General features: G+C 37.4%; 54 protein-coding genes and 2 pseudogenes (1 of these 56 running past the window's edge). 35 read left to right on the top strand and 21 right to left on the bottom strand.

Translation table 11 applies throughout. The features are described 5' to 3' along the window. The 3 genes from J7E63_RS19325 to J7E63_RS19315 form a co-directional block, all read right to left on the bottom strand. Positions 1–148: the beginning of a hemolysin family protein gene (locus tag J7E63_RS19325; RefSeq protein WP_215015285.1), read on the bottom strand. Its footprint begins 1181 nt before the window's first position; the window shows 148 of its 1329 coding nt (coding positions 1–148); it begins with the start codon at positions 146–148; its stop codon lies beyond the left edge, outside the window. A 139-nt stretch (positions 149–287) separates the two neighbouring features. Continuing rightward, positions 288–842 (bottom strand): GNAT family N-acetyltransferase, encoded by a 555-nt coding sequence (locus tag J7E63_RS19320; RefSeq protein WP_215015283.1) that lies wholly within the window; start codon positions 840–842, stop codon positions 288–290. 122 nt (positions 843–964) lie between these two features. Next, positions 965–2116 (bottom strand): histidine kinase N-terminal domain-containing protein, encoded by a 1152-nt coding sequence (locus J7E63_RS19315; protein WP_215015281.1) that lies wholly within the window; start codon positions 2114–2116, stop codon positions 965–967. 175 nt (positions 2117–2291) lie between these two features. Here J7E63_RS19315 and feoB point away from each other — a divergent pair. From feoB to J7E63_RS19285, 6 genes and pseudogenes are all read left to right on the top strand, one after another. Then, positions 2292–3943: pseudogene (gene feoB, locus J7E63_RS19310) on the top strand (ferrous iron transport protein B); the annotation flags it as partial. Between the two features lie 21 nt (positions 3944–3964). Then, entirely contained in the window at positions 3965–4120 is a 156-nt protein-coding gene (locus J7E63_RS19305) for a FeoB-associated Cys-rich membrane protein (RefSeq protein WP_215015279.1), read from the top strand. Positions 4121–4230: 110 nt separating this feature from the next. Then, positions 4231–4686, top strand: a complete 456-nt coding sequence (locus J7E63_RS19300) for a helix-turn-helix transcriptional regulator (protein ID WP_215015277.1) — start codon at positions 4231–4233, stop codon at positions 4684–4686. A 152-nt stretch (positions 4687–4838) separates the two neighbouring features. Beyond that, entirely contained in the window at positions 4839–6887 is a 2049-nt protein-coding gene (locus J7E63_RS19295; RefSeq protein WP_215015275.1) for a transglycosylase domain-containing protein, read from the top strand. Positions 6888–7319: 432 nt separating this feature from the next. Continuing rightward, positions 7320–9077: an ABC transporter ATP-binding protein gene (locus J7E63_RS19290; protein ID WP_215015273.1), complete on the top strand. Its 1758-nt coding sequence runs from the start codon at positions 7320–7322 to the stop codon at positions 9075–9077. Further along, positions 9074–11089: an ABC transporter ATP-binding protein gene (locus J7E63_RS19285; protein ID WP_215015262.1), complete on the top strand. Its 2016-nt coding sequence runs from the start codon at positions 9074–9076 to the stop codon at positions 11087–11089. The genes J7E63_RS19290 and J7E63_RS19285 overlap by 4 nt, the downstream gene beginning before the upstream one ends. Before the next feature lie 73 nt (positions 11090–11162). Here the strand turns inward: J7E63_RS19285 and J7E63_RS19280 are convergent, their stop codons facing one another. Further along, complete coding sequence (locus tag J7E63_RS19280; RefSeq protein ID WP_215015260.1) at positions 11163–11783, bottom strand: NAD(P)-dependent oxidoreductase; 621 nt, start codon at positions 11781–11783, stop codon at positions 11163–11165. A 318-nt stretch (positions 11784–12101) separates the two neighbouring features. On the opposite strand from J7E63_RS19280, the gene fumC reads away from it, so the two are divergent. Then, positions 12102–13484, top strand: a complete 1383-nt coding sequence (gene fumC / locus J7E63_RS19275; RefSeq protein ID WP_215015258.1) for a class II fumarate hydratase — start codon at positions 12102–12104, stop codon at positions 13482–13484. A 76-nt stretch (positions 13485–13560) separates the two neighbouring features. Here the strand turns inward: fumC and J7E63_RS19270 are convergent, their stop codons facing one another. From J7E63_RS19270 to J7E63_RS19230, 9 genes are all read right to left on the bottom strand, one after another. Beyond that, positions 13561–13764 (bottom strand): alpha/beta-type small acid-soluble spore protein, encoded by a 204-nt coding sequence (locus J7E63_RS19270; protein WP_026566044.1) that lies wholly within the window; start codon positions 13762–13764, stop codon positions 13561–13563. 632 nt (positions 13765–14396) lie between these two features. Continuing rightward, a complete protein-coding gene (locus J7E63_RS19265; protein WP_088085978.1) occupies positions 14397–15497 on the bottom strand; it encodes an ABC transporter ATP-binding protein in 1101 nt (366 codons plus the stop codon). 105 nt (positions 15498–15602) lie between these two features. Next, positions 15603–16514 (bottom strand): PucR family transcriptional regulator, encoded by a 912-nt coding sequence (locus J7E63_RS19260; RefSeq protein ID WP_215015256.1) that lies wholly within the window; start codon positions 16512–16514, stop codon positions 15603–15605. Between the two features lie 130 nt (positions 16515–16644). Continuing rightward, positions 16645–16836 carry a hypothetical protein gene (locus J7E63_RS19255; protein ID WP_215015295.1) on the bottom strand — a complete coding sequence of 64 codons (192 nt, stop codon included), beginning with the start codon at positions 16834–16836 and terminating at the stop codon, positions 16645–16647. A gap of 81 nt (positions 16837–16917) precedes the next feature. Then, complete coding sequence (locus tag J7E63_RS19250; RefSeq protein ID WP_088085981.1) at positions 16918–17127, bottom strand: YheE family protein; 210 nt, start codon at positions 17125–17127, stop codon at positions 16918–16920. Positions 17128–17212: 85 nt separating this feature from the next. Further along, positions 17213–18259, bottom strand: a complete 1047-nt coding sequence (locus J7E63_RS19245) for a YheC/YheD family endospore coat-associated protein (RefSeq protein WP_215015254.1) — start codon at positions 18257–18259, stop codon at positions 17213–17215. Beyond that, positions 18256–19620 (bottom strand): YheC/YheD family endospore coat-associated protein, encoded by a 1365-nt coding sequence (locus J7E63_RS19240; RefSeq protein ID WP_215015252.1) that lies wholly within the window; start codon positions 19618–19620, stop codon positions 18256–18258. Before J7E63_RS19240 ends, J7E63_RS19245 begins: the two co-directional genes overlap by 4 nt. Beyond that, a complete protein-coding gene (locus J7E63_RS19235; protein WP_215015250.1) occupies positions 19598–20701 on the bottom strand; it encodes a YheC/YheD family endospore coat-associated protein in 1104 nt (367 codons plus the stop codon). Before J7E63_RS19235 ends, J7E63_RS19240 begins: the two co-directional genes overlap by 23 nt. Before the next feature lies 1 nt (position 20702). Further along, positions 20703–22082 (bottom strand): YheC/YheD family endospore coat-associated protein, encoded by a 1380-nt coding sequence (locus tag J7E63_RS19230; protein ID WP_215015248.1) that lies wholly within the window; start codon positions 22080–22082, stop codon positions 20703–20705. A 194-nt stretch (positions 22083–22276) separates the two neighbouring features. Here J7E63_RS19230 and J7E63_RS19225 point away from each other — a divergent pair, with 194 nt between their 5' ends. The 5 genes and pseudogenes from J7E63_RS19225 (at position 22277) to J7E63_RS19205 (ending at position 25965) form a co-directional block, all read left to right on the top strand. Beyond that, a complete protein-coding gene (locus J7E63_RS19225) occupies positions 22277–22624 on the top strand; it encodes a YlbF/YmcA family competence regulator (protein ID WP_168242412.1) in 348 nt (115 codons plus the stop codon). Positions 22625–23117: 493 nt separating this feature from the next. Continuing rightward, positions 23118–23399, top strand: coding sequence for a hypothetical protein (locus J7E63_RS19220; protein ID WP_215015297.1), 282 nt, complete (start codon positions 23118–23120; stop codon positions 23397–23399). A gap of 138 nt (positions 23400–23537) precedes the next feature. Beyond that, positions 23538–24407 (top strand): Cof-type HAD-IIB family hydrolase, encoded by an 870-nt coding sequence (locus J7E63_RS19215; protein ID WP_215015246.1) that lies wholly within the window; start codon positions 23538–23540, stop codon positions 24405–24407. Between the two features lie 163 nt (positions 24408–24570). Next, a pseudogene (locus J7E63_RS19210) lies at positions 24571–25017 on the top strand (AMP-binding enzyme); the annotation flags it as partial. A gap of 156 nt (positions 25018–25173) precedes the next feature. After that, positions 25174–25965: an enoyl-CoA hydratase gene (locus J7E63_RS19205; RefSeq protein WP_215015244.1), complete on the top strand. Its 792-nt coding sequence runs from the start codon at positions 25174–25176 to the stop codon at positions 25963–25965. A 39-nt stretch (positions 25966–26004) separates the two neighbouring features. Here J7E63_RS19205 and J7E63_RS19200 read toward each other — a convergent pair whose 3' ends face one another. Then, a complete protein-coding gene (locus J7E63_RS19200) occupies positions 26005–26190 on the bottom strand; it encodes a YhzD family protein (RefSeq protein ID WP_215015242.1) in 186 nt (61 codons plus the stop codon). Between the two features lie 122 nt (positions 26191–26312). On the opposite strand from J7E63_RS19200, the gene J7E63_RS19195 reads away from it, so the two are divergent. The 6 genes from J7E63_RS19195 to J7E63_RS19170 all read left to right on the top strand — a co-directional run bounded on the left by J7E63_RS19195 (position 26313) and on the right by J7E63_RS19170 (position 34162). Further along, positions 26313–27212, top strand: coding sequence for an ABC transporter ATP-binding protein (locus J7E63_RS19195; RefSeq protein ID WP_215015240.1), 900 nt, complete (start codon positions 26313–26315; stop codon positions 27210–27212). Further along, positions 27205–28458, top strand: a complete 1254-nt coding sequence (locus J7E63_RS19190) for an ABC transporter permease (protein WP_215015238.1) — start codon at positions 27205–27207, stop codon at positions 28456–28458. The genes J7E63_RS19195 and J7E63_RS19190 overlap by 8 nt, the downstream gene beginning before the upstream one ends. 148 nt (positions 28459–28606) lie before the next feature. After that, positions 28607–29827 (top strand): metallophosphoesterase family protein, encoded by a 1221-nt coding sequence (locus J7E63_RS19185; RefSeq protein ID WP_215015236.1) that lies wholly within the window; start codon positions 28607–28609, stop codon positions 29825–29827. 18 nt (positions 29828–29845) lie between these two features. Then, positions 29846–32851: an ATP-binding protein gene (locus tag J7E63_RS19180; RefSeq protein WP_215015234.1), complete on the top strand. Its 3006-nt coding sequence runs from the start codon at positions 29846–29848 to the stop codon at positions 32849–32851. 51 nt (positions 32852–32902) lie between these two features. After that, positions 32903–33847: a 3'-5' exoribonuclease YhaM gene (gene yhaM, locus J7E63_RS19175; protein ID WP_168242419.1), complete on the top strand. Its 945-nt coding sequence runs from the start codon at positions 32903–32905 to the stop codon at positions 33845–33847. A 114-nt stretch (positions 33848–33961) separates the two neighbouring features. Further along, a complete protein-coding gene (locus tag J7E63_RS19170; RefSeq protein ID WP_168242420.1) occupies positions 33962–34162 on the top strand; it encodes a sporulation YhaL family protein in 201 nt (66 codons plus the stop codon). Between the two features lie 45 nt (positions 34163–34207). Here J7E63_RS19170 and J7E63_RS19165 read toward each other — a convergent pair whose 3' ends face one another. Then, positions 34208–35080 (bottom strand): peptidylprolyl isomerase, encoded by an 873-nt coding sequence (locus J7E63_RS19165; RefSeq protein ID WP_214713237.1) that lies wholly within the window; start codon positions 35078–35080, stop codon positions 34208–34210. Between the two features lie 209 nt (positions 35081–35289). Here J7E63_RS19165 and J7E63_RS19160 point away from each other — a divergent pair, with 209 nt between their 5' ends. Next, positions 35290–35376, top strand: coding sequence for a YjcZ family sporulation protein (locus J7E63_RS19160; protein WP_168245990.1), 87 nt, complete (start codon positions 35290–35292; stop codon positions 35374–35376). Between the two features lie 35 nt (positions 35377–35411). Next, positions 35412–35504: a YjcZ family sporulation protein gene (locus tag J7E63_RS19155; protein WP_066251949.1), complete on the top strand. Its 93-nt coding sequence runs from the start codon at positions 35412–35414 to the stop codon at positions 35502–35504. 95 nt (positions 35505–35599) lie between these two features. On the opposite strand, the gene J7E63_RS19150 is transcribed toward J7E63_RS19155, so the two are convergent. Continuing rightward, positions 35600–35779 (bottom strand): hypothetical protein, encoded by a 180-nt coding sequence (locus J7E63_RS19150; protein WP_088085999.1) that lies wholly within the window; start codon positions 35777–35779, stop codon positions 35600–35602. Positions 35780–36021: 242 nt separating this feature from the next. On the opposite strand from J7E63_RS19150, the gene J7E63_RS19145 reads away from it, so the two are divergent. Continuing rightward, on the top strand, positions 36022–36357 hold the full coding sequence (locus J7E63_RS19145; RefSeq protein ID WP_214999868.1) for a DUF1878 family protein: 336 nt from the start codon (positions 36022–36024) through the stop codon (positions 36355–36357). A 7-nt stretch (positions 36358–36364) separates the two neighbouring features. Here the strand turns inward: J7E63_RS19145 and J7E63_RS19140 are convergent, their stop codons facing one another. Beyond that, a complete protein-coding gene (locus tag J7E63_RS19140; protein ID WP_168242422.1) occupies positions 36365–36940 on the bottom strand; it encodes an HTH-type transcriptional regulator Hpr in 576 nt (191 codons plus the stop codon). A gap of 334 nt (positions 36941–37274) precedes the next feature. On the opposite strand from J7E63_RS19140, the gene yhzF reads away from it, so the two are divergent. Next, positions 37275–37466 carry a membrane protein YhzF gene (yhzF, locus tag J7E63_RS19135; RefSeq protein WP_215015232.1) on the top strand — a complete coding sequence of 64 codons (192 nt, stop codon included), beginning with the start codon at positions 37275–37277 and terminating at the stop codon, positions 37464–37466. A gap of 57 nt (positions 37467–37523) precedes the next feature. On the opposite strand, the gene J7E63_RS19130 is transcribed toward yhzF, so the two are convergent. Next, positions 37524–38051 carry a tryptophan transporter gene (locus J7E63_RS19130; RefSeq protein WP_215015231.1) on the bottom strand — a complete coding sequence of 176 codons (528 nt, stop codon included), beginning with the start codon at positions 38049–38051 and terminating at the stop codon, positions 37524–37526. 145 nt (positions 38052–38196) lie between these two features. Beyond that, entirely contained in the window at positions 38197–38616 is a 420-nt protein-coding gene (locus tag J7E63_RS19125; protein WP_168242425.1) for an HIT family protein, read from the bottom strand. A gap of 596 nt (positions 38617–39212) precedes the next feature. Here J7E63_RS19125 and J7E63_RS19120 point away from each other — a divergent pair. The 3 genes from J7E63_RS19120 (at position 39213) to J7E63_RS19110 (ending at position 41982) form a co-directional block, all read left to right on the top strand. Further along, on the top strand, positions 39213–39953 hold the full coding sequence (locus J7E63_RS19120; RefSeq protein WP_215015229.1) for an ABC transporter ATP-binding protein: 741 nt from the start codon (positions 39213–39215) through the stop codon (positions 39951–39953). Further along, positions 39946–41157 carry an ABC transporter permease gene (locus tag J7E63_RS19115; RefSeq protein WP_215015227.1) on the top strand — a complete coding sequence of 404 codons (1212 nt, stop codon included), beginning with the start codon at positions 39946–39948 and terminating at the stop codon, positions 41155–41157. Before J7E63_RS19120 ends, J7E63_RS19115 begins: the two co-directional genes overlap by 8 nt. A gap of 99 nt (positions 41158–41256) precedes the next feature. Next, complete coding sequence (locus tag J7E63_RS19110; protein WP_168242428.1) at positions 41257–41982, top strand: EcsC family protein; 726 nt, start codon at positions 41257–41259, stop codon at positions 41980–41982. Between the two features lie 16 nt (positions 41983–41998). Here J7E63_RS19110 and J7E63_RS19105 read toward each other — a convergent pair whose 3' ends face one another. Then, on the bottom strand, positions 41999–43177 hold the full coding sequence (locus J7E63_RS19105) for a M20 family metallopeptidase (RefSeq protein ID WP_285289954.1): 1179 nt from the start codon (positions 43175–43177) through the stop codon (positions 41999–42001). A gap of 146 nt (positions 43178–43323) precedes the next feature. On the opposite strand from J7E63_RS19105, the gene J7E63_RS19100 reads away from it, so the two are divergent. Then, the gene (locus tag J7E63_RS19100) at positions 43324–43962 is read left to right on the top strand and encodes a phosphatase PAP2 family protein (RefSeq protein WP_215015225.1); all 639 of its coding nucleotides are present in this window, start codon (positions 43324–43326) and stop codon (positions 43960–43962) included. Positions 43963–44001: 39 nt separating this feature from the next. On the opposite strand, the gene J7E63_RS19095 is transcribed toward J7E63_RS19100, so the two are convergent. Beyond that, a complete protein-coding gene (locus tag J7E63_RS19095) occupies positions 44002–45399 on the bottom strand; it encodes a hypothetical protein (RefSeq protein WP_215015223.1) in 1398 nt (465 codons plus the stop codon). Between the two features lie 302 nt (positions 45400–45701). Between J7E63_RS19095 and hemE the strand changes: the two genes are divergently transcribed. The 9 genes from hemE (at position 45702) to J7E63_RS19050 (ending at position 57245) form a co-directional block, all read left to right on the top strand. Beyond that, positions 45702–46748 carry a uroporphyrinogen decarboxylase gene (gene hemE, locus J7E63_RS19090; RefSeq protein WP_215015221.1) on the top strand — a complete coding sequence of 349 codons (1047 nt, stop codon included), beginning with the start codon at positions 45702–45704 and terminating at the stop codon, positions 46746–46748. 172 nt (positions 46749–46920) lie between these two features. Continuing rightward, positions 46921–47853 carry a ferrochelatase gene (gene hemH / locus J7E63_RS19085; protein ID WP_215015219.1) on the top strand — a complete coding sequence of 311 codons (933 nt, stop codon included), beginning with the start codon at positions 46921–46923 and terminating at the stop codon, positions 47851–47853. A gap of 30 nt (positions 47854–47883) precedes the next feature. After that, positions 47884–49326, top strand: coding sequence for a protoporphyrinogen oxidase (gene hemY / locus J7E63_RS19080; RefSeq protein ID WP_215015217.1), 1443 nt, complete (start codon positions 47884–47886; stop codon positions 49324–49326). 212 nt (positions 49327–49538) lie between these two features. Continuing rightward, entirely contained in the window at positions 49539–51893 is a 2355-nt protein-coding gene (locus tag J7E63_RS19075) for a YhgE/Pip domain-containing protein (protein WP_215015291.1), read from the top strand. Between the two features lie 108 nt (positions 51894–52001). Continuing rightward, positions 52002–52736, top strand: a complete 735-nt coding sequence (locus J7E63_RS19070) for an MBL fold metallo-hydrolase (protein ID WP_215015215.1) — start codon at positions 52002–52004, stop codon at positions 52734–52736. 19 nt (positions 52737–52755) lie between these two features. Next, on the top strand, positions 52756–53745 hold the full coding sequence (gene lplA, locus J7E63_RS19065; protein WP_215015289.1) for a lipoate--protein ligase: 990 nt from the start codon (positions 52756–52758) through the stop codon (positions 53743–53745). Positions 53746–53896: 151 nt separating this feature from the next. Beyond that, positions 53897–55462 carry a fatty acid--CoA ligase family protein gene (locus J7E63_RS19060; protein ID WP_215015213.1) on the top strand — a complete coding sequence of 522 codons (1566 nt, stop codon included), beginning with the start codon at positions 53897–53899 and terminating at the stop codon, positions 55460–55462. Positions 55463–55559: 97 nt separating this feature from the next. Next, on the top strand, positions 55560–56831 hold the full coding sequence (locus J7E63_RS19055; protein WP_215015211.1) for a M48 family metallopeptidase: 1272 nt from the start codon (positions 55560–55562) through the stop codon (positions 56829–56831). A gap of 159 nt (positions 56832–56990) precedes the next feature. Then, positions 56991–57245, top strand: coding sequence for a hypothetical protein (locus J7E63_RS19050; RefSeq protein WP_215015210.1), 255 nt, complete (start codon positions 56991–56993; stop codon positions 57243–57245). Positions 57246–57671: the final 426 nt, after the last annotated feature.

Genomic DNA, 57671 nt, shown 5'->3' with positions numbered 1-57671 from the left:
TCTTTGCTGCTTCCGCTTTGGGGTTTCCTTCTGACAGTAATTGATCAATTCTTGTTGTTCGAACCTTTACCATCGCAAATTCAGAAGCGACAAAAAGTGCGGTAAAGGCTATTAGGATAACAATTAAAATTACATTCATCCAAATCATTTATCACCTTACAAAAGGTAAGGTTTGCCACCTCACTTACGTTGTACTGTATACATTATTTCAAAAAAAAATTCTATAAGCAAATCTCCCCATAAAAAATACTGCCAATAGGCAGTATGTAGCGATGTAATTAGATTTATTAATAGGCAATTCTTTTATTCCAGTCGCGGGCAAGCATGCTATAAACAAAAAGATCATGATATTGTCCATACAATTGTTCACCGTCTCTAATGATCCCTTCCTTTACAAAACCGAGTCTCTCAGGAATCGCACGGCTTTTTTTGTTTTTTATACCACAGCGAATTTCAACACGGTTTAATCCTAATGTGAAAAAGGCATAGTTTATAAGGGAATTGACTGAACGTGTCATGATCCCATGACCTTCTGCATTTTTGGAAAGATAATAGCCGATACTTGTCATACGGTTATGCCAATCAATTTGATGTAATCCAATCGAGCCAACTAGCTCACCTTTATAGAGAATCCCTACGTTTAAACCGCTATTATCTGCAAATTGGGATAGCCATACAGGAATAATGGACTCAAATTGATAAGGGGAGTTCATGCTTTCTACCCATGGCATCCATTCACGTAAATGTTCACGATTCTCCTCAACTAGCTGATACAGCCTTAAGGCGTGATGCTGCTGAAACAACTGGAGCTCAATTTCATTATCAACCTTTAATGTAAACATTGGCCTAATCTCCTGATAAAAAATTTTAGTTCATCATATGCAACAGGAGTTTATATTGGAAGATATATTGAAGAGAAATAAAAAAATCCCTGCTTTAATGAAAGTGGGATTGGATAATAGGACTATGAATGACCTTGTTCATTGCCACTAGGGATGGCTGTGACTGGTAAGCTAATCGAAAATGTAGTTTTATCAGGAGTGGAATCACATTCTAAATTCCCTTTATGTTTTTCAATAATTTCTTTACATACAAACAAACCAAGACCTGTACCCAGTTTTTTGGTCGTGAAAAATGGTTCGAAAATAGATTTTCTAAGTTCAGCTGGGATCACGGGTCCATTATTGGAAATATTGATTTTGATGGACTGATTTTTGAGACTGCTATTGATCTCAATTGTTGGAGTGGGATTCTCATCATGATTTAATACATCAATCGCATTAAATATGATGTTAATTAATACCTGCCTAATTTCATCCGCATACCCATTAAGAGTAATATCTTCTCTTAATTCTTTTCTTATTTTTACTTTTCCATCGAGAATGCTTGGATATAGAAAGTTTAATACTTCATCAATTAATTTATTTAAATTGAAGTCATCTTTTTCTTTTCCAATTAACTCCTTTTTTGATAAAAGTAAGAATTGCGAAATACGAAAATTAAGTTGATCCAATTCACTTGAAATGATATCTAAATATTTCATATCCGGATAATCAGCTTTCAGCAATTGGATAAATCCTTGAACAGATGTTAGTGGGTTCCTAAACTCATGAATAAAGCTTGATGTCATCTGGCCAAGTAGTGTTAATCGATCCTGATGGGTAGAATCGATGTGCATTGTTTTTTCTTCGATGATTTTGTTTTTTGCTTCAGAGTAATGTGAAACAGCATAGTATAAAAATTTATCGAAGCAAAAATTTATCTTGTTTAACGCTTCTTGCATATCTGACCATGGGATCCCAGTGTTACCTAAATAGCTGTATAAAACTGTTCTCCCAAGATTTACATTATAAACAAAATCTCCAAGGTTGATATCAGCCAATACTCTTTCTTCCGAAACTTCTATGGCTAGCTTTTCGATAATGTTTAAAAGCTCTTGCTTAGTCATTTTATGCATATTAAGCAAAGCTTCGAGTAAGGCGGCTCCGTTTACATGAATCTTCAATTTAAAAGGGTCTGCTTTAGTGGTAACAATAGCATTTTCCCATTCTTGAATCAATTTCTGTTTATTTTGATTAAAATAGTCAATTAAATCCGTTTGGTTTTCCGTGGACATGCCGTTTTCCCCCTATGCTATTGACAAAACTGCTTACAGAGTAAATTCGATGATTAAAGCAAAAATCCTTCTTTATTTTATCATAAAAAGTGTTACTTCCCATTTTAATCATAATACTAGAATCATATGGGACAATAAGAATAAAATCTAGCATCACTCAGTTTATTTTTTCCTTGGGATTCAAATAGATGCAGGAAAGCTTTCAAAGTTTCTCGGGGTGCCAGTTGTTCCGGTGGTGGCAAGAAGCGGTAAAGGCTGTGATAAACTAGTAGATGTCATCTCAACAAAATCAATCCAGCCTGTCAAAAAGAACCTCGTTTACTACGGTAAAGAGGTCGAAGAAGCGATTGTGACATTGACCGGTATGTTAAATGGAAAAACCGAACTTTCTGCACGCTTTCTAGCGATCCAATATTTTGAAGAAAATGAATATGTCAGAGACTATTTAAATAGCATTGTAGATGTAACTAAACTAACTTCTATTACGGCAAATCTTGAATCAATAGCACAGAAACAAAACAATATGGTGTAAAATCTTTAGCCAACTATATTTATCAAAAAAGAAAAGAAGTAATTGAGAAGATTTTCGCTGAAGTTGCTAGGAAAAGTAATTCGGATATTCCTCTCTCTGAAAAAATTGACAGTATCGTAACGAATCGCTTTTTAGGAATGCCAATTTTCTTGTTGCTCATGTATTTTATGTTTATGTTGACTTTTGATTGGCTCGGAACCCCATTATCTGATCTTTTGGATGGATTTTTAACCGGGCCGATTACGGCAGGATTTGAGAAGGTATTAACTGCTATCCATGCTTCCGATTTTATTCATGCGTTAATTATTGAAGGCTTAGTTGCAGGGGTAGGCGGGGTTCTCGTCTTTGTACCGCAAATTTTTATCCTCTTCTTTTTTATATCTTTATTAGAAGATTCAGGGTACATGGCTCGAGTCGCATTAGTAATGGACCGGATTATGGAATCAGTTGGCTTAAATGGGAAGGCATTTATCCCAATGATGATTGGTTTTGGCTGCAATGTACCAGGAATAATGGCAGCAAGAACAATTGAAACACCAAGGGAGAGGCTGTTAACCATTTTACTAACCCCATTAATGTCTTGCTCGGCACGATTACCGGTATATGCATTATTCGTTGGAGCGTTTTTTGCAGGAAATAAGGCATTGGTTGTCCTTAGCCTGTATGTACTTGGCATCATTGTTGCGTTAACCTTGGCAAAAGTCTTTTCTTCTACTGTACTTAAATCAGAAACTTCATTATTTGTTATTGAACTGCCACCCTACCGACTGCCCCAATTTCAATCACTTTGGAGAAGTACATGGGATAAAGGGAAAGGATTTGTAAGAAAGGCTGGAACATTTATTTTTGCTGGTTCTGTCTTTATCTGGCTGCTATCATATGCGGGTCCCAATGGTTTAAAGGTTGACATGGATGATAGTTATTTAGCGGCAATTGGGAATGTTATTGCGCCAATTTTTGATCCGATTGGTTTTGGAACATGGCAGGCATCCGCATCGTTAATTACTGGATTCTTGGCAAAAGAGGCAATTATTTCTACCATGAATATCATCTATTTTGTTCCGAACGATGCAAGTCTGCAAGGGTTATTGGCAGATTATTATACACCGCTTGCAGCTTATAGTTTTATGGTTTTTATATTGTTATATATTCCATGCTTAGCGACGGTTGCAACAATCTATAAAGAAACGAATTCAAAGAAATGGACAGCTTTTTCAATGATCTATGCATTTGCTATTGCGTATGTCCTCTCTTTGATTATCTATCAAGGTGGCAAACTGTTTGGACTTGTGTAATTCTTAAAAGAGGTGGAGCAAATGATTGCCAATATTTTGATAGGGGCAGCTATTTTTGGATACGCGAGCTGGGCCTTGGTCAGGTTTATTAATAAATCGAAAAAGGGAAAATGCGGCACATGTGATTTGAAAGATTCATGTTCTAGCAAGTGCGGCATCCCTCCTAGAATACAATAATTATTACAAGACTGCTATCCATGAGGTAGCAGTTTTTTTATGTTAATATTTGAATGATACGACAATCTAGTGTAAAATTACACTAGTTGCAATTGAAGGAAGGGCTGAACGTGACCAGGGATGAAATTATGATGCAGGTTTCTGAAAAACTTCGTCTCATACGAACCGAGGCAGGTTATACTCAGGATAAAATGGCAGAAATCATTGGTGTCTCAAAGAAAACACTTGTTCAAATTGAGAAAGGCAGAGTTCTTGCCAACTGGTCTACCGCTGTTTCGATTTGCGCTCTTTTTCGTGAAACGGAAACAGTCCAATTCTTATTTGGAAATGAACCGCTCGAAGTGTTAGAAACGGTTGCCCGCGAAGGAATAGATATTCGTAAATCAAAAACATTTGGCGGCAGGATCTGGTGGAGAGTATTATCAAAGAAAAACAGTTATATTCTTCAACAAAATATTATAAGTAAACATTTTCGCATCTTAGATGAAAGAAATTACCGCATCTTTAGCAGTATTGATGAAAAGCTTTCAAGACAACGCTTTAAAGAAATGACAAAAAATGAATAATAGACATTGAAAAGATGGGAATTCTGCCCATCTTTTTTCTTTTTTGTGGAATACTAATCGGTGGAGTTATCTTTCATAGAAAACCATCATAAAATCAACCCCATAACAAAAAGGTATACCTGTTAAGATTACAGTTAAAGGATGTTTTTCATTTGGTATTTAAAGATAAAGTTAGTGCCATTTTTACAAATTGGAAAAAGTGGCACTTACTACAAATAATAGTGCTATCAGTATTGGTTCTCGTCTTAAGTTTTTTCGGTCTTCTTTATTATTTTTCCATGGATGCAGATATTTCTGGACTTAAAAACGAGCTGCCCCAAGCAACCGTGTTTTATGATGTAAAAGAGGATGTAGCAAGTAAAGTATCGGCCAATAAAAATGAAGGCGTCTCAATCAAGCAGGTCCCTGATTCAATGAAAAATGCCATCATTGCCATTGAGGATCATCGGTTTTATCAACATAAGGGTGTCGATCTAATTGGAACCTCTAGGGCACTCATCCGTGACTTAAAAGCAGGGGGAATGGTCGAAGGCGGCAGTACCATTACTCAACAATTGACAAAGAATACTCTTCTTACATCACAAAAAACTTTAAACAGGAAGATGGAGGAAGTTTTTTTAGCACTGCAGATTGAACGGGAGTATTCGAAACCCGAAATCCTCCAAATGTATTTAAATCAAATCTACTTTGGAAATGGTGCATGGGGAATAAAAACTGCCGCCAGCAAATATTTTGCCAAAGAAGTGAAAGACCTATCAATCAGTGAATCTGCCTTACTCGCAGGGTTAATTAAAGCGCCATCTGCCTTAAATCCGTACGAACATATGGAGAAAGCGACTGAAAGGCGAAATCTAGTATTAACTCAAATGCGAAAACAAGGGTATATTTCGAGTCAGCAATATGGGAAGGCGAAGCATGAAAAAGTGGTTTTGAACGATAGGGGAGGGGACCCGTTCCGAGGTAAATTCCCATACTATGTTGATCAGGTATTAGATGAAGCAATCAACCAATATGGATTATCACAGGATGAATTACTAACAGGCGGCTTTCAAATTTATACAGAGCTGGAACCAACGATGCAAACTGCCATGGAAAAAACGTTTCAAAATGATGCGTTATTTCCAGAAGGAAAAGATCGCCTTATACAGAGTGGCGGAGTATTAGTTGATCCAAAGACAGGCGGGATCAGGGCCATTGTTGGCGGTCGAGGGAAACACACCTTTAGGGGCTATAATCGTGCTTCACAATTAGAAGCACAGCCAGGATCCTCCTTTAAGCCATTAGCTGTTTATACACCTGCACTGGAAAATGGCTGGGGAATTTCTGATATGTTAAAAGACGAACCGATGACTTTTGGCGATTATCAACCGAGTAATTACGATCATCAATATGCTGGAGAAGTGCCGATGTATGAAGCCGTTAAAGAATCAAAAAATGTTTCAGCTGTATGGTTATTAAATGAGCTGGGGATCGAAGAAGGATTAGATTCTATTAAAAGGTTTGGAATTTCATTGGACAAAAATGACCGCAATCTATCCCTTGCCTTGGGAGGCTTGCATAAAGGAGTCTCTCCCCTGAACATGGCGGAAGCCTTTGCTGTTTTTCCTAATCATGGTGTAAGAGTGAAGACCCATGCAATCAAGAAAATTGTGGATGCAGACGGGAATGTAATCGCTGAGTGGAAAACCAAAAAGGAGCGAGTCACTACAAAAGCTGTTACCGATAATATGACGACAATGCTCCTTGGTGTAGTTGAACAAGGAACAGGAAGTGCTGCACAAATACAGGGCCGCGAAACGGCAGGGAAAACAGGTTCAACTCAGGTTCCAATCAAGGGCATCAATGGTGTAAAGGACCAATGGTTTGTCGGTTATACACCACAGCTGGTTGGAGCCATCTGGGTTGGCTATGATAAAACAGATGCTAATCATTATGTAACTCCATTAAGTAATAAAGGTTCGGCGGTTGTTTTTCGTGAAGTGATGACGGAGGCACTAAAGAATGCGCCATCGGAAAGCTTTAATGTCCCACATATTGCTTCATTGATAGAGAAGAAAAGGCAGGAAGAAGAGGCGAAGAAACGAGGTAATATTCAAGAGAACTTTAATAATGAGGTTCAAAAATGGGAAGAGAAGTGGAATAAGCAAAAGGAAAAGTGGAAGAAGAGGTGGAAGAATAAAGGGAATGGTAAGGGTAACTAATATTTTTATCGTAATAGACAATAGATAAAACAATTCTGAAAAATGGGAATTGACTTTTAAATAAACTGATGATAATCTAACGAAAGAGGAAAAAAAAGGAAAGGGAGGGTTACAAAAATGATTAAATTCAATCAAGCTTTTTTACCAATTGAATATTTGAATGTAACCTGTCCTGAAGAATTTTCCTGTTAATTTTAGACGCGAAAATTAATAAATGACAAAAACACAGGTTGCGTTTTTTTGATACGTAATGTGTGTTTTTTAGTCCCTTTTTTTAAAAGGAGGCATACTGCACTACTGCGGTATGTCTTTTTTTATAGATAAAAGTGCTTAAGGGAGGTAAATTTTATGGAAAATTTAGAATTAGTCAGGATTGGAAATACAACGGAGGCGCTAGAAGGCGGATAGTAAAACATAAGGGGGCAGACAGTTATGTTTGCGGTATTAAAAAAATTAAGTTGGTTTTTTAGAGAAAATTGGCAACGATATTTGATCGCAATAACACTATTAATTTTAGTCGGTATATTGGATGTGATGCCGCCAAAATTAATTGGAATGGCGATTGATGATATTCATGTCGGTATTATAAGTAAACAGAAAATTCTCAGGTACCTCGGTATCCTTTTATTAATCATGGTGTCATCCTACGCAATCACATATATATGGATGTATCGTTTATTTGGGGGAGCCTTCCTCGTTGAAAGGAAACTCAGGTCTCGATTTGTAGAGCACTTATTAAAAATGACCCCGGGATTTTATGAAAAAAATCGAACAGGGGACTTAATGGCACGTGCTACAAATGATTTAAAAGCCATCTCCATTACAGCAGGTTTTGGGATCCTAACTCTAGTGGATTCTAGCGTCTGGATGTTAACCTTGCTGTTGACAATGGGACTTTTCATTAGCTGGAAGTTAACATTAGCGGCCATTATCCCGCTGCCATTTATGGCCATTTTAATGAAAATTTATGGAAAAAGAATTCATACTCGCTTTATGGAAGCTCAGGATGCCTTTGGTGAATTGAATGACCGTGTGCTTGAATCTGTCGCAGGAGTTAGGGTCATCCGTGCTTATGTTCAAGAAGTGGCCGATAGTAATCGGTTTCATCAACTCACGGAGGATGTTTATCATAAGAATATTAGGGTTGCAAAAATTGATGCCTTATTTGATCCCACGATAAAGGTGCTTGTAGGAATAAGCTATTTAATTGGTCTCGGGTATGGTGCTTATTTGGTTTTCCATCAAACGATTACATTAGGCAATCTGGTTTCCTTTAATGTGTATTTAGGGATGCTGATATGGCCAATGTTTGCTATTGGTGAGTTAATCAATGTGATGCAAAGAGGGAATGCCTCACTAGACCGTGTGAATGAGACACTTAATTATAAGGAAGAAGTCAGCAATCCACTCGAACCTGTTGCAATCGCTACTGTGGATCGTATGGATTATCAAAAGGCAACCTTCAGGTATCCATCTTCTAAAAATGACAATCTAAAAAATGTGGATGTTAAACTTCTTCAGGGGCAAACATTAGGAATTGTAGGTAAAACAGGATCAGGAAAGACCACCTTTATTAAGCAGTTATTAAGGCAATATCCACTTGGGACCGGTGAGGTATCTATTTCAGGGGTATCATTAGAGGAACAAACCTTGAATCAAGTCCGCAACTGGATTGGTTATGTGCCCCAAGATCATGTCCTGTTTTCTCGAAGTTTGAAAGACAATATTCTTTTCGGCAGGACAGATGCCAGCGACGAAGAGTTAGAAACAGCCATAGATTTAGCGGCGTTCCGTAAGGATCTTGAAATGCTTCCGGAAGGATTAGCTACGATGGTAGGTGAAAAGGGTGTGGCCTTATCAGGAGGACAAAAACAACGTATCTCGATTGCCCGCGCGCTAATCAAAAATCCAGAAATCCTTATTCTCGATGATTCCTTATCAGCCGTTGATGCGAAAACAGAAAAACAAATTATTGATAATATCCGCTTGGTAAGAACAGATAAAACAACGATTATTACCACTCACCGAATGTCTGCTATCGAGCATGCAGACCATATTATCGTTCTAGATGAAGGCAGAATTGTTGAAGAGGGGACACATGAACAACTGATTGAACAAGGTGGGTGGTATAAGGAACAATTTATCCGCCAACAGATTGCAGGTAAGGTAGAGGAGGGGGTATCAGCATGACAACTGGGAAGCGATTAACTAAGTACGCCTTTACTTATAAAAAAATTATTATAGCGGCATTGCTCATGCTGACTATTTCTGTCGGAACCGACCTTGCAGGACCTTTTATTGCTAAGAATATTATTGATCAGCATGTATTAGGGATTGAATCTGTTTGGTATGAAACGGCAAGTGGCAATCGGGCAGTGAATTATGACGGTAAATTTTACACAAGAGAAAAGTATTTATCTATATCAGAACAAGAGGGAAAACAAATTCAAATTTTGCAAGTCGGTTCCAAGTTCGTTTTCATTGACCAAAGACTTGAATTTGATGGGAAGAGAAGCTTAAAAGAAGGAATTTTGGAGATTAAAAAAGATGGACGAAAGGCAGAGTATCAGGCGAAAACCCTAAAGAGGTCTGAAATATTATCCTTTTACCAGCCAGAGATTCCAGCTATCTTTCAACTATTGACCATCTATTTTGGACTCTTGGTTGTATCAGCCGTTTTTCAATACGGAGAACGTTTTTTATTACAAAAATCAGCCAACCGTATCATTCAAAAAATGCGAGAAGATGTCTATGGTCAGATACAACGGCTGCCGATTAATTATTTTGATAATTTGCCTGCGGGTAAAGTGGTAGCAAGAATCACGAATGATACAGAAGCAATCCGGGAGTTATATGTTACTGTTCTTGCTACCTTTTTTACTAGTGCCATATATATTACAGGAATATATGTTGCCTTGTTTATTTTGAATGTAAAGCTTGCAGCGATTTGTTTGTTATTATTGCCAATTCTATATGCATGGATGCTAATATACCGGAAGTATGCTTCTAAATATAACCGTGTCATCCGGTCTAGGAATAGCGATATAAATGCAACCATCAATGAGTCCATCCAAGGGATGAGTATTATTCAGGCGTTCAGTCGCGAAAAAGAAACAAAAGCAGATTTTGAAAAACTAAACCATGAGCATTTTTCGTACCAGAATAAGCTATTAAGTTTAAATGCATTAACCTCTCATAATCTGGTTGGGATATTAAGAAATCTCATTTTTGTGGCATTTATTTGGTATTTCGGCGGCCAGGCACTGAATACTTCTACTATCCTATCACTTGGGATGCTATATGCCTTTGTTGATTACATCAACCGTCTTTTCCAACCTGTTCAGGGGATTGTCAATCAATTGGCTAATTTAGAGCAGGCACTTGTGGCCGGTGAACGAGTATTCAAGTTGATGGATGAGCCAGGGGAAAATGTTAGTGGTGAGCGGATTGCTCGTTTTAAAGGGAATGTAAGATTTGATCATGTTTCGTTTGGATACAAAGAAGGAGAATTCGTGCTAAAGAATATTGATTTTGAAGCGAAGCAAGGTGAAACAGTTGCCCTCGTTGGTCATACAGGTTCTGGAAAAAGTTCGATCATGAATTTACTTTTTCGGTTTTATGATTGTCAAAAGGGGAAAATTACGATTGATGGAAGGGATATTGAATCCATCCCACGTCAAACGATCCGAAATCATATGGGCATCGTTTTACAGGATCCCTATCTATTTACAGGAACGATTGCTTCCAATGTAAGTCTTAATGATCCTTCGATTACAAAAGAAAAAATCGAGAAAGCATTAAAGGATGTTGGAGCAGAAAAGGTATTCAAAAATTTAGAAAATGGGTATGACGAACCTGTTCTTGAGAAAGGAAGCACCCTTTCGAGCGGGCAGCGGCAGTTAATTTCTTTTGCCCGCGCGCTTAGCTTTAATCCTGCGATTCTAATTCTTGACGAAGCCACTTCTAGTATTGATACAGAGACAGAAGCAGTGATTCAAGAGGCTATGGATGTCCTGAAAAAAGGGAGAACAACCTTTATCATTGCCCACCGGTTATCAACGATTCGAAATGCCGATCAAATAATTGTATTGGGTCGAGGGACGATCGTTGAAAAGGGATCACATGATGAATTGATGGGGAATAAGGGAAAATATTATCAGATGTACCAACTTCAGCAGGGCAGCACAGATCTGGCAGGATAGGAAAAACAATATTAGAGAGATAGGTCGTTAAGAAGTAGTGAACCCCTAACGAAGTGTGTTAAGGGGTCTTTTTTCAATAAGTAAGTCCCACTCGCGAGCCGATAAATTGTTTGTTAATAAGCTGCTTAAATGCAAAATCAGCCGTATCATAAATCGAGATGGAAGAAGGATGATCAGGTAGAAAGTCTTTTTCGTACCTGTAATATCCTTTTCTTTCACCCACAGGTAAGTAGGTAGGACATACAACCGTCCAATCAAGTCCAGAATCTTTTAGCATTAAATAGGCTTTTAAGTGTTCCTCCGCATCACGAGTGCTTTTCCGTTTCGACTCAGAGGATTGAAATCGATATAAATGTGTGGCAGAACGAGCCTGCAGAATTCCTGCTGTACCAATTGTAATAATTCGGCTTATTTCCTGCTCTTTCATATGTTTAATGATTAATGGCATCGATCCAGACAGAGTAGTGGTGCCATCTGTATTTAATGCACTAATGACCACATCTGAACCAGTTAAGCTATTAGCAATATCTGTCTCATTTAGTACATTACCTGTCTTAACCTCAAGACCTGCACCATTACTATTTAGCTTTTTCATATCTCTCACTAGTGTAGTTATAGAATGTTGCTGGGACAAAGCATTTTCTAAAATGATGGAGCCTACCCTACCCGTTGCACCAAATAGGCAAATGTTCACAAAAAGTTCACCTCTTAGTCAATAATGTGTAATAATCATCACTTGTCAAACCCGCCGCTTGTGATATTTTAAAAATGTTTAAGTATTTAATAATATCGGGGTGGGATGTATATGTCAGAGTATTCAGTAGTACTATTGATCGGTAGTTTTTTAATCCTTTCTTATTATATCGGATATACAATCATTAAACATTAAATTATTAACTGCAGACAAGTGTCTGCAGTTTTTTTATATAAGTAAATTGTAAATAGTTTAATAAAATGGATAGAAATGGGTATATATATTGAAGTATACGAATTTGTGAGGTGTGGATGACACGTGGAGAATTATCGAATCGAAAAAGATACGCTTGGTGAGGTTCGTGTGCCAGTGGATAAATATTGGGGTGCGCAAACACAACGAAGTAAAGAAAATTTTAAAATTGGCACCGAAAAGATGCCATTGGAATTAATTTATGGACTGGTTTTTATTAAAAAAGCTGCCGCAATCGTCAATTTTCAATTAGGAAAACTCAGCGAAAGGAAAATGAAAGCAATCATAAAAGTATGTGATTCTATTCATAACGGAGAGATAGATGAACATTTCCCATTGGTAGTTTGGCAAACAGGCAGTGGTACTCAATCCAATATGAACGTCAATGAAGTCATTGCCAATCGGGCGAATGAATATTTAAAAGAGCAAGATGCCAATCTTGAAAAAATCCATCCGAATGATGATGTCAATATGTCGCAAAGCTCCAATGACACCTTTCCAACAGCAATGCATATTGCTGCCTATACAAAAATAGTTGAGGATCTCCTTCCTGCTATTTCAGAATTAAAAAACACGCTGCTTGTAAAAGAGAAGGATTTTTCAAAAATAATCAAAATAGGGAGAACTCATTTGCAGGATGCAACACCACTAACGCTGGGACAAGAGATCAGCGGATGGCGGGTAATGCTTGAAAAATGTGAAAGGATGATAACAGAGGCAAGCCAGTATCTGCTTGATTTGGCGATAGGAGGGACAGCGGTTGGTACAGGAATCAATGCTCCCTCACAGTTTGGAGACAAGGCTGCCGAGCAGATTTCCATGCTCACAGGTTATCCATTCCGTTCCTCTGGAAATAAATTTCACGCATTAACAAGTCACGATGAAATTGTTCATGTTCATGGGGCGCTAAAAGCTTTGGCAGCTGATTTAATGAAAATGGCTAATGATGTCCGTTGGCTTGCTAGTGGGCCGCGCAGTGGAATCGGTGAACTTAGCATACCCGCAAATGAGCCAGGGAGCTCAATTATGCCGGGCAAGGTTAATCCTACTCAGAGTGAAGCGTTGACGATGATTGCGTGCCAGGTTTTTGGGAATGATTGCTCCATCGGTTTTGCGGCAAGCCAAGGGAATTTTGAGTTAAATGTGTTTAAACCAGTTATAATTAATAATTTTATCCAATCAATCAGGCTCCTTTCGGATGGAATTATTTCTTTTAATAAAAATTGTGCCATAGGTCTTCAAGCCAATGAAGAGATGATCAAAGAGCATGTAAACCGATCTTTGATGTTGGTTACAGCGTTAAATCCTCATATTGGCTATGAAAAGGCAGCAGAAATTGCCAAACTTGCTTATAAAGATAATTGCTCATTAAGGGAAGCGGCTATAAAAATAGGTTATGTTACAGAAGAACAGTTTTCAAAATGGGTCATGCCTGAAAATATGATTTAAACAAAATGAAAGCCCCCTCCAAAAGGAAGGGGCTTAGCCATAATATTTATTTGTATTTACTGGGTTTTTCTAAAAATTAGCGTTGGAATCCGCCAAGTTGAGACTCAGCCATTGCTACAAGACGCTTTGTAATTTCTCCTCCAACAGATCCGTTGGCACGTGAAGTAGTGTCAGCACCAAGATTTACACCAAATTCTGAAGCAATTTCATACTTCATTTGACTAAGAGCTTGCTCGACGCCTGGTACTAGAAGTTGATTAGAGTTGTTGTTACTTGCCATAGTTGAATAACACTCCTCTTAATAAGTTTGGGGTCAGTATGGAGTTGAACCATAATGGAGTTTAAACCATTGCCGCCTTGGCCTAACCCATGTTATCAATGATACCTTTGATAAGCTTCTACAAATTGGAGATTCATTCATTGTCTTTTGGTTGGTTGGATGAGTCGGATTTGCACCGGCTATTACCCTTTTTGGTTTCATCCATCGTTGTAAGTAGGTGTTGCTTGCTTTGTAATACTTATTATGATTAAAACGGAAAGACTTATTCGAGAATTTAATTGGTAATTGATTCCACTACATATGGTATGCAAGTTAACACAAACTAAGATTATCAACTAAAAAAAGGGTGAATAGGATGTCAGTATGCCCAGTATGTAATGGTTTTCGGGAAGCTTACTTATTATGTACAAGTTGCGGTGAGCCTATGACGGAGAATGGACGTCTTATGGATTTTTATGATGATTATAGTCCATACATGGAAATAGACCTTATGAAGATGGAGGATGGGTATCCTGATACAAATTCAGGTCAAAAGTGTCCCCATGTGTATCGATGTCCTTCCTGTAATAAAGAAGAAGTATTTTTTATAAAAGAATAAGCCCCGTTTCGTGAACGGGGCTTATCGGTTCTTATTATGGGCGGATTCGTGATTCTGTTTCAACATCAAAGAAATGTGCTTTGTTCATATCAAATGCTAGTTCTAAAGTATCGCCAGGATGAATATCTCCACGGGAATCAACGCGGGCTACGAAATCTTGGCCGCCAATACTTGAATAGATCATTAATTCTGCACCAGTTAACTCTGCAACATCAACGTTAGCATTAATTTTTGTACCTGCAGACGCATCAATGAAAACTGGCTCATCATGAATATCTTCAGGGCGAGTTCCAAGAATGATTGATTTTCCAACATAGCCTTGTTCACGAAGATATTTCATTTTTCCTTCTGGAACGGCTATAGATGTTTTTCCAATCACAAATTTTCCATCTTCTAGTTTTCCGTTAAAGAAGTTCATTGCTGGAGAGCCGATAAAGCCACCGACAAAGACATTCTCAGGCTTTTCATACACTTCTTTAGGTGAACCAACTTGTTGAATGACACCATCCTTCATAACAACTAGTCGAGTAGCCATTGTCATTGCTTCAGTTTGATCGTGCGTAACATAGATAGTAGTTGTATCTAGACGGCGGTGAAGTTTTGCAATTTCTGCACGCATTTGAACACGAAGCTTTGCGTCTAGATTTGATAAAGGTTCATCCATTAAGAATACCTTTGCATCACGGACAATGGCACGTCCTAATGCAACACGCTGACGCTGTCCACCTGATAGAGCTTTAGGTTTACGGGTTAAGTAAGCCTCTAAACCAAGAATTTTTGCAGCATCTTGTACACGACGATCAATTTCATCTTTAGGGAACTTGCGCAGTTTTAAACCGAATGCCATGTTATCATATACCGTCATGTGTGGATAAAGAGCGTAGTTTTGGAAAACCATGGCGATATCACGATCTTTCGGTGCTACGTCGTTCACTCTTTTACCATCAATGTAAAAATCACCTTTTGAAATATCTTCAAGACCAGCAATCATTCGAAGTGTAGTAGATTTTCCGCACCCAGATGGTCCAACAAATACGATAAATTCTTTATCCTCAATATGTAAATTGAAGTCTTGAACAGCGGTTACTTTATTATCATAAATTTTATAAATGTGATCTAATTTTAACTCTGCCATTAGTAATTCCTCCCTTTATCTTGTTAACAATATTGTACAATTAGAGGCCAAAAATCAGTATGGACAGAGTGCACAAAGATTGAAAGCGCTTTTTTGGGCAGATTGTTACTTTGCTTGACTCTGCTCAAATAGTAAACACGCTAAAAACACTGTAAAGGCACCGTAAAAATCCTTTAATTGGATTCCAGATTTATCGATGAATTTATCGATCCGGTATTGAAGTGTATTTCTATGAATATACAATTTTTTTGCCGTTAAGCTGGCATTTAAATTATTCTCAAGAAAGACTTTTATTGTTGAATACATCTCTGTGTCTTCAGTAAAGACCCCAAAGATTACTTGATTGACCATTTGTTTTAAATCAGCCGGCAAGTGAAAAGCTAAATAGGCTGGGAAAACACGCTCAAATGTAAAGATATTCAAGTGGTTCACAAGATTCGAAATCCCAAAAGAGAAGTATTCTTTCTCCTGAAGATATTTTGCGCGGAGTTGATTGGAAAAAAGATGGAACTTTCCGAAAAAAATAGAAATTTTTACATAAAAATCGCTTTCTAATGTTTCAGTCATTGAAATCAAATCTTCTTCTGTCAGAGCAATTGCGCTGCCTGCTTCAATGACAATACCTCGATTGCTGTTTTCCCAGATGACTATGACTTCTTCAGAAAAAAAACCTTTTAATGCAGACTCAATTTCGCTTTGAATCGTATCATCGCTGTTAAATTGAAACTGAATGAAACGAAGATACGTCTCAGGTTTACAAGTCGGGAGAGGACCATCTAATAATAAATAGGTATCCCATCCCTTCGCAGTGGAATTGCTCGAAGGATTTTTATATTCAACTAATTGGTAAATTGTTTTAAGAAGGGTTAATTCCTTTTCAGTTACCACTGCTTTAGGAATAGCGATCCATTCGTTTTCAATCTCATTATAGAAGATATAAAATTGTTCAGAGGGATTCACTGGCTTAACTGGAAATAAAATGGAATTCTCATAAATAGACAATAATTTTTTTAACATGGTTGATTTCCCCGTTTTTTAATATTTACTTGATTCATTTATTATACCAGTAGTTGATAAAAGCAAGAAAAAATAAAGGCTAGCCTTTTGTTAATCCGGGCTAGCCTCTCATATATGGTGGTTATAAAGATTAATCGCATTCATAGGGTGGTTGTTCTTCTAGTAACTCATGGGCTTCTTCGATATTAGTTGTATCATGGCGTGAATGGACAGAACCACCAGACATGCCTTCGTTAATCATCCGGTCCACATCCATGAACACCTTATCTCTACCTTCATAAGCAGAACCTAAATCCGTTACCTTGTCTTTTCCTTTATCCATAACCATCATCCCTTTCCGTAAACTATTTCTAGTTTGTGGAAAAGGTGAGTTTTCATACACTTTAAAGATCCCGGCATTACATTATTCATAAACATGGTAAAGCATCAGCTCATGGATTTGGCTTGATAATGCCTCGATCTCATCTCGTTCAGGTACATTTGTTGTCCATTCTATATTCCCTGTTTGATGATAAATTCCTGTGACTCTTTGCTTTTTATGATAAAAGGAAAAATTCCATCCCGGAATATTTTTATTTTCAAATAATGGCTTGAATTGAAAGTGCATTAACATCGTGAAATCCCCCTTTTAATTTACTTACTATTAGCTTAACTTGTTTGGGAGATTTTTTAAATAGAATTTTCTGTCAATTTTTTCATCAGTTCTGATAAGTTGAGAGTTGGAGGAATAAGCGGCAAAGTTGCTCAATTTTCTTTTCTTCTATTTCGTGTTCGTCAAAGCTCATAGGTTTGGAATTTACCTCGTAAATATAGTACTGCCCCGTTTTACTTACCCCAGCGTCGATGGAAAATTCACCAAAATAGCCAAATCGTTCAGATAATGCCCTTCCAATATAAGGGATAATTGTTTCAATAAATTGATCATGCTTTTCAGAATGCAAAATTTCATAGGGCAAGAGCCTCCCACCAGAGGGTATATGAGTAGTAATTCCTTGTTCTTGTGATTGCCTAATCCCAATCCCAGTTAAAATATACTTACCTTCATCTGCGTGTGCAAGGATACGAAAGTCGAAACGATTACCTTCGTATTCAGCTGATGTTATTTCCTCTTGGGCTAGGTAGTTTTTCTCAAGTAGCTCCTTGCCCCAGTTCTCCCAAAAATGATTAAAGGATTTATAAATTTCCTGAAGATAGATTCCTTCTAATTGAACCTTGGAAGAACCCATCAACTTTAAGCGGAAAATCCCTTTTCCTTTTGATGATTGCGCAGGTTTTAAATATATGCTTATCTGCTTCTGCAGAAAAGTGATCAAGTCCTTTTTTTGCTGGATGAGGATTGTTTGCGGCAAAAAGGTTTGCAAAAACGGATGGGTTTTAAGTAATTCATATAACTCAAATTTATCGATAAAACATGGATTGAAAAAAGGGATATTTTTCTCCTTTAAAATCGAAAAAAAACGTTGGTATTGCTTACTTTGTTCTGACTTTCGGAAAGGCACCCGATTATAAACCAGGTTTGGATAGGGGAATATTTCTTTAACCCAGTGATTTTTATCAGGTAAATAGGTATAGCCAGTAATAAGATCTGTATCTACATCTTCCGGAGTAAAGACAAAGCTTATTCCATCAAGTGAAATAAGCTTCTTTTGTAATGCTATAAATAGCGGGCCATTACCCGCAATAGAACCATTTGATTTTCTCGCTGACATAATACCAATCAGTGGCCCTGCTTGATTGGCTTTCATGTGAATAACTCCTCTGGGTGTAATAATGATTGCTCGGTAAGAAAGACAGCAAACGCAATGGACAATTTACGTGTTAGCAAATCAAAATCTTTCAATTCGGGATGAGCAAAGATGGTTCTTCCAGGTTTTGAATTTGCTTCAAAGAGCCAAACATCTCCATTTCGGTCGATACCTAAATCAAAACCAATCTCACCAATAATGCCTTCTACATTCCTATCTAAAGAACTGCTTAAAAGAAGGGCGGCATGGGAGAGTCTTTCTTTATACAAAGTACGTTCATCCCCTGAGAATATTTCTTCGAGTGTTTTAACATCACCACCGCTTCTTGTATGAGTGGTCACGCTGCCAGGGCCTGCAATTTTCGCTGCAATCGCTGATACATGCCAATTTCCCAGATCATCTTTATTCGTGTGGACGCGAAAATCAATTGGTCTTGATTCGCTTCTGAGTAAATTAATGCCCTGCTGTACCAACATTTTTTCAAGTGATTGATTGGCAAATACGATACCCATCAATCGTTCTAAACTTGAAAATCTTCGCAAACGCTTTACACCACTTTCATCTTGGTAGCGGCAAAAATAATCATCGGTGTGCTTGTCATATATTATTTGGTGAACACCTAAACCAAGACTGCCATTTTTAGGTTTAATAAAAACATGGCCATGGGTAGAAAGCATAGTCTCGATTGAGGAGAAGGATGTAAATGGCAGTGTTTCTGGTAGGAAGCTTGCAACTATGTCATCATGAATAAGCCTTTCATGAATATCAAGCTTGTTAAAAAATCCAGGATTATACCAAGGAATAAGGTATTCCTTTTGCAAGCGGTCACGCACCTTAATTAATTTTGGGTTATTTTCACTTCTCCGATTGGGCAGCCGATCATAAATAACATTAGGAAAAGGCACTTCAACCGTCTCCCATGCATTTTTTTGAAAAATGTACCCTTCTATGATTCCTTGGTCCCAATCAATATGCTGTTCTCCAAATACAAAAGGTAAAGCACCCACCATTTTATTTACAGATAGAAGTTTTGAAAAGAACAATGTTCTTTCACCAATAGGTTCCAAAGGTAGTGAGGTAAATCCCGCTGTGAAAATACCAACAAGTGGACCGATAATAAGACTATGGTTATTGAAAAAGACATGAAGTGGAGTGTTGAAATTAGGAAAATGGAGTGCTTTTTGAATTTTTCTGCTTATCGAAACCCGGTCATCCTTATCAGGGTGAGGGATAAAATCAACTTCTATGGATCTCGAACCAAAGGCAATCCTTGTGATCTCTTTATCTTTAAGAAATGATGGAGGACAGAAAACAACTAATTGATCATTTTGAGCAACTTCAATGAGATAATGTTTTCTCATAATAGCTCTTCCTTTCTTTTGAATCTATCAGGGTTAAGTGTTTCCCGTAAAGCAATGGCGCTAGGTTCAGAGAATCTTTAAGGTCTGGTTGAGTTTGCAAGAGCACTTTTCGCCCTGGTTTCGAATTTACATCCAAAATCCAGATTGAACCATTTTTCGCTATGCCAATATCTACTCCGAGTTCAAATAATGGTAAAAATGCATTTTCAAGAAGAGGAGGAAGATTGGTGAGAATGTATGTTAATTCTTGATTAATATATTCCCTAGTAGCAGGTGGGAGAGAAGGTGACCAATCGGCAAAGGGGAGGACGGTCCCACCAGCACTTAAATTTGATAAAATACCGCCAGTATTTCCTCTACGAATCCCTCTTCCTAATTCGCTCCAATTCCCATCCATATTTTTTTGCAGTAGGACGCGAATGTCGAAGGGCTGCAGTTGATTATTTGATAATTCAAGATAAGGTTGCAGTAAGTATTGACGATTACAAATGAGCGACTGTAACCACTGGGTTAGCTTCGTTTCATTTGGGAAAATCCGTGAAATAATCTTCTTTTGTTTTTCAGTTTTAACATGAAAGGATTTTTCATTTTTTTTCAAATAGTAAATGCCATTCCCTTGCGATCCGTTAATGGGCTTTAAAATAATCCTTGTCTTTGTTGTTAATTCATTTAATACGATGTTAGTATCGGAAACAGATTGAGTTACAGGTAAGTAAGCCGATAAAACTGTTTTTCTTAATTCTTCATAGAGTTCTAGTTTATTTGGCAGCCCATATCCTAAAAAGGTTATGTCAGTTCTGGTCTTTAGCCAAGATACAATCGGAATGCATTGTTTGGAATGCTCATCATCACCGTAAAAACAACGGTCATAAATAATCGTTGGAATGTGAAATTCACTGTCGACCCAGGATTTTGTAGTTAAATTAAATTTTTCCCCTTTTACTTGAAGTGTCAGCGGATCTATTTTTGAAGGGGTGAAGCGGTAGCATTCCATCCCACAGGATTCTGCAAGGTTCGCGATTTCGTTTATATAGGACTGTTCACTTTCCATGCTAACTGTCATTATTCCAAAAGCAATCAATTTAATGATCCTCCTTTACAATTGTAGATTCAAATGCAAGCAACGTACAAAATTGGATGAGCGCCTTAGCAGACGGCCTAATTTTTCCTAACCCATCCTCAAAGTTTTTAGAAGGTTTAGAGTTTACTTCTATTATCCAGAGCTGTCCCTCTTGATCGACCCCGATGTCGATTCCTAATTCTCCGGTTATCCCTGTTGAAGAACCACTAATAGTCGAAGCCGTTTCAAGCGCTAATTCCTTCATAAGTGCAAGCACTTCTATCGATTTTTTATGGCCGAGACAAGTGTGTAGAACATTTAAGGGTCTGAGAATTCTTCCTCCCCTAGCAATGTTAGAAACGAACTCATTTTCCGATGCGACCCTTGCCACAATCGAGGTAACTTGCCAATGGTTGTTTAGATTTTTGTGACACAAGACTCTAAAGTCCATGGCACAGGATTCAAAAGTAACTAACTCAATCCCCTGTTGAACAATATAAAAGCGATTATGGAGTATTTGCTTTATAAGGTGGTGGACTTCATCTAAATGATATTTATTTCTAGATCTATCATTAAGAGCAACGATAGAGGTTTGTAAAGAGAATTGGCTATCCTCTTCCTTTTTCAATTTCATAATATTTCTGCCTTGACTGCCATGAACTGGCTTGATAAATACCGTTTCAAATTCTTGAGTAAGTTCATATAAGTGTTCTTTTGTATAAATTTTGGTTTTTGGTAAAAACGGAAAGAGATGTTTCTCGTGAAATATTTGATTATACACTTCCCATTTTGAAAGAAAGCGTTCATTAAAAAGTGGAATCAGTAAGGTTTCAAGTCTTTTACGAAAATGTTTGAATGGCTCAGAGTGTTCAAGTTTGCGGGAATGGATTCGGTTGTAAATAACATCTGGTAAAGGATGTTCGAAGGGACTCCATTTCCCATTTATAAGGTAATACCCACGATTTAAAAATTGATCATATGAAAAAACATAAAAAAAGCCGCCAGTCTCGGTAATTCCATGATGAAGCTCTTCGCAAAAAGCATGAATAGAACGAAAATGGGGTTCCTCTTCCTCATTTGAAGGGAAATCAGTTAAAAGTCCAATCACAGGCCCAAGCTCAAGTGTGAGTAAATCAGGCTGATAGATGGCCTGAAATTTATAGTCCTGAATGGGGAGACAAAAATCTTTTAAGATATTTTCGGGTATAAGCATCATATTTGGGTCCATTTCAATCGTTTTGACTTTTGTATTTATCGTCTTGTGTCCTAATTTGATATTTAAGTCAAGGTTATGATTCACTAGTAAATTGGTAAACAATTGGTTGGACATTTGCACAAAGCAGTCATTTTTATTTTTTTGTTTCCTTGGTTTAATCGTAATTGGAGTTATTGGAAAAAACATAAGCATTCCTCAATTTCTACCTAGAGCTTATAGGCATTAGTTGATATAGTAATGTATGTAACATTAATCTAGATGGTGATATTAACATTCTCGCATTTAAGTGAATAGTTTGTTATAGTTGATTCGAAATAAAAAAGCGGAAGCGCCCGTTTAGCGGCGCTGGAGCTAGACATCATTAAAAAGGAGTGACACAAGTGGCAGTAAATTTATATGATTCCGCCTATGCGTTAGAAACAGCCATTCGTCAAAGTGAAGAATATACCCAACTACAGCAAGCTTATAAAGAGGTAAATGCTGATCCAGCAGCAAAACAGATGTTTGATAAGTTCCGTCAAATCCAAATGGACCTGCAACAGAAACAAATGATGGGGCAGGATATATCTGAACAAGAGGTCCAACAAGCACAATCAACCGTTGGACTCGTTCAGCAAAATGAAAAAATTGCTCGGCTTATGCAAGCGGAACAACGGATGAGCATGGTTATTGGGGAATTAAACAAAGTGATCATGAAGCCATTAGAAGACCTTTATGGAAAAATGTAAACTCAGTTAGAAAAGCCTTGGGAAAAGCCTTGGGAAAAGTGACCGAAGGCTCAGGTTGTCGAAAAACTTTCGATAGCCTTTTCTTTTATTTTCATTCTTTAATAATTCACCGTGTTAATTTGTAATAATAATATATAGGATTTTCAACTAGTCTGTTGATTTGCACACCAATCAACGGTGTAGTATTCAATTTATGCTCTTCAACTTCTCTAAAAAATGCGCTCTTTTCTAAAAGAATGTTGCTTCTTAAACTCGCTCATAAAACACGAGATTCGCTCATAAAAGCTCATTATTCGCTCATTGAAACCCAATATTCGCTCATAAAACTCTAAAATTCGCTCATTGAAGGAAAAAGACGATTAATATATCATGAATGTTCAAATGTTGAAGTGTAATTTTACACAAAATATCCTTTTTAATTATCTGATCATTGATTTATAACAACATTATCTTCTAAAACAGCCAAAAAATATTAAGAATAAGTGTGAAATCAATGTTTGAGCCAAAAGAGTTTAGCCAAAGTGAATATGAATTTGTGTCTATTGATGAACTTATATCAGAAGATTTAGTTGGGCTAGAAAAAGAATATTGCAATGCTTTAGGTAAATTTGCCTCCTTGTTGATTGGAGCGGAGGGCACTCGACTCCTGCGGGACAGAGAGGTCACGGGAGACCCCGGAGGCGCCAAAGCGCCGAGGAGGCTCCAGGACCTCCCCTCGGAAAGCGAGTGCCCGGAGCGGAAATCAACAGGCCAGTTAGCAGGGACAATCAATTAATAATTTCACCCCTACATAACGACTATGCTTTGGTCAATATGCCTGCAAGGTAAAGCTTCCGCTTTTCTGTTCTATAAATGCCTAAAAAATCATAAAAGTGATATAAAGGCTAATTCACCAAGAACAGGGGGCAACGTTATGATTTATCGCTTGCTTGCTTTAAATATTGATGGCACACTTCTTCAAACAAATGGAAAAATTCATAAATCAACAAAAGAAGCAATCGAATATGTTCAACAAAAAGGGATCTATGTCACACTCGTTACATCAAGGAGTTTTCCTTCTACAAGGAAAGTAGCGAAGGCCTTAAAAATAAAATCACCATTAATCACTCATCAAGGCGCTTTTATTGCCAGTTCAGAGGACAAACCAATTTATGTGAAAAGGATAAATGAAGATATAACCTACGATACAGTAAGCTTCTTAGAGGCCCTGCCATGTCAAATACGTCTAGTCCACGAACAATTTTCATTAGCAAATAAATTAAAATTAAATAATAATTTGTTGGCTAAAACGGTTTTTACCTCAGGAGATCCAGTCTTCTATTCGCAGCAATTTGTTTCATCACTATCTGAATATTTACATGACCAACCAGTGAGCCCCCCTAAGATTGAAGTATATTTTGAAGAAGAGAGTGACCTTCAAGATGCCAAAAAGGCACTTAGAAAAATATTTACAGAAATTGAATTGATTGAGCTTGACTCGTTACGGTTAGATATTGTACCCGTGGGTGTTTCAAAGTTATCAGGGTTATCCTACCTAGCGAGCCAACTTGGAATCCATCGAAAAGAAATGGTCTATATCGGTGATGGTCTAGATGATATTCCATTGCTTGAAGCCGTAGGTCTTGGAGTATCAATGTGGAATGCCGATTTCGAAGTAAAGAGAGCATCCGATTGGGTTACCAGGTCAGAGAATGAACATGGTGTTGCTTTTATGGTCAAAGAACATTTTAGAAAGCAGCAACCAATTGAGTTTTTAAGAAGGATGAACATTATTAAAAAATGACCCTTGCAAAGATATCAGTGGCAGTGCCGTTGATATCTTTTTTGTTTTGAATTATTTATCCAGAATAACTTCTACTATAAGAATTTATTTTATGGGATTTTTCGTGTAATCTCGTTTCTTATAAAGGAATAATCTATCGTAATGACGAATAATTTATAAAGTTTCTGAATACTATAAAGATGAACGGACAAAGGATGCTTTCCGTGAAGGCTGGCTTCATACTGGGGATGTTGTCACAATCGATGAAGAAGGTTTTGTCAAAATTGTCGACCGCACAAAGGACTTAATAAAGAGCGGGGGCGAATGGATATCTTCGGTGGATTTAGAAAATGCATTAATGGCACATGAGGCTGTTTTTGAAGCGGCGGTTGTTGCTGTACCACATGATCAATGGCAAGAACGTCCAATAGGCTGTGTCGTTTTAAAAGAGGCATATAAGGGAAAAACAACGAAAGAAGAGCTATTGGATTTTTTAAAGCCCCAATTTGCAAAATGGTGGATTCCTGATGATATCCTCTTCCTAAATGAAATTCCTAAGACATCGGTTGGTAAATTCCTGAAGATGACTTTAAGGGATCAAGTGCAAAAAGATATGATTCGAAAAGCATAAGTAGGGAGGACAAGGGATATTCCTTTGTTCTTTTGGCTGTGCATAAGAATAAAAAATAAGATGTGGAAAGTTCACTATATTTAAAAAACTTTTATTTATTTATCCCATCAATTCCCTATATAATGGAATTGATGAAAGAGGATGGGAGGGTTTGGCATGTCGATAAATTTTATTACCGATAAGGTGCATGTGAAGATTGCTGGCCGTGTCGCAACATTAGAAATGAATAGACCTGAAGCTTTAAACGCAATGGACCCAGATATGATTAGGGGGCTTGTCTGCAAGCTTAAAGAAATCAGTGAATCCGATGAAATTGATATTATTGTAATAACCGGAAAAGGTAGAGCCTTTTCAGCCGGCGGTGATATTAAAACAATGATTTCTAGCATGAATGAAAATGAATTTTATCCAGTCATGGATAGCATTAGTGAGCTTATAATTACTCTTTATAGTATGCCGAAATTAACGATTAGCGCTGTATCAGGGGCAGCAGCAGGCTTGGGATTCAGCCTAGCATTAGCTACAGACCATATCATTGCCGAAAAGACTAGTAAGTTTGCAATGAATTTTATCGGAATTGGTTTGATTCCTGATGGAGGTGCCCATTTCTTTTTAGATAAAAAATTAGGAGAAGCAAAAGCGAAACACGTAATCTGGGACGGTAAAATGATGAATGCTGCTGAGGCATTGGAGTTGGGGTTAATTGAAGAGGTAGCCACTGGAACGCTTCAGGAGACATTAGATGCTAGAATCGCAGATTGGTTAAGCAAACCGGTTCAAGCAATGATAAAAACAAAAAAAATATTGGCAGACATGAACCGTCCATATTTACTAAAAATATTAGAATTAGAAAAACTCTCCCAACAAAAAATGCGTGAAACGATTGACCACCAAGAAGGAATTCGAGCATTTATTGAAAAAAGGCCACCTAGATTTATAGGAAAGTAAACAAAGAAGCCACCCGGCCTCTTTGTTTTTTTAGCCCTTTTAAGAATGAAACAGTAATAACTTTCCACTTGGCGAAGTGCAGCGATGTGTACGTTCTAATAAGTTTTTTTCAGTTAACATCTTTTCGGCTAATTCTTTTGCAGCCTCATCATGTTCAGCCTGAATAGATTCGTCTAAAATCTTTTCTCCATTGCTTTCAAATACTGTTAATTTATAAGTCTTCATTCTACCAACCCCTTAATAAACTAATGTTACTTAATATTTTCACATAATTAAAAAAAAAGCGCAAAAAGAAAGTGAAACCAATTTGTATAATATTCGTAATTAAATGGAGAGGAGTGTGTGAAATGGGTCTGATACTTGAACATGTCACGAAAAGGTTCGGAGATTTTGCTGCTGTTGACGATTTATCTTTAGAAATACCCGAGAAAGAAATGTTTGGCTTTTTAGGGGCAAATGGAGCAGGAAAAACAACGACATTCCGTATGATCTTAGGTCTACTCGATTCTAGCGGTGGAAAGATTACATGGGACGAGAAGCCGATTAATTATTCTTCGAGTCACTTAGTCGGTTATCTTCCGGAGGAGCGAGGCTTGTATCCAAAACTAAAAGTCCGTGACCAAATTGTCTATTTAGCAAGATTAAGAGGGATGCAAAAGACGGAGGCACTTACGGAATTAAGGTCATGGCTTGAGCGATTTAAAATTCAAGAGTATGAGAATAAAAAAGTCGAAGAACTTTCCAAGGGGAACCAACAGAAAATTCAATTCATTGCGGCTGTCGTACATAAACCGAAATTATTAATTCTCGATGAGCCATTTAGCGGGCTTGACCCGGTAAATGTGGAAATGCTGAAGGAATCAGTTTTATCCTTAAAAGAAAGTGGAGCAACCATCGTGTTTTCGAGTCACCGGATGGAACATGTAGAAGAAATGTGTGAGCATCTTTGCATTTTACACAAAGGAAGTCCAGTGGTCCATGGTTCATTAAAAGAAATAAAGCGGTCGTTTGGTAAAAAGAACTTGGTTATTCATGCTGATTTTTCGTTAGATTCCTTAAAAAGTTATCCTGGTGTTGTTAAGTCAAAACCTACTATGGAAGGAATTCATCTACAAATTGAAGGAGAGTACATAGCCGAAAAAATTCTTAAGGAGATAGTAAATCAAGGGTTTATTCGAAAATTTGCTCTTGAAGAGCCTTCTTTAAATGATATTTTTATTGAGAAAGTAGGTGACTCTTATGAATAGTTTTTGGATTATCTTGTTCCACACTTATATAAACAAATTAAAAACAAAATCTTTTATCATCACAACCCTTTTAACGGTTGTAATCGTCTTAGTCTTAACTAACTTATCAAATATCATTGATATATTTGATAAAAATGATGGGAAAGAAATGGTTGTTGTTTTAGATGAAACAGGACAATTATACAAACCATTGGAAAAACAAGTTAGATCAATTAATAAAAATATTAAACTTTCTCTATACGAGGGCAGTGAAGCTGAAGCTGAAAAAGCGGTAGAACAGGGAGATTATCAAGGAATTCTTCTGCTCAGTTTCAATGATAAAAAACTGCCAGAAGCACAATTTAAAGCCATGAGTATTGCTGATTCAGCCTTGTTTACTGATCTTCAAACGAGCCTCCAGCAATTAAAAACAATGCTTGCAGCTTCTCATATCAATCTGACACCTGTCCAACTTCAAAAGCTTTATGAACCCGTTTCTTTTGAGAAAATTGCCCTTGAGAAGAACGCAAAAACAGAGGAGGAATTAAATCAAGCAAGGGGTCTTGTCTACGTCCTGCTATTTATCATTTATTTTTCAGTTATTATGTATGCAAATATGATTGCGATGGAAGTTGCGACAGAAAAATCTTCAAGGGTAATGGAAATCTTAATATCAAGTGTCTCACCGATTAAGCAAATGTTTGCAAAAATAATCGGAATAGGTCTTTTAAGCCTGACACAACTTGCTGTATTTCTGTCTGTAGGCTATTTCTCGTTTAAACAGAATATGGAATCTTTAAAAGAAGGTTTTTTTGGTGTATATGGTTTTGGTGATATCCCTGGAGATACGATCGTGTACGCGGTCATTTTCTTTATTCTAGGCTATTTTCTTTATGCAACACTTGCAGCATTTCTTGGGTCACTTGTCAGCAGAATTGAAGATGTTCAGCAAATGATTACGCCAATGACCATGCTCGTTGTTGCTGGATTTATGATTGCTATGTTTGGGTTGGGAAAGCCTGATGCACCGTTTATCACGATAACATCTTATATACCGTTCTTTACACCAATGATCATGTTTCTACGTGTTGGAATGTTGACAATTCCGGTCTGGGAGGCTCTATTAGGAATAGCTATCCTTGTAACAACTATTATTTTCTTAGCGATATTCGGGGCTCGCGTATATCGTGGCGGCGTGTTAATGTATGGACAGTCAAACTCCTTTAAAGATATTAAAAAAGCATTACAGTTAACTAAAAACGAATAAAGGTGAACTTGAGTTTTTACCTAGGGTAAAAGTTTTAGCTTTTACCCCAGGTAAAAGCTCTTTATTTTTTCGTCCTACTATTAACAAGAACGTGCATTCGTATTTCAGAGGTGCTACAATGGAGAAAAGATGAGGAAAGGAATTTTTTATGAAAAAGATAACGTTTATTCATGCAGCTGATCTGCATTTGGACAGCCCGATGGTTGGATTAAAGTATTTGCCTCATAATATCTTTTTACGAGTGAAAGAAAGTACATTTACAGCTTTAAGAAAGGTTACGGCAGCTGCGATTTACCATCAGGTGGACTTCGTTATATTAGCAGGCGATTTGTTCGATGGTGAGGACCGCAGCTTGCGGGCACAATCCCGCTTTCGGACCGAGATGCTTAAGCTTGCAGAAAAAGAAATTCCTGTTTATATCGTCCATGGTAATCATGATCATTTAAACGGGTCCTGGGTTCACCTCGACATGCCACCAAATGTACATGTTTTTAATAATGAGGTAGGAACCAAAGTTTTACATACAAAGAGCGGAGAAATCATCCATCTATATGGCTTTAGTTATCCGACGAGACATGTCTATGATAGAAGAATAGATGATTATATAAAGAAAGAAGGAGCCGACTTCCATATCGGAATTCTTCATGGAAATGAGAGTTCTGGGGTTGAGCATGATAACTATGCTCCTTTTACAGTTAGTGATTTGCTTCGAAAAGATTTTGATTATTGGGCATTGGGCCATATCCATAAAAGAACGATCCTATCTGATAAACCGCCGATCATTTATCCAGGCAATATCCAAGGTAGAAATAAGAAAGAAACAGGGGTAAAAGGAATTTATCATGTATCGTTAACCGAACTTGATCTGAAAATGACCTTTTTAGAAACAGCTGATATTATTTGGGAAGAAGCAGTGGTTGATGGATCTTCAGCCAGAAGTTTTCAGGAGCTGTTACAATTATGCCAGACTCAAATCAATAGTGTACGGAAGGAACAGAAGGGGACGCTATTATCTCTTGTTTTGAAAAATATTCAATTAGACGATGAACGGGAAAAAAGAAGTGTCGATGCCGAACTTTTAGAGCTTCTCTTAGAGGATGAAAAAGATGAGGAATCATTTGTTTGGGTTGTCGACTTAACCATCACAGTTAGTCAGCAAATAGATAAAGAACAAATGAAAAGGGACGCTAATTTTTATGCAGAGCTCTTTGAAACCATTGACCATTATGACGATGTGGAGCATGCTTTGGCTCCATTGTACGAACACCATTTAGGGAGAAAATATTTAGCTCAGTTTACGGCTGCAGAGCAAAAAGAACTAGTCGGAAAAGCAGAGAAGTTGCTTATACAATTACTTTATCAAGCTTAGGGAAGGTGTGAGGAAGATTTGAAAATCCTCGAACTACACATATACGGGTATGGCCAATTAGAGAATGTCCAAATTACCAACCTTCACGATTTTCAAGTTTTCTATGGAGAAAATGAAGCTGGTAAGTCCACAATTATGGCCTTTATCCATGGCATCCTATTCGGTTTTCCTACAAAACAACAATCATTAGTGCTCCGATATGAGCCAAAACATAGTACCAAATACGGCGGAAAAATTAGAATTTATCATGAAAGTCACGGCGGGGCTGTGATTGAACGTGTTAAAGGAAAAGCTGCCGGCGATGTCAAGGTCGCTTTGGACAATGGTAGGATGGGCGGCGAGGAACTACTTAAAGAATTAACTGGAAACTTTGATAAAAGCTTATTTCAAGCTATTTTTTCTTTTAATTTGCACGGTTTGCAAAATATCCACCAAATGAAAAGTGAAGAGATAGGGAAATTCCTATTTTCCGCTGGAACATTAGGAACTGAAAGGTTGTCAAAAACAGAAGCTTTCCTGCAAAAAGAGTTAGACGCGCGCTTTAAGCCTTCAGGAAAGAAACCTTTATTAAATGAAAAGTTACAAGCACTTCATGAAATCAATGAAGAATTGAAAATAGCAGAAGCAAAAAATAAAAATTATTCTAATTTAGTAGAAAAGAAAGAGATGCTCCAGGAAGAACTAACCGGAATAAACGGGTCTATACAGGAGCTTGGGGCAATGATTGAAAAACTAAATGAATGGAAAAGGATCGAATCCACTGTCAAGGATGAAAAGTGGACATCGAAGGAGCTAAAGGAACTAGGAGAGATTGGGTTTCCGGCACGTGGTATTGAACGGGTCGAAAACATAAATCAACTCATCCATCCTTATCGTGCGGGGATTAACAGTATGACCGAAAGAATTGGAATTTTAAAAAAAGAAATAGCGATGATTCAGCCAGACCATTCTTTTCTAAAAAACGAGCCGGCTCTTCTTTCCTTGCTTGACCAAGTCCCGGTCTATGAGCAATTAAAGCAGGAGAAGCTGAAATGCGAAACGAAACTTTTAGCTATTGAAGAAGAGCTTTCTATAACTAAAGAAAAGCTTCATTTAAATTTAAATGAGGAAAATATCTTTTCTATTAATACAAATATTTATATGAAAAACCAAGTTGATGTAGTTTCTCGGAAAGTTCAAAGGCTAGAAGAAGTAAAGGAAGAATTAGAAAATCAATATCAAGAAGAAAAAGGCAATTTAGAAGAAATAGAAAAAGAGGTCCGACTAGCAGAGAGACATGTTCTAACTGTACAGGAACGATTGCGGCTTGAAGAGAAGTTAACTTCGGGAAATGATAAGAAGAGCATAGAAGGAGAACTAAGGGCCTTACAAGACAAAATAGAATTCTATCAACAGATAAATGAACGAGATAAAGCTACTTCAGCAAAGCAAGATAAGCAGAAGAAACTTCAGTTTTATCTTTTTGAGTTTATTCTAGCTGCAGTAACACTTTATGGCTTGCTATCAAAGCAATGGTTTTTAGTTACTTTAGGTTTACTAGGGTGTAGTTTAATAGCCATTTTTATGACTAGAACGAAGAAGCAATCGAAGGAAGTAGACTTAAATCAAACATTAAACGGTTTACGAGAAAAGGAAAAAGAGTTAACGAAAATACTCCACTCAGCTGAATATATCGAAATATTAAATCTTGAGGAGCAGTTAGAGCTTGATAACCAGAGGAAAGAAGAACTGCAAATAGTAAAAATGAAGTTAAAGCAGCAGCAAGCTCAATATGAAAAGGTCATTGCAAAATTTGAACAATGGGAATTGGAGTCAGCTCAAAATAAAGAAAAGTTGGTATCCATTAGCAATGAATTAAGGATTCCTGAATATATTGCAAATTCCTTTCTACTAGAAGCATTTGAACTAATTGAACACTATAAGTTGATTTATAGAGAGAAAAAACAATTACATTCAAGAATTGAGCAAATAAATCAGCAGCAGGAAAAAATAATAAAGCTTCTCCATCATTTTGAGAAGCTTTATTTAAATGAAAAAGGTTTAGATTTGTATAATGCTGCCTATTTATTGCGAAACAAGTTGAAAGAAGAACATGGCAAGCTAATAACGAGTCAAGAGAGACTAGCTAAGCTTACCGACCTTGAAGCTGATTTAAGGCAAAAGTCTCAGGAGTTGACTCATCTGCAATCAGAATATAAAAAACTTATCTCTTCTGCACAGGTGGAAACGGAGCAACAATTTTATGAACTTGGAGCAAAGGCAGAAAAGAAAGTAAAGCTGACTGAAAGAATAGAATCACTGCAGAGCCAACTACAACATTCGATTCTCTCTGAACAGGAACGGGAAAACTTCCTCCAAATGCGACCTAGTGATGAATTACTGACTGAATGTAATGAGGAGGTCCAATTATTACAAGCAAAATTAAAAAAAATTCTGGAAGAACAAGCTTCCATTAAGTATGAAATTCAAGTCCTAGAAGAGGGGGGCATTTATTCAGATATTCTCCATCACTACAAGCAGAAAAAATTTGAATTGGAAGAGGCAGCGAAGGAGTGGTCCGTCTATTGTTTAGCACAAGAGATCCTCTCAGATACGATTGAAAAGTATAAAAATATTCATTTACCAATGATGCTCTCCAAAGCAGAGGAATATTTATTGTTTCTCACTGATGGCAACTATCATAGGATTCACTTACAGGACACAGGATCGGGTTTTTTAGTTGAGCGCAAGGATCGTACTATATTTGAAGCAAATGAACTAAGCCAAGCTACAACCGAACAATTATACGTAGCCATACGACTTGCCTTTGCAGTTACGTTATATGAGAAACATCTGCTCCCAATTATTATTGATGATAGTTTTGTAAATTTTGATGCAAATAGAACAGAAAAAGTGATAGAACTACTAAAAGGGCTGGAGCGAAATCAACTATTATTTTTCACTTGTCATAAACATTTGCTTCCACATTTCCCAAGGGAAAATGTTCTTTTTTTAGAAAAAGGTGCTGTTCAGATAATTTCATAGAGTGATAATTGGATATGTTATACTCTTACTAGTGGAAAGGACGTGAAAATTATGGGTAAAGGAATATTAAAGCATGAAGTAGGGGAACAGGTGGAACTTTTTTTATTAATAAAAAGTTCTACTAAAGGAATTGCAAGTAATGGCAAACCTTTTTTAACACTAATTCTTCAAGACAAAAGTGGGGAAATAGAAGCAAAGCTATGGGATGTTAATGAAGAGGATGGAAAGAGTTATGCACCACAAAGCATTGTAAAAATACAAGGTGATGTGCATAGTTATCGAGGGAAAAGTCAACTTAAAATCCGTCAAATTCGCCGTACTGGGCCGTCAGATGGTGTAAAATTGGATGACTTCTTAGAGACCGCTCCACTAAGCCAAGAAGAAATGTCAGGCAAACTTACTCAGTATATTTTTGAAATGAAAAATCCTAATATCCAAAGAATTACTCGACATTTAATTAAGAAGCATCAGGAGGCTTTTTTAGAGTTTCCAGCAGCAACTAAAAATCATCATGAGTTTGTGTCAGGACTTGCATATCATGTTGTCAGTATGCTTGATCTGGCCAAATCAATAGCCATGCTTTATCCAAGCCTTGACAAGGATTTACTCTATGCAGGGGTTATTTTACATGATATGGGTAAAGTATTGGAACTATCCGGTCCCATTTCGACGGTCTACACTATTGAAGGGAATCTGCTTGGGCATATTACGATTATGATTAATGAAATAGGCAAAGCAGCTGAAGAACTCGGTATTTCTGGGGAAGAAGTCCTTATTCTCCAACATCTTGTTCTAAGTCATCATGGAAAAGCAGAATGGGGCAGTCCAAAACCTCCAATGATTAAAGAAGCTGAGATTTTACATTATATCGATAATCTTGATGCAAAAATGAATATGCTTGACCGTGCATTAGAAAGAGTGAAGCCAGGTGAATTTACCGAGCGAATTTTCGCCTTGGATAATCGTTCCTTTTATAAGCCAGTTTTTCATAAATAAAATAACCCTCTTTTGGGTTATTTTTTTTGCTTTAAAAGGTAATATGAATAATTTCATTTTAAGGGAATATCATTTAGTAAAGGTGGACAACCACTAAGAAAGGAGCAAGAAAAATTGACTATTCCTATTTGGGTATATGCTGTCGTGGTTGGTATTGTAGTGAGTGCACTAATGGCACTGAAAACAGGAAGAGAAGAGCGACTAATGGAAATGGAAAACATTGAGCAGGAAGGCGAGATCTATATGAAACGCCTGGAGAGAGAAAAGGAATTGAAGGAAGAACTTAAAGAAGAACTTAAGGCAACTGGTGAATAAGAAAAGCGGAAGCGCCCATAGGAGGCGTTCCGCTTTTTTCATTTCTTATTGTGCAGCAGTTGCTGCTCCTGTTTGTGGGTTAAGTGCGTCTTTTAAGTCTTTATCACTAACCTTTACATCTGCAGCTTTAAGTTCACGTTCCATAGCTTTATTAATTTCTTCCGTGGTTAATTTAGAAGATTTTACTTGTGTTTCAATTTCGTCCTTCATTTCTGCGTATGGTTTTTTCTCTTTTTTGTCAGTTAATTGGATAATATGATAACCAAATTGTGATTTTACTGGAGCACTAATTTCATTGACTTTTAAAGCATATGCAGCTTTTTCGAAGTCAGGATCCATCTTTCCAGTTCCAAACCAACCTAGGTCCCCGCCGTTTGCTTTAGAGCCTTCATCTGTTGAATACTGTTTTGCCATATCTTCAAATTTCGCTCCACCATCAAGCTTTTTCTTCACTTCATTTGCTGTTTTTTCATCAGCAACAAGGATATGACGAGCCTTTATTTCAGGTTGATAAGTAGCGTAGTAATCCTTTAATTCCTTTTCAGTTACCTTAACGCCTTTCATCGCAGCTTTTTCCTGCATCATGCCGAGCTTCATCGTTTTCTTCAAGTCATCTTCGCTTTTATAACCATATTGTGCAAGCGTAGATTCAAAATTTGCACCAAGATCTGTTTTTAATTGGTCGATTTTCGCATTTAATTCCTTATCAGTAACCTTGTATTTCTTAGATAGAACTTTTTCATATACAAGCTGCTGAAGGGCTTGGTCCCCGTATTTATCCTTCATTGTGTTGTAAAGTTCTTCTTGCGTAACGTTACCAACTTTGCTCTCTGCCACTGTATCAGATCCGCTTTGATTACATGCAGTTAATGCAAGTACTCCACCAGCCAATGAAAGGGCTAATAACCATTTTTTCATGATGAAATCTCTCCTAAACAGTAAATTCTTGTCCACAAACTCTACTATAACATAAATGGGAACTACTGCAAAAATAATAACGATGTTTATTTTTTGAAATTTATAAAAAAGGCAACCTAAAAATCATTTCAAAAAAAGTGGGAAGTGCCTAAACGAAATGAATACGGTTTGAATAGTATATCGTAGTAAATGAAAAAGGAGGTATTACGATGAGCCATGGATATGGAGCGGGCTTTGCTCTAATTGTAGTACTTTTCATACTATTAATTATTGTCGGAGCTTCTTGGATTTGTTAAGACCAAATTAAACATTTATGAATGGAGGTAAATATATGTCTGGTGGAGCAGGTTACGGTGGAGGATTTGCCTTAGTGGTTGTCCTTTTCATTTTATTAATTATTATCGGAGCTTCTTGGGTTTATTAATAAAAGTATCAAACTAAAAGCGATGAGAAATGCTCTCATCGCTTCTATTTTTAATGAATACAAATCCCTTCGTTCGCTAAAGCGTTCTAATTGGATTATGTATATAAAATTTCCAAATATGAAGAGATCAGAAGAATCGTAATTAGGATATTAATGGTACGGAATACCTTATGTTGGTTTTCTTCAGGAATTTCTTTTTGGATACAGAGTGAATTGGTCATTTTATTTACATAAAACAAGATAAAAATAGCGAAGACAATAAAAATGGAGATCATCAATGATTCCCTCCCTGATGTACGTGTTATGATTAATACAATATCAAAAATCACCTGAAAAAGATAGTCAAAAAGAATGGAAGAATGTTAGGCTCTTAATGGATGCATTAACCATTTATGTTCTGTCGGGAACTACTAATTAAAAATATTACCCGATATTATTAAAAATGGTTTACCCAATGTTTTAAAAGGTTAATAATAAACATATAAAAATGTTAAAGTTCTGAAAAGAGGGCAATAGGATGAATGAACATGAATTACTGGAAAGAATAAACTTGCTTGAATTTCATCAAAAGCTATTATTAAAATTGCTTAATGATCCAAAGCTTGAATTATATAAACTAATAATTGAAAATGGGATTACCGAACAGGAAATAGAGAAGTTTTATTCTTTATGTGACAAAATGAACCTAAAAATGGAAGAACAAAAAGCGGAGGGGTATGTGTACTTCCATCCGCTTTTTCATGAATTATCTGTATCATTACCGTCTACACTAAATATAAGAGAAGTAATTAACGCGTGTTTAACGCAAAAGCTTTACTTACCCCTTTTTCAAGAGATGGTAAAGTACTTATAATCCAATATTAAACGAGTTCTTGTTCAGTATTTTTTGATTTTTTTAGCTTCCCATCTTCTTCAACGAACCTACTTTCAATATTATGAAATGAACGTTCAAAGATTTCCATGAAATCTTCCCCATAAATGTTACGGACGATCGCCATCATTTCAACAATCTCTGGAAACTTGCCGTATAAGTCACGAAGCGGCAAAGCACCAGAAAATACAGCATTGCCATTTGGCTCATAGGTTTCCATTAATTGAAGTAAAATCTCTTCACCCTTTTCAGTAAGCTGGATATAAGTATTACGTTTGTCATTTTCCTTTTTTGAAAATTGAAGCAAACCTCGTTCTTCTAACTTTTTCGAAAAGTTAAATGCTGTTGAAACATGCATAACCCCGAACTTGGCCACATCCGATATAGAGGCCCCATTTAAATGGTAAGCAATCCATAGAATATGATGTTCATTAATATTTAAATCAAAAGGCTTTATCCATTGCTGCCAATCTTTCTCAATCGATTTCCACAAGGCTTTACTTAATTGTGCAACTCTCTGAGTAAAAATCATCGCTTCCTTCATTGAATATTGTTTTTCAGTCATCCCCATTTTCACCCACTTTATATTTCTCTATTTTCATTATGCCAATAAAGTAAAAATTAATAAAGTATAAATTCACAAAATTTTTAAAAATTCGAATAATATCCTATTGAAATTTAAAAAATATGCATATTCTTAAAAAGAATCATATTTTTTAACTAGATCCACCGAAAAATAGCAACATTTAGAAAATTTACTCTATAATTTTATTTAAAGAAAAGTTTCCATTCATCCCTTTTTTAACTTATAGACCTTGTTCATAGGAATGGACGCCTAAACATATAAATAGTTACAACAAATGGTCGAATTTTTGAAACTAAATAGGGGGATAAGATAGATGAAGCTAGCTGCAACCCTTTTTTTTATTTTTGGTGCGATCCTTTTATTAGGAGCAATTAAATATTTTTTAAGATTAACAAGCCCCGGTGTATATCCGCCTAAACAAATATTAAAGAAAAGAACATTTGCATTAGCTGGAGGTGGAGGGGTTTGTCTGGTAATTGCTGTAATGATCACCTATTTTTTATAGAAAGTATATTAAGAAAAGAACCCCTCTGGGTTCTTTTCTTAAAAAGGATCCCGTTCATTATTTTTGAATGACGGAAGGTGTTGTTAATTTAGTTCGCTTAACAATTGATTGAGCTACTGGATACAAAATAATCATTGTAACGGTATTGAGTGCAATGGCCGGCAAAACACCTGCTGCAAATAGTGCGGTAAAAGACATAGGTAAGCCTACAAGATAGAATGCTGATGTTAAAAAGATTGTCCCTGAAACAGCAGTTCCAATCGCAGTTAAGACGGCAACACTTACAATAGAGTTTCGGTATTTTTTTAAGGATAAAAATAAACCGAGGAAGACCAAAGCAGTGATGGGCTTATCAATGATATTTGGAATTTGTCCACCTGGAAATCCAGTTGTTAATGCAGACAATACTCCGGTCACAATAGACAAGAGCAAGACACTCTTTATCTCAGGAATAAGAATTATTCCTAAAAACATCATAGCAAGCATCATGTCAGGTTTAATTCCAAGAAAACTTGGCATTACCGTATGCAAGACCACCCCAATCCCCGCTAATAGTGCTAAAATTACAATGTTCTTCGTATTCATTTCTCTTCTCTCCTCTGCTATACTAATCTATTTGTTCCTCCTGCAGTGCTCTAGTTGCCTGCAGCGAAAAACCTGCTTTCATTATAACATAATTATATAATAATAATAAAGATATAATTTTCAGACAATTAAAAATACATCAGTTTTACACTTGATTGTTAATATTTGCAGCCATTTCTTCTAACATTTGAAAAGTATATTCACTTTGATTACTTTTCCATACAGCTCCAAATCCGTCCCCATTTCCATAACGCGGAAGTAAATGCATATGATAATGAAATACGGATTGACCGGCATGTTCACCATTATTATTTAGCGTATTTAATCCAATCGGTTCAAATTCTTTTTTTAAGGCATTCGCAATGGCAGGGACCACTTCAAAAAGGTTTCTGGCAATTTCTGGAGTTAGTTCAAATAGGTTTTCCTTATGTATTTTTGGAATAACTAATGTATGTCCTTTTGTTACCTGTGTAATATCCAAAAAGGCTAATACATGCTCATTCTCAAACACTTTTGCGGATGGAATTTCTCCATTAACAATTTTACAAAATATACAATCGCTCATTACATACACGATCCCTTCTAATTGGTTTGTATTATTTTACCATACAAACTCCAAAAAGAAAAAGGCAGGATCCGCATGGAATCCTGCCCTCTCGAAGGGGAATTGCTTCAAAAGGTACGTTCAATAGGAGTGTTCTTTGATAAACACCTCATTTTTCATAGAGTGTTTTTTATAAAGAGACATTATTGTTCAAGCTGACCATCCCCTATAGTGTTTTTATATGTTTTCCCAACTTATAAAAACAGGTAGCGATCTGCGGTAAACACCTCATTTAATGTTTATTTTTTTAAGATAAACAGTTACTTGGTGTTACTAGAACTCAAAATGGTTCCTGTGCACTTTGTACAAAACAACCATCCCCTTATCTGAAACGAATAGGAAGCTCACTTATTTGAAATGTAAATTGTCTTTGACAGACACCTCATCTCAAGTTTTGATGAATCGCTTCATCGAAGTAAGTTATTTCCCCTTCGAATATTATGATGTCCGATGTGAAAAGAAATATACAAAAAAAAGATAAAAAATTGAATTTCTATTTTTATCAAGGACAATTTGTTAAAATAATAAAATAATCGTGCTTAGGAAGGACGTTGCAAATGTCTTTATTAATGATCGAAAATCTTGTCGGTGGATATACCCGAAACCCTGTCTTAAAAGATGTTTCCTTTGAAGTAAAGGAAAAAGAAATCGTCGGCCTTATTGGATTAAATGGGGCGGGCAAAAGTACAACCATAAAACACATTATTGGATTAATGGAACCACACCGTGGTGCAGTAAAAATAAATGGACAAACCTTTACAGAAAATAAAGAAGCTTATCGTAAATTGTTTACGTTTGTTCCAGAAACCCCGGTTTTATATGAAGAATTGACCCTTGAGGAGCATTTGAAACTTACGGCAATGGCATACGGTCTTGATGAGGCCACTTATAAAGAGCGTATTACATCATTGCTGACAGAATTTCGTATGGAAAAGCGTTTAAAGTGGTTTCCTGCCCATTTTTCTAAAGGCATGAAACAAAAGGTAATGATTATGTGTGCATTTTTAATTCAGCCGTCTCTATATATTGTTGATGAACCTTTTGTCGGGCTTGACCCGCTGGGTATTCAATCCCTACTTGATTTAATGAAAAAAATGAAAGAAAACGGTGCAGGTATTTTAATGTCCACTCATATTTTGGCAACTGCGGAAAAGTATTGTAATCGATTTGTGATCTTGCATGAAGGAAAAATACGTGCAAAAGGGACGCTTGAGGAGTTGAGGGAGCAATTTTCCATGCCAGCTGCTTCTTTAGATGATTTGTATATTCAATTAACAAAGGAAGAAAATTATGTTTGATGAAAAAAAGCTTTGGAAAGACCGAGCTAGCAGTCGGATTAAAGATTTAGGCAGGTATTTACGCTATATTTTCAATGGGCATCTGGTCGTTGTTTTATTGTTTTTAATTGGAACAGCCTCATTTTATTATCAAAAGTGGATTGAAACCCTTTCAGATGGTTTTCCTGCAGAAATAATTATCGCTGTATTGATTAGTATCTTGTTAACCTATAGTCCTGTTTACAATTTCCTGCTCGAAGCCGATCAGGTGTTTATACTCCCGCTTGAGGATAAATTAAAAGGATATTTTCTTCGTTCAGGAGGAGCGAGTCTTGTTTTTCAAGGGTATCTTCTCCTTATGGTGTTGGCAGTATTGATGCCAATGTATGCCCAAATAAGTAGAAATGGCTTCCGTTCATTTATCCCCTTTCTAGTTATACTTTTGGCCTTAAAGGCTTGGAATTTAGCAACTAGCTGGCGAATCGACTTTTTCGTACAATCTTCTATCCATAGATGGGACATCTATGTTCGCTATTTATTAAATGCAACTTTTACATATTTGTTATTTAAACAAGCGAGTATTTTTATCCTATTGCTAATTGTGGTAGTTTGTATTTTTTATTACTTTTACTTTTATGTTCAAACTAAGAAAATGGGCCTTAAATGGGATTTATTAATTAATCAAGAAGAGAAAAGGATGGCGTCCTTCTACCGGCTGGCAAATATGTTTACAGACGTGCCAAAATTAAGGGATACGGTAAAAAGAAGAAAATGGTTAGATTTATTCATTAACCGAATTGCCTTTTCCCGAGATAAGACCTATCAATATTTGTTTTCGAGAGCCTTTTTACGGTCATCTGATTATCTAGGACTCTTTACGCGCTTAACAGTAATTGGTGCACTTGCGATTTATTTTATTTCTTTTGGGATAGGTCAAATTTTACTTGGTATTTTATTCTTATATTTAACGGGTTTTCAGCTTCTTCCACTTTGGAATCATCATCAAAATAAGCTATGGGTAGACTTATATCCTGTGGAACAAAAATATAAAACAGGAGCATTTTACTCTTTATTAATGAACATTTTAGCGATCCAAGCAGTCATCTTTTCATTATTTATATTGTTTAAAGGTGATTTGTTCATATCGTTGCTATCTTTAGGTGCAGAACTTGTTTTTAGCTATGTTTTTGTTTATTTTTACGCTAGTAAACGTTTGAAATCATAATCGGAAATCCCCTTTTAAATCATAAAAGGGGATTTTTTTTTGAAACATTGGGCGGAGGACTTCGTATGTATGCATATTATTATTGTGGAGGGGTTGCCAATGAACGAGTATGAATTAAAGGTTTTTGAGGAAGTCGAAGAGTGGAAACGAAAATTAACGAGACGTTCAGGGATGATGAACCGATTATCGAAAAAAGCTCAAGGGAAAATAAATGAATTAATTCCTGAAAAGGTTCATGAGGTAATGACAGAAAGTATCAAAGCAATGGTAAAAGCAACGTTATTCGGCTCGCAGGTGACAACAAATAAGGATCAGGCATGTGGGTTAACGCTTGCTGAAAGAGATGAATTGGCAGCTAAAAAAATCACTGCCTTTCAAAAGACAGCGATGATTGAAGGTGCGGGGACTGGGGCTGGTGGTATTTTGCTTGGACTTGCTGACTTTCCGTTACTGCTTTCCATTAAGATGAAATTTCTATTTGAAGCAGCATCCATCTATGGGTTTAATACAAAGGAATATGCAGAAAGACTTTTTATCCTTCATGTTTTTCAGCTTGCATTTTCAAGTGAGGACATACGTAAGAGTACACTAGATGAGATTGAAAACTGGGAGAATCGAAAGCGGGTTCTTGTGGAAATGGATTGGCGCAAGTTTCAACAGGAGTATCGGGATTATATCGACTTAGCTAAAATGCTCCAACTAGTCCCGGGCATTGGAGCTTTTGTCGGTGCTTATGCCAATCACAATCTCCTTAAGCATTTAGGAGAAACAGCTATGAATGCCTATCGATTAAGACTACTGCAAAAATCCCCTGACCCAATTTGAGTTCAGGGGATTTTCCTTAATCATTACCATGAATACTTATTGCGGCCACACCCAATGTTTTCGCTGCAATTAACATTGCCTTTTCATCAATATCAAATTTGGGGTGATGATGAGGGTATCCTGTTTCGTTACCTACCGGCTTTGCTCCAGTAAAGAAGAATGTACCTGGCACGTTTTGCAAATAATAGGCGAAATCTTCACCGCCCATTTGCGGCTCGCTTTCTTCGATAGTGGTTACTTCTGCGACCTTCTGTGCACAGGAAGTCAAATAAGCGGTTTCTTTCTCATGATTAACCACCGCAGGGTAGCCCCGATTAAACCTAAATTCATACGAACTGCCTGACATAGAGCATGTACCAGCAATAATTCTTTCCATTTCATCCTCGATAAATTGACGGACGCTATCATTAAAAGTCCTCACAGTGCCAATGAGATGCGCTTTGTCAGCTATAACGTTGAAGGCATTCTGTGCCGTGAAAGAGCCAATAGTGACAACAGCGGAATCAATCGGATTAATCCTGCGACTGACAATTTGCTGTAGATTTAAAACAAGCTGAGAAGCAATTACGATGGCATCGACCGTTTTATGTGGCTGGGCACCATGACCGCCTTTACCCTGGATGTCAATTTCAAAGCGGTCAGCCGCCGCCATGATTGGTCCGGTTCGATATTGGATGGTTCCCGTCGGTTCACTTGCCCATAAATGAGTACCAAAAATCACATCAACACCATCTAAACATCCATCTTCAATCATTGAAATCGCACCACCAGGAGCATACTCCTCAGCGTGTTGATGGATAAAAACATAGGTGCCTTCCAATTCCTCTTTTAAATCGTTGATTGTTTTTGCAAGGACGAGGAGAGTAGCCGTATGACCATCATGTCCACAAGCATGCATCACTCCTGGAACTAAGGATTTGTATGGAACTTCCTTTTCATCCTGAATGGGTAATGCATCAAAATCAGCGCGTAATGCAACCGTTTTACCAGGTTTCTTTCCATAAACCTTAGCAACTACACCATTACCACCCACGTTAACTCTTACTTCAATTTGGAGCTTCTCATAAAAGGATTGAATGAATTTTGCTGTATTATGTTCCTGAAAAGATAACTCTGGATGCTGGTGCATATAACGGCGTAAGGCTACCATTTCTTCATATGACCCTTCTAAGGCAGCAAACAGCTTGTTTAACAAATCGATTCCCCCAAACGTATCAGAAATAAAGAATGTATTTTCAAACTATTTTATCACTTTTATCCTATAAAGTAGATTTTTATATTCCTTTTCATTATACTTTTATTAGAATTTCTACTAGATAGATGCAGGAAAGGGTTTGGGGAATGGGGAAAAATCAAAACAAGTGGAATCCTTCTTTTATTTTTATGTTTTTTGCTGTATTATTTGCCTTATTTACTACAATCAAAGTCGGTATCCACAGCCAATTTTGGATTGATGAAAAAATAGCAGGGCTATTCTCACATGTACCTGAGACAATCATTCCATTATTTATTCAACTAACAGAAATGGGGGATAAAAAAGGGATTGGGGTTGTGGCCTTGCTTGCGTTAGCCTGGTTACTACTAAAAAAAAGGAACTATGTTGGTGCTGCCGTCCTGGCCTTATCAATAGCCTTAGGTAATGAAATTAGTAAGCTTTTAAAAGATCTTTTTGAGCGCCCAAGGCCAGACCTTGAACATCTTGTCAATGTAAAAAGCTACAGTTTTCCGAGCGGTCATGCCATGGTTGGGATGATTGTTTATTTTATGATTGCGTATCTTTTAATTGAGGGAACAAAATCAAAGGCAGGAAAAATAACCATTGCTGCAATTACAACCATCTTACTATTATTAATAGGTGCTAGCCGAATTATATTACATGTTCATTATCCTTCAGATGTCCTTGGAGGCTATGCTTTAGGTTATCTTTGGGTAGTGATTTGGATTCAAATATATACCTATTTTAAAAAACGTATAAAATAAGGAAAGAGGCTGATCACTGGATCAGCCTCTTTCCTTGGATTAAATGAGAAACATTGCTGCAATCGTTGTCACGACGAGACCGATCACAACTGGCAGGAGGTTTCGTCTGGCTAGTTCAAATGGATCAACATTACAGATAGCAGCAGCCGGGATTAACGCCCATGGTACAAGTGTTCCGCCGCCTACCCATATAGCAGCGATTTGCCCGAGTGCAGTCAATGTGGCAGCACCTTTACCTATAGCCACAGCAAATAGGCTGGCAACGGATCCGGCAAGCGATATGCCTGAAAAGCCTGAACCATCCAGACCAGTGATGGCACCTACAGTAGTTAGGGTAATCGCCCCAACTTCCTTACTTAACGGAACGATATTCGCGAGAGCAACGCCTAAATCATTGACAATCCCTTGGGAAGCCTTCGGTAAAAAGTCACCAATGATTTTCCCAAATCCGGCGTCACCTAAATAGAAGAACGCAGCAATTGGAATAACAGGACCAAAAACTTTAAAACCAAATTGGAATCCTTCTATTAAATATTGTGTTGTTTTTTCTAATCCTTTATTTTTATGGCTCGTTAAAGTGATTAACAGAAGAATAAGAATGGAGGTACCGCCAATTAATGCTGTGGCATCACCACCTGCTAAATCAAGGATTGACATGGCGGCAACATCTGCAGCAAATAATAATGGTACTAATATAGCAAAGAAGCGTTTTTGAACAAGTGATAAAAGCGCAGGATGGTCAGTGCTGCTCGAAGGCGAATCCGCGCTGACAGAAGTTGTAGTGGTTAGAACACCACGTTTCATATCCCTTCGTAAGAAGTAGAATGCCGTAACGGTTGTTACAAGACCCATAATAAATACTAATGGAATGCTGGCATTGATGACATCTTGAATTGGAATACCTGCTGCATCAGAGGTAAGCTTAGGGGCAGCCTGAATCACAAAGTCACCCGATAAAGCGATTCCATGACCAAACAAGTTCATTGCCATGGCAACACCAAGGGCAGGAAGTCCTGCTCGAATCGCAACTGGAAGAAGGACGGCACCTAAAAGTGCAACAGCAGGGGAAGGCCAGAAGAACCAGGAAATAATCATCATTAGAATTCCTATTGTCCAATAGGCGAGAGTGGGGTTACGAATAAGTTTTCGAAAAGGTGAAATCATGACATCATTAATTCCGGTTACCGTTAATGTATTGCTCATCGCTACAATTATTGAAATAACAAGAATAGTAGATAATAATTCTGTAATGGCATAACTGAAACTGTTGAAAATACTACTTATCGAATGACTTAAAGACCCGGTTGCTGTGATAGCAATTAGGAAAATACCGATGATACAAACAATGGATGTGTCCCTTCTCATTACCATAAACCCAATAATAAGAACAATAAAGGTCACATATATCCAATGAAGAGCAGTAAGCTCGACAATCATACAATTTCCTCCTTTCTTTCACCCAGGGGGGCTATAGCCCTGTTGGATGTAATACAGAATATGAAAATTGAATCAAGTGGTGAGAGCTAAAAGTGAAAAAAATATTGGGAAGTCAGCCTGCAGATTTAGCGAATTTTAAAACATAAAAACGACTTTTTTTTGACAGTTAATAGCGTTATCTATACACAAATAGGATTAATAGATATAGTAAATACAGTTTAGAAAGAATCAGTAAGTTTTAAATTCATGCTATATATATTAAAATGGACAACAGACATGTTTTTGAAAGGTGGACTACCCTAATGACAAGACCGATTAATGAAACATTTTTAAAAGCAGCCAGAGGTGAGAAAACTGACCATGTACCTGTATGGTATATGCGCCAAGCTGGTCGTTCACAACCAGAGTACAGAGAGATTAAAGAAAAGTATTCCTTATTTGAAATCACTCACCAGCCTGAGCTCTGTGCGTATGTAACGCGCTTGCCTGTTGAACAATATAACGTCGATGCAGCCATTTTATATAAAGATATAATGACACCCCTGCCAGCGATTGGCATGGAGGTAGAAATAAAAGGTGGGATTGGACCAGTTATTGACAATCCGATCCGTTCTTTAGCAGATGTTGAAAAACTAGGCGAAATTAATCCAGAAGAAGATGTTCCTTATGTATTGGACACTATTAAATTATTAACCCAAGAGCAATTATCCGTGCCATTAATCGGTTTTTCTGGTGCACCATTTACTTTGGCAAGTTATATGATCGAAGGCGGCCCTTCTAAAAACTATAATAAGACCAAAGCGTTTATGTACACCGAGCCAAAGGCATGGTTTGCACTTATGGAGAAACTTGCGGATATGATCATTACATATGTAAAGTCGCAAATTAAAGCTGGTGCAAGGGCCATCCAGATTTTTGATTCATGGGTGGGAGCACTCAATGTAGAGGATTATCGTTATTTCATTAAGCCTGTCATGAATCGTATCTTTACTTCATTAAAAGAGGAAAATGTTCCGTTAATTATGTTCGGCGTTGGTGCTAGCCATCTTGCATTAGAATGGAATGACCTGCCGCTTGATGTTGTAGGTTTAGATTGGCGTCTGCCAATTCACGAGGCAAGGGAAATGGGCATTCATAAAACCGTTCAAGGCAATCTTGACCCGGCTATTTTGTTAGCTCCATGGGAAGTAATCGAAGAAAGAGCGAAAGCAATATTAGACCAAGGAATGGCACAAGATGGTTACATCTTTAATTTAGGTCACGGTGTATTCCCTTCAGTTAACCCAGAAACATTGAAAAAATTAACTTCATTTGTCCATGATTATTCAGCATCAAAACTCAGTCGTTAAGTTTCCATCTTAAGTCTTTAAATTGGTAAGCAGTCCAATTTTTTGGGACAATAATATGGGCTGCTTGATATTGGGTCATTAAGAGCACTCCAGCTTTTATTGGCCCGCAACCTAATCAGTCGTCCAACATTGAATACGGAAAAGCGAAGAGAATTGAAAATGAGGTGCGGACATGACAAAAAAGAAAATGGGTCTGCTGGTAATGGCATATGGTACCCCATATAACTTAGATGATTTAGAGGGGTACTATACACATATTCGCCACGGCCGGAAGCCAACTCCAGAAATGATTGAAGAGCTTCGCGGTCGGTATGAAGCGATTGGCGGGATTTCCCCTTTGGCAAAGATCACACTCGAGCAAGCAGAAAAACTCGAAGAAAATCTAAATAAAATTCAACAAAATATAGAATTCAAAATGTATCTTGGTCTAAAACATATCCAGCCGTTTATTGAAGATGCTGTTCATCAAATGCATGCTGATGGGATCGAAGAGGCTATAAGTATAGTTCTTGCTCCGCATTTTTCAACCTTTAGCATAAAATCCTATAATGGAAGAGCCCAAGAAGAAGCAGAAAAACTAGGCGGGCTAAAGATAAGAACAATTGAAAGCTGGTATCAGGAACCAAAGTTTATCGATTATTGGGCAGGAAAAACTAAAAAAATCTTTGACCAAATGCCTGAAGAAGAAAAGGCTGATGCAGTACTCATCGTTTCAGCGCATAGTCTGCCAGAAAAGATTCTGCAGTTTGGGGATCCATATCCGAGTCAACTGAAAGAAACAGCTGACTTAATTGCTGAACAGGCTGGGGTTAAAAAATACGTAGTTGGGTGGCAAAGTGCTGGGCAAACTCCAGAGCCTTGGCTGGGTCCAGATGTTCAGGATTTAACAAGGGATTTATATAAAGAGCATCATTATAAGGCATTTGTTTATGCACCTGTAGGGTTTGTATCTGAACACCTTGAAGTGCTTTATGATAATGATTATGAATGTAGAAAAGTGACAGAAGAATTAGGTGTAAGCTATTATCGACCGGAAATGCCAAATGCAAAGGAAGAATTTATTGATGCATTGTCGACAGTTGTTCTTAAAATGACAGCTGAGTAAGATTCAGAATAGTGGAAGAAGGTGAGCACCGTGGCGGAAGAAAAACAAAAGATTATTATCATTGGGGGAGGAATTGCTGGGCTCACATCAGCTTTTTATCTTCAAAAAGCAATTCAAGAACATAATCTCCCGTATGAAATTAAACTCATCGAAGCATCACACCGTCTCGGTGGCAAAATGCAAACTGTTGTCAGGGATGGTTATACGATTGAGAGAGGTCCGGATTCATTTTTAGCACGAAAGACAAGTATTTCCAGGTTAGCTGCGGAAGTAGGGATGGATGATCAACTTGTCCATAATTCCACGGGAAAATCATTCGTTTTAGTTAACGAGAAACTTCACTCAATGCCCGGTGGTTCGATCATGGGAATTCCAACGGAAATAGGACCTTTTCTCACAACAGGTCTTTTTTCTATTCCCGGTAAACTAAGAGCTGCGGCAGATTTCCTTTTACCTCGGTCCGAAAGCGGAAAAGACCAATCATTAGGAGAATTCTTCAGAAGAAGACTAGGCGATGAGGTTGTTGAAAATTTAATTGAACCATTATTATCTGGGATTTATGCCGGTGATATAGATCAATTAAGCCTCATGTCTACTTTCCCGCAATTCTATGAGGTAGAACAGAAATATAGAAGCCTGATCATTGGCATGAAGAAATCTACCCCTGCCCAACCCAGCAAACCTGAAAGTAAGGAAAAGGCTAAAGGAGCTTTCCTAACATTTAAAACGGGGCTTCAATCCTTTGCAGAAGCCATTGAAGCAAAATTGGATCCAATATCTATTTTAAAAGGACATCGTGTAGACAAAATCACCAAAGTTGAGAATAAGTATGAAGTTTATCTCAATAATGGGGAAACAATGGTGGCAGATAGCGTCATTGCAGCGACTCCTCATAAAATAACACAGGCGATGTTTTCAGAGTATAGTTTTTTTGATCCTTTGAAATCAGTCCCTTCTACATCAGTAGCAACAGTAGCTTTAGCATTTCCGGAAGAGGCAGTGAAAAATGACATCGATGGAACAGGTTTTGTTGTTTCTAGAAATAGTGATTATTCGATCACTGCATGTACTTGGACACATAAAAAGTGGGATCATTCAGCACCGAAAGGGAAAGTATTACTCCGCTGCTATGTTGGGAGGTCTGGAGATGAAACCATCGTTGACCTCTCTGATGACAGAATTATTAAGATTGTACTAGATGACTTGAAGAAAACGATGGACATCACAATGAATCCGGATTTTGCAATCATTTCACGTTGGAAAAATTCAATGCCCCAATATACAGTGGGACATAAACAACGTTTAGCTGACATTTTAAAGCATATGGAAACGGATCTACCTGGTGTATTTTTAGCAGGTTCTTCTTATGGTGGTGTTGGTCTTCCGGATTGTATTGACCAAGGAGAGGCATCTGTCAAAGACGTCCTGGAGTTTTTAACAGGAAAAGATTTTTCAACAGGAGCTGTTCATTGATAACAGCTTCTTTTTTCTGCTTGCAAACAGGCAAGAATCGTTGTATACTCTAAAAGTATTAAATGACCGAATTGTTCAAGTGGTCATAACTTGCTATGTAGGTTAATAGTCAATTTTAGGGTTGTCTATGGGATAGTCCTTATTTTTTGATTAAAAATGACTAAATGAACAAAATAGTCATAAATGTAAAAGGAGGATCATAATTGAAAAACATGCTATTTAAGGAAGAGCTTCTTGCTATTGTAAGAAATAAAAAAGTGTTAATCCCGATTATTGCTGTCATGTTTGTCCCCGTATTATATGCAGGAATGTTTTTATGGGCATTCTGGGATCCATACGCAAAACTTGATGAACTTCCAGTTGCCGTTGTCAACGAAGATGCGGGTGCAACACTCGATGGAACCCATTTGAAGCTTGGTGATGATTTAGTATCTAAGCTAAAGAAAAATAAACAATTTGGGTTTGAGTTTGTCGATAAAAAAGAGGGCTACGATAACTTAAAAGAACAGAAATATTATATGGTCATCGAAATCCCCAAGGATTTTTCAAAAAATGCGACAACTTTATTGGATGAGCAACCGGAAAAGCTGGAATTGGTTTATACACCTAATGAAAGTTATAACTTCCTATCTGCCCAAATCGGCGGCACGGCTGCAGAAAAAATCAAAACAGCTGTTGCTGAAAAGGTAACTGAAACTTATGCTGAAACCATGTTTGATAAAATCAGTGAGCTTGCCGATGGTGTTGTAAAGGCGAGCGATGGTGCAGTCCAGTTAAGTGATGGTTCTGTTGACCTTGAAAAAGGCTCAAAGGATTTAAATGAAGGACTTGCAACCCTTGCTGAAAAAACAAGTGAGTTTAACGATGGAATGAAAGCAGCTGATGCCGGATCTAATAAGCTTGCAGTTGGTTCGAAGGATTTGTATAACGGACTTTCTACTTTAGCCAAAAAGTCGATTGAATTCGACAATGGTGTGAAAGCAGCAACTTCCGGCTCTAAACAAGTAGCCACAGGATCGAATGAGTTGAAAAAAGGGCTGGCAAGAGCTGATGCCAATCTTCCGTTGCTTATTGATGGAACGAAGGAGGTATCTGCAGGTGCAGAACAATTAAAACGTGACCTTCCCGGAGGGATTGCTGCAGGAATTGAAAAAGAATTGACTGGAAGTGTTGGAGAACTTAATGCGGGTATTGATCAATTTCAATCACAGTTAACTAACACATTAGCATCCCAAATTGCGGATCAAACAATAACGCAACAAACAGAGAAAATGCAGAAACTAGCCCAAACCTTAATTGAGAACAAAGTGGATCCCGCGCTTGTTCAAGGAATAATGGCTAATGAGAAAAAAAATGCGCCAACGAAAGAACAGTTAGAGCAGCAAATTTTATCAGAACTTAACCCTAAAATGAAGGCTGGCTTTAACCAATTCAAAACAGGGGTAGATGAAAAATTAGCAGGTTCATCGAAGGGCTTAGAGGATAAAATTAAAGCACAAACAACCCCTTATTTTGATCAATTAATTGCCGGTATTGGCAAAGTTAATGGCGGTCAGCAGGAATTGCAAAAAGGGATCCATGATTTATATGCAGGTTCATCAAAATTAACAGATGGCACTAACAATCTTTCTGATGGGATGAGTCAGTTGGCAAATGGTGCTGATAAAATTACCTTAGGAACAGGACAATTAGCATCAGGTTCGGGAAATCTGAAAAAAGGAGCCGCGGATCTTACAAATGGTATGAATCAATTAACAGCAGGTGCGTCTGCCCTAACATCTGGAACGGGACAATTGGCAGATGGTTCCGGGCAGTTAAAAGACGGTACATCGAAACTTTCTAATGGGGCCAAGGAATTAGCAGATAAACTTTCAGAAGGTGGAAAAGAAGTTGCAAAGGTTCACTCAAATGAAAAGACTTATAATATGATGGCAGACCCGGTAAAGCTCGATAGTGAAAAAATTAATCATGTGCCAAACTATGGAACGGGATTTACACCATACTTCCTATCATTAGGCTTGTTTGTGGGTGCACTTCTTCTCTCAATTGTCTTTCCACTTCGTGATACAGCGATTGCTCCGGCTAATGGATTTAACTGGTTTTCTAGTAAGTTTTCAATCATGGCTGGGATTGGAATTTTCCAAGCTTTATTGGCAGATGTGATTCTTCTTGTAGGATTAGGTCTAGATGTACAAAGCGTACCAAAATTTATTCTTTTTTCAATAATAACAAGCTTAACGTTTATCGCGTTAATTCAGCTCCTTGTCTCGGTATTTGCCGATGCTGGCCGCTTTATTGCGATTATTATCTTGATTTTACAATTAACTACAAGCGCCGGAACATTCCCGCTTGAGTTAATCCCGAACTTCTTACAGCACTTCAATGCCTACCTGCCGATGAGCTATTCGGTTCAAGGCTTTAAGGCGGTTATTTCAAGCGGCGACTACAGTTTCATGTGGCAAAATTTCATGATTCTATTAGGCTTTATGCTTACCTTCTCTATTGGGACCATCGCTTACTTTACAATGAGATTTAATCACAAATATAAACACCAAATGAATAATTAATGAAAAACCAGCCGTGAAAAAAATGCGGCTGGTTTTTTGTACTATACTGAAAAGAAATCATTTTTTGAGTATATTAGGAATATAAACATTGAATTGGAGGAGTTTAATTTGAAACTTACGGTTATTGGTTTTTGGGGTGGATATCCGAAACAGAATGCGGCTAGTTCGGGTTATTTACTTGAACATGAAGGATTTCGGCTATTAATCGATTGTGGAAGCGGGGTGCTTTCTAAGCTCCAAAATATTATCCAGCCCGAAGAACTGGATGCTGTTTTACTTTCGCATTATCACCCAGATCACATTGCAGATATTGGTGTTTTGCAGCATGCAAGATTAATCCAAGGCTTTTTAGGAAAGAAGACCTCAACCCTACCTCTATATGGACATGATATGGATCCATATGAATTTAGCAAATTAACCTATAAGGAGATTACAAAAGGAGTAGCATATAATTCTAGTGAGATTCTCACAGTTGGTCCATTTCAAGTTTCATTTCTAAAAACAGACCATCCAGTCCCTTGTTATGCAATGAGAATAGAGGCAGATGGAAAAGCAATCGTCTACACTGCTGACAGCTCCTTTAAGGATGAATTTATCGAGTTTAGTCGGAATGCGGATGTATTATTGTGTGAGTGCAACTTTTACGGGCATCAAAACGGTAAGTCGGCAGGACATATGAATAGTATCGACGCCGGAAAATTTGCGCAAAAAGCTGATGTTAAGCAATTAATTCTTACCCATTTGCCGCATTATGGCACAATATCTGATTTAATCACTGAGGCAGCCAGTGAATTTACTGGTATAATAATACTTGCAGAAGAATTTCAATCTATTTCACTATAAGAAGGGGAAGTAAACTATGCTGTTATTCATCGATAATAAAGGGATCACCGATCCGCAGATAAATTTGGCAATCGAAGAGTACGCACTGAAGAATCTTGATATTAATGAAACGTATTTATTATTTTACATAAATGAACCTTCTATCATAATTGGAAAGAATCAAAATACAATTGAAGAAATTAATACGGAGTATGTGGAAGGTAATGGAATTAAAGTGGTCCGCAGGCTGTCAGGCGGTGGAGCGGTTTATCATGATCTTGGAAATTTAAACTTTAGTTTTATTACCAAGGATGACGGGGAAAGTTTTCATAACTTCCGTAAATTCACAGAGCCGGTCGTGGCAGCATTGAAAAAGTTAGGAGTAAAGGCGGAATTAAGCGGCAGAAATGACTTAGAGGTTGGAGGTCGAAAAATCTCTGGTAATGCCCAATTTTCAACAAAGGGCAGAATGTTTAGCCATGGTACATTGATGCTTAATTCAGAAATCGAAAATGTGGTTTCAGCTTTAAAAGTAAAAAAAGATAAAATCGAATCAAAAGGAATTAAATCAGTTCGCAGCCGGGTTGCCAATATTTCTGAGTTTCTTACTGAAAAGGTGGAAATTGATGAATTCCGGTCTTTATTGTTAAAGAATATTTTTGAAGGGCAAGATGAAATACCAGAATATGTTTTGACGGATGAGGATTGGGAAAAGATTTACCAGCTATCAAAAGAACGCTATCAAAACTGGGAATGGAACTATGGGAAATCACCTAAGTTCAATCTACAGCACTCTCACCGCTTCCCAGTAGGTTCCATTGATGTCCGCCTTGAAGTTAATAAAGGTGTCATTGAAAATTGTAAAATCTACGGTGACTTTTTTGGTGTTGGTGAGGTAAGTGAAATTGAGGAGAAGTTAACAGGCACCCGCTATGGAAAAAATGAAATTGACAAGTCGCTTGCAGATATTGATACAACCCATTACTTTGGAAATGTTACGAAAGATGAGTTTTTAAACTTACTATACTAAGACCAGGGCACAGCGTTTATTGCGCTGTGTTTTCCTTTTTGTGTGAATTTTTAGTATTATACTTGAATAGAATACTTTCTTTTAATATAATATATTTAGAAAATTGTAACAATTTTATGAATGAGTATTCATTCAACTTAGGGGGAGAAATATGAATCTTTTATCACAGTTTGAAGAATCTGCAAAGAACTTTTCCACTAAACCGGCCTATTATTTTATGGACCAAACATGTTCTTATGCTGAATTGGATGGGGCAATTACGAAATTTGCATCGGGTCTCGAAAAATTAGGTGTGAAAAAGGGGGATCATATCGCATTATTGTTGGGTAACTCCCCTCACTTTGTGATCAGCTTATATGGGGCATTACGGTTAGGAGTAACTGTTATTCCCGTGAATCCCATTTATACTGCAGATGAGATTAGCTACATTTTAAATAATGGCGATGTCAAAGTAGTGATCGCGATTGACCAAGCAATCCCGTTAGTCGAAAAAGTGCATACTTTCCTACCGAAAATTAAGCATTATATTTTTTGTGAAACGACCCCAAATAGCAGAATAGAATCGAAAATTGAAAACCTCTCAGGCTCTTCAAAAATGAAATCGTTTACAGCGATCGTGGCTTCTGGAGAATTAAACTTTAAGGGTCCAAATCTCGAAGACGATGATACAGCCATTATTCTTTATACCTCGGGTACAACTGGCAAACCAAAAGGTGCTATGTTAACCCATAAGAATTTGTATAGTAATGCTAAAGATGTCAGCGAATATTTGAAAATGAATCCCGATGATAGAATAGTAACGGTTCTGCCGATGTTCCATGTTTTCTGCTTGACAGTCGCTTTAAATGCACCATTATTAAGTGGGGCGACACTATTAATTGCACCCAAATTTAGTCCAAAAGAAATTTTTGAACTTATCAAGAATAATCAGGCGACTGTTTTTGCTGGTGTCCCGACTATGTATAATTTCCTCTTCCAATTTCCTGATGGTAATCCTGAAGACCTAAAATCCTTACGCTTATGTATTTCAGGTGGAGCTTCATTGCCTGTTACCCTCTTAAAGAATTTCGAACAAAAGTTTAATGTTGTAGTATCTGAAGGTTATGGTTTATCGGAGGCTTCACCTGTTACTTGCTTTAATCCGCTAGACCGCCCGCGCAAGCCCGGTTCAATCGGAACATCTATCCTGCGTGTTGAAAATAAAATTCTGAATGAGCTTGGTGAGGAAGTACCCGTTGGTGAGGTGGGTGAACTTATTGTTCGTGGTCCCAATGTAATGAAGGGGTATTATAAAATGCCAGATGAGACGGCGGCGGCCATTCGGAATGGGTGGCTTCATACCGGTGACCTGGCCAGAATGGATGAAGATGGGTATTTTTATATTGTTGATCGAAAAAAGGACCTAATCCTTGTTGGCGGCTATAATGTCTACCCGCGAGAAGTGGAGGAGGTTATTTATAACCATTCGGATGTTGTAGAGGTGGCTGTCCTCGGCGTTCCAGACCCAAATCTTGGTGAGGCTGTTAAAGCCTATGTTGTAAGTAAGAATCCAGGGCTAACGGCAGAACAATTACTAGATTATTGCAGGGAAAACTTGGCTAAATATAAACTTCCATCTTCGATTGAATTTATCGAAGAACTTCCAAAAAATACAACTGGGAAAATATTAAGGAGGGCACTAAAGGCACAAGTAGCCCAAACTGTCAGTAATAACTAATTCTTAAATAGTTGGGCAGGTCACTTTTACAGTTCTAATTTGTCCTTTTTTAACTAAACTAAGTATAGAGAGTCTGTACACAAAGGAGGGACAAATCATGGCTAGAAAAATGGGAGTCTATGCGGTTATAGGCTACATTCTATATGGATTATTTTTTTATTGGTATTTATTCCATTTTGCCGCTACAAACCTGCCATTTGAATACGAAGGATCAAAGGCGGACCCGACGACCTTTTTAAATGGCAGGGAACTTATGCTGAGCGAGGAGTATTCAAAAATAAGGAATTTATTATTTTTCCTATCTACTCCGTTTGAATGGCTTTTATATTTCTTAATTTTATTATTCGGTTTTTCCAATGCATTCAAGCGCTGGGCGGAAAACTCATCAAAGTATAAGCTCCTTCAAACAGCCATTTATCTTATTTGGTTATCGGTATTCGCTTATTTGGCGACATTTCCACTAAGCTATATTAGTTTTTCTTTATCAAAAACGTATAATATTTCAACTCAAACCTTCTCTTCCTGGATGAAGGATGAGTTGATTGACTTTTGGCTTAATTATGGGACATGGTTGATCATTGTCCCCGTATTATACTGGCTCATGAAGAAAAGTCAAAAGCGGTGGTGGCTATATGGATGGCTTTTATCGATTCCATTTACATTATTTATGATGTTTCTCCAGCCAGTTGTTATTGACCCGTTATACAATGACTTTTATCCATTAACAAATAAGGAATTGGAAACGAAGATACTGGCTTTGGCCGATAAGGCTGATATTCCAGCACAACATGTTTTTGAAGTGAATAAGTCAGAGGAAACGAATGCTTTAAATGCCTATGTTACAGGAATTGGCTCTAATGCTCGGATTGTCCTGTGGGATACTACCTTAAATAAATTAACAGATGATCAAATTTTATTTATCATGGCTCATGAAATGTGCCATTATGTCGAGAAACATATTTACTTTGGAATTGCAGGATATTTGCTAATTTCGCTGCTCGGATTGTATTTGACGTATCGGATTATGAATTGGGCAACAAGACGCTGGGGCAAGGAATTAAATATCTCAGACGTTAGAGATATCCGATCACTCCCATTATTTTTTATGATTCTTTCGATGCTCTTATTTGCTGCAAGTCCACTGACGAATTTTACTTCTCGTTATCAGGAAACACGCGCTGACAACTATGCGATTGAGATGACCAAAAATCCAGAAGCAGCGATTACTTCTTTTCAGGAATTAACCCGCTCTGGATTAAGTCAAGTAAATCCGCCGCTATTGGTGAAAATTTTCCGCTATACCCATCCTTCAATGCTTGATAGAATTTCGATGCTTGAAGATTATGAAGTTAAACATAGGAACAAATAAATACAATCCTTGGGAAGGCTGAGACATTTTGATATGTCTACAGTCTTTTTTTGTGTGTAAGTAATTTTCAAAACTTTTTTTACAAAAATATGTTATTTCATTAGACAAGCCTTCGGTCTCTTACATTTAATATATAAGACTTAAGAAAAGGGGGTGATTATGATAAGCGAAATGACTAATACTCGTCCACCAGATGTTGTGGTAATCCTTTGGGAAAGAGTTACTAACAATGGCATTACAACTCGCAGAATTGTCGAAGCTGAAGTTGTTGGAACTGCAAATCCTTGCCAAAGACGCTTAGTACCGGGCCGCAGATTATCACGTGCTCGTGAGTGCCTTGTAGCAAATGGCTTTGACAGAGTGTTCCAAGAAAGATTTGGAGACTTTGGGGTTTCAATCTTCGTTCGTTCTTAATTACTGCCTCTGATAATAGTTGTGATTTCCTTCGTTGTTTAGTTTCACAGCTACTAGAGATGATTGAAAAGTGCGGGTTTATCCTATTGTGGATAAATTCGCATTTTTTATTTATACAATAAAAAAGCCGTCATCTATGACGGCTCAGATTGTCGAGAAAGAGTATTTTTCTCGGCAATTTTTTATTCTCAGCATTTAATTATTCATTGTACCTGCTAATGGGCCTGTTGATTTCCGCTCTAGGCACTTCGCTTTCCGCGGGCGTGCCGGGGAGCCTCCTCGTCGCTATGCTCCTGCGGGGTCTCCCCTGCCCCGTACTCCCGCAGGAGTCTGCGTGCCTTCCGCGGAAATCAACAGAGCTATAAAATCAATGATGCACTGCTCTTAACACAACCAAACAATAAAAAATTAAGTGGTGAAATCTAT

This window comes from Bacillus sp. ISL-75, from assembly GCF_018613095.1.
This window is presented reverse-complemented; position numbering and strand designations above follow the sequence as displayed.

Excerpts from the sequence above, each read along its gene's own strand:
- J7E63_RS19190 (WP_215015238.1), top strand. The coding sequence starts at position 27,205 with ATGAATAGTTTTTGGATTATCTTGTTCCACACTTATATAAACAAATTA.
- J7E63_RS19220 (WP_215015297.1), top strand. The coding sequence starts at position 23,118 with ATGTTTGAGCCAAAAGAGTTTAGCCAAAGTGAATATGAATTTGTGTCT.
- J7E63_RS19230 (WP_215015248.1), bottom strand. The coding sequence starts at position 22,082 with ATGTTTTTTCCAATAACTCCAATTACGATTAAACCAAGGAAACAAAAA.
- J7E63_RS19185 (WP_215015236.1), top strand. The coding sequence starts at position 28,607 with ATGAAAAAGATAACGTTTATTCATGCAGCTGATCTGCATTTGGACAGC.
- J7E63_RS19155 (WP_066251949.1), top strand. The coding sequence starts at position 35,412 with ATGTCTGGTGGAGCAGGTTACGGTGGAGGATTTGCCTTAGTGGTTGTC.
- J7E63_RS19095 (WP_215015223.1), bottom strand. The coding sequence starts at position 45,399 with ATGATTGTCGAGCTTACTGCTCTTCATTGGATATATGTGACCTTTATT.
- J7E63_RS19140 (WP_168242422.1), bottom strand. The coding sequence starts at position 36,940 with ATGACTGAAAAACAATATTCAATGAAGGAAGCGATGATTTTTACTCAG.
- J7E63_RS19050 (WP_215015210.1), top strand. The coding sequence starts at position 56,991 with ATGATAAGCGAAATGACTAATACTCGTCCACCAGATGTTGTGGTAATC.
- J7E63_RS19125 (WP_168242425.1), bottom strand. The coding sequence starts at position 38,616 with ATGAGCGATTGTATATTTTGTAAAATTGTTAATGGAGAAATTCCATCC.
- yhaM (WP_168242419.1), top strand. The coding sequence starts at position 32,903 with ATGGGTAAAGGAATATTAAAGCATGAAGTAGGGGAACAGGTGGAACTT.
- J7E63_RS19055 (WP_215015211.1), top strand. The coding sequence starts at position 55,560 with ATGGCTAGAAAAATGGGAGTCTATGCGGTTATAGGCTACATTCTATAT.
- J7E63_RS19320 (WP_215015283.1), bottom strand. The coding sequence starts at position 842 with ATGTTTACATTAAAGGTTGATAATGAAATTGAGCTCCAGTTGTTTCAG.
- J7E63_RS19110 (WP_168242428.1), top strand. The coding sequence starts at position 41,257 with ATGAACGAGTATGAATTAAAGGTTTTTGAGGAAGTCGAAGAGTGGAAA.
- J7E63_RS19255 (WP_215015295.1), bottom strand. The coding sequence starts at position 16,836 with ATGGATAAAGGAAAAGACAAGGTAACGGATTTAGGTTCTGCTTATGAA.
- J7E63_RS19240 (WP_215015252.1), bottom strand. The coding sequence starts at position 19,620 with ATGAGAAAACATTATCTCATTGAAGTTGCTCAAAATGATCAATTAGTT.
- J7E63_RS19120 (WP_215015229.1), top strand. The coding sequence starts at position 39,213 with ATGTCTTTATTAATGATCGAAAATCTTGTCGGTGGATATACCCGAAAC.
- yhzF (WP_215015232.1), top strand. The coding sequence starts at position 37,275 with ATGAAGCTAGCTGCAACCCTTTTTTTTATTTTTGGTGCGATCCTTTTA.
- J7E63_RS19160 (WP_168245990.1), top strand. The coding sequence starts at position 35,290 with ATGAGCCATGGATATGGAGCGGGCTTTGCTCTAATTGTAGTACTTTTC.
- J7E63_RS19205 (WP_215015244.1), top strand. The coding sequence starts at position 25,174 with ATGTCGATAAATTTTATTACCGATAAGGTGCATGTGAAGATTGCTGGC.
- J7E63_RS19270 (WP_026566044.1), bottom strand. The coding sequence starts at position 13,764 with ATGGCAAGTAACAACAACTCTAATCAACTTCTAGTACCAGGCGTCGAG.
- J7E63_RS19265 (WP_088085978.1), bottom strand. The coding sequence starts at position 15,497 with ATGGCAGAGTTAAAATTAGATCACATTTATAAAATTTATGATAATAAA.
- J7E63_RS19145 (WP_214999868.1), top strand. The coding sequence starts at position 36,022 with ATGAATGAACATGAATTACTGGAAAGAATAAACTTGCTTGAATTTCAT.
- J7E63_RS19060 (WP_215015213.1), top strand. The coding sequence starts at position 53,897 with ATGAATCTTTTATCACAGTTTGAAGAATCTGCAAAGAACTTTTCCACT.
- J7E63_RS19130 (WP_215015231.1), bottom strand. The coding sequence starts at position 38,051 with ATGAATACGAAGAACATTGTAATTTTAGCACTATTAGCGGGGATTGGG.
- J7E63_RS19115 (WP_215015227.1), top strand. The coding sequence starts at position 39,946 with ATGTTTGATGAAAAAAAGCTTTGGAAAGACCGAGCTAGCAGTCGGATT.
- J7E63_RS19305 (WP_215015279.1), top strand. The coding sequence starts at position 3,965 with ATGATTGCCAATATTTTGATAGGGGCAGCTATTTTTGGATACGCGAGC.
- J7E63_RS19245 (WP_215015254.1), bottom strand. The coding sequence starts at position 18,259 with ATGAAAGCCAATCAAGCAGGGCCACTGATTGGTATTATGTCAGCGAGA.
- J7E63_RS19150 (WP_088085999.1), bottom strand. The coding sequence starts at position 35,779 with ATGATCTCCATTTTTATTGTCTTCGCTATTTTTATCTTGTTTTATGTA.
- J7E63_RS19075 (WP_215015291.1), top strand. The coding sequence starts at position 49,539 with ATGCTATTTAAGGAAGAGCTTCTTGCTATTGTAAGAAATAAAAAAGTG.
- J7E63_RS19290 (WP_215015273.1), top strand. The coding sequence starts at position 7,320 with ATGTTTGCGGTATTAAAAAAATTAAGTTGGTTTTTTAGAGAAAATTGG.
- J7E63_RS19200 (WP_215015242.1), bottom strand. The coding sequence starts at position 26,190 with ATGAAGACTTATAAATTAACAGTATTTGAAAGCAATGGAGAAAAGATT.
- J7E63_RS19250 (WP_088085981.1), bottom strand. The coding sequence starts at position 17,127 with ATGTTAATGCACTTTCAATTCAAGCCATTATTTGAAAATAAAAATATT.
- J7E63_RS19195 (WP_215015240.1), top strand. The coding sequence starts at position 26,313 with ATGGGTCTGATACTTGAACATGTCACGAAAAGGTTCGGAGATTTTGCT.
- hemH (WP_215015219.1), top strand. The coding sequence starts at position 46,921 with ATGACAAAAAAGAAAATGGGTCTGCTGGTAATGGCATATGGTACCCCA.
- J7E63_RS19165 (WP_214713237.1), bottom strand. The coding sequence starts at position 35,080 with ATGAAAAAATGGTTATTAGCCCTTTCATTGGCTGGTGGAGTACTTGCA.
- J7E63_RS19315 (WP_215015281.1), bottom strand. The coding sequence starts at position 2,116 with ATGTCCACGGAAAACCAAACGGATTTAATTGACTATTTTAATCAAAAT.
- J7E63_RS19100 (WP_215015225.1), top strand. The coding sequence starts at position 43,324 with ATGGGGAAAAATCAAAACAAGTGGAATCCTTCTTTTATTTTTATGTTT.
- J7E63_RS19215 (WP_215015246.1), top strand. The coding sequence starts at position 23,538 with ATGATTTATCGCTTGCTTGCTTTAAATATTGATGGCACACTTCTTCAA.
- J7E63_RS19285 (WP_215015262.1), top strand. The coding sequence starts at position 9,074 with ATGACAACTGGGAAGCGATTAACTAAGTACGCCTTTACTTATAAAAAA.
- hemE (WP_215015221.1), top strand. The coding sequence starts at position 45,702 with ATGACAAGACCGATTAATGAAACATTTTTAAAAGCAGCCAGAGGTGAG.
- J7E63_RS19260 (WP_215015256.1), bottom strand. The coding sequence starts at position 16,514 with ATGTTAAAAAAATTATTGTCTATTTATGAGAATTCCATTTTATTTCCA.